At 39.8% G+C, this 57,671-nt stretch carries 53 protein-coding genes, 1 pseudogene and 1 riboswitch (2 of these 55 running past the window's edge); of the genes and pseudogenes, 30 read left to right on the top strand and 24 right to left on the bottom strand.

Annotation, left to right across the window (positions count from 1 at the left end):
* From MKZ26_RS08540 to MKZ26_RS08520, 5 genes are all read left to right on the top strand, one after another.
* On the top strand, nt 1-156 hold the final stretch of the coding sequence (locus MKZ26_RS08540) for a stalk domain-containing protein (protein ID WP_340765759.1). The gene continues 792 nt to the left of window position 1, outside the view; only the last 156 of its 948 coding nucleotides appear in the window; the start codon falls outside the window, past its left edge; its stop codon occupies nt 154-156.
* A 173-nt stretch (nt 157-329) separates the two neighbouring features.
* Nucleotides 330-1,871: an S-layer homology domain-containing protein gene (locus MKZ26_RS08535; protein ID WP_340765758.1), complete on the top strand. Its 1,542-nt coding sequence runs from the start codon at nt 330-332 to the stop codon at nt 1,869-1,871.
* Between the two features lie 193 nt (nt 1,872-2,064).
* On the top strand, nt 2,065-3,447 hold the full coding sequence (locus MKZ26_RS08530; protein ID WP_340765756.1) for an S-layer homology domain-containing protein: 1,383 nt from the start codon (nt 2,065-2,067) through the stop codon (nt 3,445-3,447).
* A 156-nt stretch (nt 3,448-3,603) separates the two neighbouring features.
* Nucleotides 3,604-3,912 carry a hypothetical protein gene (locus MKZ26_RS08525; RefSeq protein WP_231885777.1) on the top strand — a complete coding sequence of 103 codons (309 nt, stop codon included), beginning with the start codon at nt 3,604-3,606 and terminating at the stop codon, nt 3,910-3,912.
* Nucleotides 3,905-4,030 (top strand): hypothetical protein, encoded by a 126-nt coding sequence (locus MKZ26_RS08520; protein ID WP_255428601.1) that lies wholly within the window; start codon nt 3,905-3,907, stop codon nt 4,028-4,030. The genes MKZ26_RS08525 and MKZ26_RS08520 overlap by 8 nt, the downstream gene beginning before the upstream one ends.
* 89 nt (nt 4,031-4,119) lie before the next feature.
* Here MKZ26_RS08520 and MKZ26_RS08515 read toward each other — a convergent pair whose 3' ends face one another.
* From MKZ26_RS08515 to MKZ26_RS08495, 5 genes are all read right to left on the bottom strand, one after another.
* Nucleotides 4,120-4,785: a 3'-5' exonuclease gene (locus tag MKZ26_RS08515; protein WP_340765754.1), complete on the bottom strand. Its 666-nt coding sequence runs from the start codon at nt 4,783-4,785 to the stop codon at nt 4,120-4,122.
* A gap of 32 nt (nt 4,786-4,817) precedes the next feature.
* The gene (locus MKZ26_RS08510) at nt 4,818-6,737 is read right to left on the bottom strand and encodes a DUF294 nucleotidyltransferase-like domain-containing protein (protein WP_340765752.1); all 1,920 of its coding nucleotides are present in this window, start codon (nt 6,735-6,737) and stop codon (nt 4,818-4,820) included.
* Nucleotides 6,738-6,820: 83 nt separating this feature from the next.
* The gene (locus MKZ26_RS08505) at nt 6,821-8,371 is read right to left on the bottom strand and encodes a solute symporter family protein (RefSeq protein ID WP_187046999.1); all 1,551 of its coding nucleotides are present in this window, start codon (nt 8,369-8,371) and stop codon (nt 6,821-6,823) included.
* 15 nt (nt 8,372-8,386) lie between these two features.
* Nucleotides 8,387-8,719, bottom strand: a complete 333-nt coding sequence (locus MKZ26_RS08500; RefSeq protein ID WP_067206749.1) for a DUF485 domain-containing protein — start codon at nt 8,717-8,719, stop codon at nt 8,387-8,389.
* Between the two features lie 546 nt (nt 8,720-9,265).
* Nucleotides 9,266-9,775, bottom strand: a complete 510-nt coding sequence (locus MKZ26_RS08495; RefSeq protein WP_067206752.1) for a ferritin — start codon at nt 9,773-9,775, stop codon at nt 9,266-9,268.
* Between the two features lie 213 nt (nt 9,776-9,988).
* Here MKZ26_RS08495 and MKZ26_RS08490 point away from each other — a divergent pair, with 213 nt between their 5' ends.
* Nucleotides 9,989-13,204, top strand: a complete 3,216-nt coding sequence (locus MKZ26_RS08490) for a DEAD/DEAH box helicase (protein WP_340765750.1) — start codon at nt 9,989-9,991, stop codon at nt 13,202-13,204.
* Nucleotides 13,205-13,909: 705 nt separating this feature from the next.
* A complete protein-coding gene (locus MKZ26_RS08485) occupies nt 13,910-14,434 on the top strand; it encodes a 5' nucleotidase, NT5C type (RefSeq protein ID WP_067206758.1) in 525 nt (174 codons plus the stop codon).
* A gap of 118 nt (nt 14,435-14,552) precedes the next feature.
* Here the strand turns inward: MKZ26_RS08485 and MKZ26_RS08480 are convergent, their stop codons facing one another.
* The 3 genes from MKZ26_RS08480 to MKZ26_RS08470 form a co-directional block, all read right to left on the bottom strand.
* Nucleotides 14,553-14,750: a hypothetical protein gene (locus MKZ26_RS08480; protein ID WP_340765748.1), complete on the bottom strand. Its 198-nt coding sequence runs from the start codon at nt 14,748-14,750 to the stop codon at nt 14,553-14,555.
* A gap of 98 nt (nt 14,751-14,848) precedes the next feature.
* Complete coding sequence (locus MKZ26_RS08475) at nt 14,849-15,658, bottom strand: DUF418 domain-containing protein (protein ID WP_340765746.1); 810 nt, start codon at nt 15,656-15,658, stop codon at nt 14,849-14,851.
* Between the two features lie 325 nt (nt 15,659-15,983).
* Nucleotides 15,984-16,616, bottom strand: a complete 633-nt coding sequence (locus MKZ26_RS08470; protein ID WP_340765744.1) for a TetR/AcrR family transcriptional regulator — start codon at nt 16,614-16,616, stop codon at nt 15,984-15,986.
* A 226-nt stretch (nt 16,617-16,842) separates the two neighbouring features.
* Between MKZ26_RS08470 and MKZ26_RS08465 the strand changes: the two genes are divergently transcribed.
* The gene (locus MKZ26_RS08465) at nt 16,843-17,388 is read left to right on the top strand and encodes a hypothetical protein (protein ID WP_340765742.1); all 546 of its coding nucleotides are present in this window, start codon (nt 16,843-16,845) and stop codon (nt 17,386-17,388) included.
* Nucleotides 17,389-17,429: 41 nt separating this feature from the next.
* On the top strand, nt 17,430-18,347 hold the full coding sequence (locus tag MKZ26_RS08460; protein ID WP_340765741.1) for a PhzF family phenazine biosynthesis protein: 918 nt from the start codon (nt 17,430-17,432) through the stop codon (nt 18,345-18,347).
* Between the two features lie 96 nt (nt 18,348-18,443).
* On the opposite strand, the gene MKZ26_RS08455 is transcribed toward MKZ26_RS08460, so the two are convergent.
* Nucleotides 18,444-19,472: an NADP-dependent oxidoreductase gene (locus MKZ26_RS08455; RefSeq protein WP_067206771.1), complete on the bottom strand. Its 1,029-nt coding sequence runs from the start codon at nt 19,470-19,472 to the stop codon at nt 18,444-18,446.
* Nucleotides 19,473-19,704: 232 nt separating this feature from the next.
* Here MKZ26_RS08455 and MKZ26_RS08450 point away from each other — a divergent pair, with 232 nt between their 5' ends.
* Both MKZ26_RS08450 and MKZ26_RS08445 read left to right on the top strand, forming a co-directional pair.
* Nucleotides 19,705-21,891: an S-layer homology domain-containing protein gene (locus MKZ26_RS08450; protein ID WP_340765739.1), complete on the top strand. Its 2,187-nt coding sequence runs from the start codon at nt 19,705-19,707 to the stop codon at nt 21,889-21,891.
* A gap of 18 nt (nt 21,892-21,909) precedes the next feature.
* Nucleotides 21,910-22,012, top strand: a riboswitch (TPP riboswitch).
* Between the two features lie 211 nt (nt 22,013-22,223).
* A complete protein-coding gene (locus tag MKZ26_RS08445) occupies nt 22,224-23,510 on the top strand; it encodes an acetylornithine deacetylase (protein WP_445683457.1) in 1,287 nt (428 codons plus the stop codon).
* A gap of 115 nt (nt 23,511-23,625) precedes the next feature.
* On the opposite strand, the gene MKZ26_RS08440 is transcribed toward MKZ26_RS08445, so the two are convergent.
* The 5 genes from MKZ26_RS08440 to MKZ26_RS08420 form a co-directional block, all read right to left on the bottom strand.
* Nucleotides 23,626-24,690, bottom strand: coding sequence for an LLM class flavin-dependent oxidoreductase (locus MKZ26_RS08440; RefSeq protein WP_340765735.1), 1,065 nt, complete (start codon nt 24,688-24,690; stop codon nt 23,626-23,628).
* A 23-nt stretch (nt 24,691-24,713) separates the two neighbouring features.
* Nucleotides 24,714-25,355 carry an NAD(P)-dependent oxidoreductase gene (locus MKZ26_RS08435; protein ID WP_340765733.1) on the bottom strand — a complete coding sequence of 214 codons (642 nt, stop codon included), beginning with the start codon at nt 25,353-25,355 and terminating at the stop codon, nt 24,714-24,716.
* Nucleotides 25,356-25,493: 138 nt separating this feature from the next.
* On the bottom strand, nt 25,494-25,922 hold the full coding sequence (locus MKZ26_RS08430) for an Rrf2 family transcriptional regulator (protein WP_340765731.1): 429 nt from the start codon (nt 25,920-25,922) through the stop codon (nt 25,494-25,496).
* Nucleotides 25,923-26,540: 618 nt separating this feature from the next.
* The gene (locus MKZ26_RS08425; RefSeq protein WP_340765729.1) at nt 26,541-27,167 is read right to left on the bottom strand and encodes a LysE family translocator; all 627 of its coding nucleotides are present in this window, start codon (nt 27,165-27,167) and stop codon (nt 26,541-26,543) included.
* A gap of 96 nt (nt 27,168-27,263) precedes the next feature.
* A complete protein-coding gene (locus tag MKZ26_RS08420) occupies nt 27,264-27,635 on the bottom strand; it encodes a hypothetical protein (RefSeq protein WP_340765728.1) in 372 nt (123 codons plus the stop codon).
* A gap of 295 nt (nt 27,636-27,930) precedes the next feature.
* On the opposite strand from MKZ26_RS08420, the gene MKZ26_RS08415 reads away from it, so the two are divergent.
* From MKZ26_RS08415 to MKZ26_RS08400, 4 genes and pseudogenes are all read left to right on the top strand, one after another.
* Complete coding sequence (locus tag MKZ26_RS08415) at nt 27,931-28,686, top strand: NRDE family protein (protein ID WP_340765725.1); 756 nt, start codon at nt 27,931-27,933, stop codon at nt 28,684-28,686.
* Nucleotides 28,687-28,837: 151 nt separating this feature from the next.
* A pseudogene (locus MKZ26_RS08410) lies at nt 28,838-28,975 on the top strand (anti sigma factor C-terminal domain-containing protein); the annotation flags it as partial.
* 141 nt (nt 28,976-29,116) lie between these two features.
* A complete protein-coding gene (locus MKZ26_RS08405; protein WP_340765722.1) occupies nt 29,117-29,533 on the top strand; it encodes a DUF948 domain-containing protein in 417 nt (138 codons plus the stop codon).
* A 27-nt stretch (nt 29,534-29,560) separates the two neighbouring features.
* On the top strand, nt 29,561-30,094 hold the full coding sequence (locus MKZ26_RS08400) for a DUF948 domain-containing protein (RefSeq protein ID WP_340765721.1): 534 nt from the start codon (nt 29,561-29,563) through the stop codon (nt 30,092-30,094).
* Nucleotides 30,095-30,141: 47 nt separating this feature from the next.
* Here the strand turns inward: MKZ26_RS08400 and MKZ26_RS08395 are convergent, their stop codons facing one another.
* The 4 genes from MKZ26_RS08395 to MKZ26_RS08380 form a co-directional block, all read right to left on the bottom strand.
* On the bottom strand, nt 30,142-30,591 hold the full coding sequence (locus tag MKZ26_RS08395; protein ID WP_340765719.1) for a DUF948 domain-containing protein: 450 nt from the start codon (nt 30,589-30,591) through the stop codon (nt 30,142-30,144).
* 15 nt (nt 30,592-30,606) lie between these two features.
* The gene (locus MKZ26_RS08390) at nt 30,607-31,026 is read right to left on the bottom strand and encodes a DUF948 domain-containing protein (RefSeq protein ID WP_340765717.1); all 420 of its coding nucleotides are present in this window, start codon (nt 31,024-31,026) and stop codon (nt 30,607-30,609) included.
* Nucleotides 31,027-31,961: 935 nt separating this feature from the next.
* Nucleotides 31,962-33,938, bottom strand: a complete 1,977-nt coding sequence (locus tag MKZ26_RS08385) for a methyl-accepting chemotaxis protein (protein ID WP_340765715.1) — start codon at nt 33,936-33,938, stop codon at nt 31,962-31,964.
* 739 nt (nt 33,939-34,677) lie between these two features.
* Nucleotides 34,678-35,292, bottom strand: a complete 615-nt coding sequence (locus MKZ26_RS08380; protein ID WP_340765712.1) for a YIP1 family protein — start codon at nt 35,290-35,292, stop codon at nt 34,678-34,680.
* Between the two features lie 433 nt (nt 35,293-35,725).
* Here MKZ26_RS08380 and MKZ26_RS08375 point away from each other — a divergent pair, with 433 nt between their 5' ends.
* The gene (locus MKZ26_RS08375) at nt 35,726-37,354 is read left to right on the top strand and encodes an ABC transporter substrate-binding protein (RefSeq protein ID WP_340765710.1); all 1,629 of its coding nucleotides are present in this window, start codon (nt 35,726-35,728) and stop codon (nt 37,352-37,354) included.
* Here the strand turns inward: MKZ26_RS08375 and MKZ26_RS08370 are convergent.
* A complete protein-coding gene (locus MKZ26_RS08370) occupies nt 37,332-38,003 on the bottom strand; it encodes a hypothetical protein (protein ID WP_340765709.1) in 672 nt (223 codons plus the stop codon). The two genes, MKZ26_RS08375 and MKZ26_RS08370, sit on opposite strands and share 23 nt — an antisense overlap.
* Before the next feature lie 2 nt (nt 38,004-38,005).
* Here MKZ26_RS08370 and MKZ26_RS08365 point away from each other — a divergent pair, with 2 nt between their 5' ends.
* Both MKZ26_RS08365 and MKZ26_RS08360 read left to right on the top strand, forming a co-directional pair.
* Complete coding sequence (locus MKZ26_RS08365) at nt 38,006-38,206, top strand: hypothetical protein (RefSeq protein WP_067206822.1); 201 nt, start codon at nt 38,006-38,008, stop codon at nt 38,204-38,206.
* Nucleotides 38,203-38,520 (top strand): spore coat protein, encoded by a 318-nt coding sequence (locus MKZ26_RS08360; protein WP_340765706.1) that lies wholly within the window; start codon nt 38,203-38,205, stop codon nt 38,518-38,520. Before MKZ26_RS08365 ends, MKZ26_RS08360 begins: the two co-directional genes overlap by 4 nt.
* A 63-nt stretch (nt 38,521-38,583) precedes the next feature.
* Here the strand turns inward: MKZ26_RS08360 and MKZ26_RS22345 are convergent, their stop codons facing one another.
* Complete coding sequence (locus MKZ26_RS22345) at nt 38,584-38,982, bottom strand: DUF5658 family protein (RefSeq protein ID WP_445683412.1); 399 nt, start codon at nt 38,980-38,982, stop codon at nt 38,584-38,586.
* Nucleotides 38,983-39,678: 696 nt separating this feature from the next.
* Here MKZ26_RS22345 and corA point away from each other — a divergent pair.
* The 12 genes from corA to MKZ26_RS08300 all read left to right on the top strand — a co-directional run bounded on the left by corA (nt 39,679) and on the right by MKZ26_RS08300 (nt 54,332).
* Nucleotides 39,679-40,641 (top strand): magnesium/cobalt transporter CorA, encoded by a 963-nt coding sequence (gene corA, locus MKZ26_RS08355; RefSeq protein ID WP_340765704.1) that lies wholly within the window; start codon nt 39,679-39,681, stop codon nt 40,639-40,641.
* A 301-nt stretch (nt 40,642-40,942) separates the two neighbouring features.
* Nucleotides 40,943-42,169, top strand: a complete 1,227-nt coding sequence (locus tag MKZ26_RS08350) for an acyl-CoA dehydrogenase (RefSeq protein WP_340765702.1) — start codon at nt 40,943-40,945, stop codon at nt 42,167-42,169.
* A 2-nt stretch (nt 42,170-42,171) separates the two neighbouring features.
* Nucleotides 42,172-42,945, top strand: coding sequence for an SDR family oxidoreductase (locus MKZ26_RS08345; RefSeq protein WP_340765699.1), 774 nt, complete (start codon nt 42,172-42,174; stop codon nt 42,943-42,945).
* The gene (locus tag MKZ26_RS08340) at nt 42,942-43,511 is read left to right on the top strand and encodes a TetR/AcrR family transcriptional regulator (RefSeq protein ID WP_340765697.1); all 570 of its coding nucleotides are present in this window, start codon (nt 42,942-42,944) and stop codon (nt 43,509-43,511) included. The genes MKZ26_RS08345 and MKZ26_RS08340 overlap by 4 nt, the downstream gene beginning before the upstream one ends.
* A 3-nt stretch (nt 43,512-43,514) precedes the next feature.
* On the top strand, nt 43,515-44,387 hold the full coding sequence (locus tag MKZ26_RS08335; protein WP_340765695.1) for a 3-hydroxyacyl-CoA dehydrogenase family protein: 873 nt from the start codon (nt 43,515-43,517) through the stop codon (nt 44,385-44,387).
* A gap of 40 nt (nt 44,388-44,427) precedes the next feature.
* The gene (locus tag MKZ26_RS08330; protein ID WP_445683411.1) at nt 44,428-45,492 is read left to right on the top strand and encodes a phosphotransferase family protein; all 1,065 of its coding nucleotides are present in this window, start codon (nt 44,428-44,430) and stop codon (nt 45,490-45,492) included.
* Nucleotides 45,489-46,250, top strand: a complete 762-nt coding sequence (locus tag MKZ26_RS08325; protein ID WP_340765694.1) for a 2-phosphosulfolactate phosphatase — start codon at nt 45,489-45,491, stop codon at nt 46,248-46,250. Before MKZ26_RS08330 ends, MKZ26_RS08325 begins: the two co-directional genes overlap by 4 nt.
* The gene (locus MKZ26_RS08320) at nt 46,240-48,012 is read left to right on the top strand and encodes an acyl-CoA dehydrogenase family protein (protein ID WP_435531902.1); all 1,773 of its coding nucleotides are present in this window, start codon (nt 46,240-46,242) and stop codon (nt 48,010-48,012) included. The genes MKZ26_RS08325 and MKZ26_RS08320 overlap by 11 nt, the downstream gene beginning before the upstream one ends.
* A 15-nt stretch (nt 48,013-48,027) precedes the next feature.
* The gene (locus tag MKZ26_RS08315; RefSeq protein WP_067206840.1) at nt 48,028-49,002 is read left to right on the top strand and encodes a quinone oxidoreductase family protein; all 975 of its coding nucleotides are present in this window, start codon (nt 48,028-48,030) and stop codon (nt 49,000-49,002) included.
* 381 nt (nt 49,003-49,383) lie between these two features.
* A complete protein-coding gene (glcT, locus tag MKZ26_RS08310; RefSeq protein ID WP_340765691.1) occupies nt 49,384-50,226 on the top strand; it encodes a glucose PTS transporter transcription antiterminator GlcT in 843 nt (280 codons plus the stop codon).
* A 379-nt stretch (nt 50,227-50,605) separates the two neighbouring features.
* Entirely contained in the window at nt 50,606-52,645 is a 2,040-nt protein-coding gene (gene ptsG, locus MKZ26_RS08305; protein WP_340765689.1) for a glucose-specific PTS transporter subunit IIBC, read from the top strand.
* A gap of 250 nt (nt 52,646-52,895) precedes the next feature.
* Nucleotides 52,896-54,332, top strand: coding sequence for a DEAD/DEAH box helicase (locus tag MKZ26_RS08300; protein WP_340765686.1), 1,437 nt, complete (start codon nt 52,896-52,898; stop codon nt 54,330-54,332).
* A 64-nt stretch (nt 54,333-54,396) separates the two neighbouring features.
* On the opposite strand, the gene MKZ26_RS08295 is transcribed toward MKZ26_RS08300, so the two are convergent.
* The 4 genes from MKZ26_RS08295 to MKZ26_RS08280 form a co-directional block, all read right to left on the bottom strand.
* Entirely contained in the window at nt 54,397-55,176 is a 780-nt protein-coding gene (locus tag MKZ26_RS08295) for a phosphatidylserine decarboxylase (protein WP_187047016.1), read from the bottom strand.
* Nucleotides 55,177-55,201: 25 nt separating this feature from the next.
* Nucleotides 55,202-55,735: a CDP-diacylglycerol--serine O-phosphatidyltransferase gene (gene pssA / locus MKZ26_RS08290; protein WP_340765683.1), complete on the bottom strand. Its 534-nt coding sequence runs from the start codon at nt 55,733-55,735 to the stop codon at nt 55,202-55,204.
* 620 nt (nt 55,736-56,355) lie between these two features.
* Complete coding sequence (locus MKZ26_RS08285; RefSeq protein ID WP_340765681.1) at nt 56,356-56,787, bottom strand: YusW family protein; 432 nt, start codon at nt 56,785-56,787, stop codon at nt 56,356-56,358.
* Between the two features lie 269 nt (nt 56,788-57,056).
* Nucleotides 57,057-57,671, bottom strand: partial view of an AEC family transporter gene (locus tag MKZ26_RS08280; protein ID WP_340765679.1) — the 3' portion only. 291 nt of this gene lie beyond the right edge of the window; the window shows 615 of its 906 coding nt (coding positions 292-906); the start codon falls outside the window, past its right edge; the stop codon is at nt 57,057-57,059.

Here is a 57,671-nt window from a genome sequence, read left to right as displayed (position 1 = left end):
CTTGTTACATTAGACAACAGTTCATTCACTATTAAACGAGGCGACAACATGTATGGTTATAATAAAAGCATTCGTAAATTCGAAGTTGCACCAGAATTGAAAGGTATGAAAACATACGTTTCAGAAGACTTCTTGGAGCTACTAATCCAAAACTAACAATCGAAAAGCATGGCATATGAAAAAAAGCTTGAAACGATGGGACTGCCCTGTAAAAGGTCAGGCGTTTCAGGCTTTTTTCTATGTTATTTCATGAAGAACCACTATACAGAATGTTCAATCTCCTGTACTGTTAATATACAATCTTTCACTAGAAAAGGAGTTTATGTTTGATGAAAAAGATTATGGTATTTTTTACTGCGCTGCTTGTTATGTTCGCTACATTCGACAATGTTTCTGCGGCACCATTATTTAAAGACGTCAATGATAAGTACGGGTCGAAAGCAGAATTAGATTTTTTGGCGGAGCGCGGTATTATCTTTGCAGACCCGGCACAAAACTTTGGGGTGAATGAAGAAATTACGCGCCTTGAAGCTTCAGCTATGATTATTAGGGCGTTAGGACTCGAAACGGTAGACCGACCCGATCCAAACTTCACCGATGTCACTCCAGAAGACGAAGGATACGACATCATTGCGACAATAACCGATGAAGGTATCGTCAATGGTAATGCTGACGGCGAGTTCATGCCAAACAATAAGTTAACAAGGGGACAGATGGCAGCGATTTTAGTCAAGGCTTTTGAGTTGAAGGGAACAACAGAACAGTCTTTCAAAGATGTCGATTCGGCATACTGGGCGTCTGATTCTATTAAAACGCTCTTCGCTAATGAAATCACAACGGGTTATCCAAATAATACATATAAGCCAACAGCATTCATTACAAAAGCGAATTTCGGTGTGTTTCTCGCACGAATACTGAACCCAGAATTTAAAAAACAGCCTGTCTGCTTTAAGTCTGACGGTAAAAAGACGGCAGTTGTTGCTGTGCAGGTGACAAACTTATGGAAATCACCGAACAACAATCGTGTAGTGGACCGTCTTTCTATTTCGAATCCTACCGACATTCAAAAGTGGGCGAAAAGCATGTCTGTCAGTCAAAAATTATGGCTTGTTGGAAAAACAGATACACAAGCTTTATATGGGCAAGAAGTTGTAATATTAAAAAGTAGCGGAAACTGGCATGAAATTGCTGTAAAGGACCAATACACGCCTAGGAATAAAGCGGGATATCCAGGATGGGTTCCGAAATCTCATGTGACAGAAATAACGACTGATTATACGGATTGCCAACTAGCAATCGTTGATACGAATATCGCTACTCTTTATAATGAACCGAAAAAGGCCAACAAGTTCATGGATATCAGCTACACAACAATGCTTCCTGTCATTAAGGAAGAAGGGGATTGGTTACACGTTCAAACGCCCGCCAATGGTGTGAAATATTTGCGTAAGCAAGATGCAAAAGTCGTTAAAAACTTTGCTGCAATACCAAAACCAACTCAACAAGATATCGTCGATAGTGCCAAGATGTTTCTTGGACTTCCGTACGTCTGGTCAGGGATATCAGGTTTTGGATTTGACTGTTCGGGTCTTATCCATTCGGTGTACAAAAACCACGGCATCATGATTCCACGTGATTCATTCGTCCAGGCAGTCAATGGTACACCTGTTGCAAGGAAAAATATGCAACCGGGCGATTTACTATTTTTTGCGTACAATCAAGGTAAAGGGAAGGTCTATCACGTCGGCATGTATATCGGAAAAGGTCAAATGATCCACGCACCCAATTCAAGTAGAAACGTCGAAATTGTATCCATTGATACACACCCATACAAAGCAAACTATGCGGGCTCAAGAAGATATTTGAAATAACCACTACACTAGATTGTGAACCGATTGGGAAATTGGTTCACCGTCTTTTTTTCATGAAAATGGTCCATCTATTCAATGAAATTACTATTTATTGAACAAATGAATACCTATATAAACTGAGCGAAGGCACCTTATAAGGGAGTCTTGCTTCCAATACATATGTTATAATTTACTAGAATAAGGGGGTATTAAAATGAAGAAATTTACCATGGCACTTGTTGCATTCCTGCTAGTGTTTACTATTATTCCTATTGCGAAAGCAGAAACAGGGCGCGATTCAAACCCATTTTCCGACTTAAAGGGACCGAATGGAGATATTATTTATTTGTATAATAAAAATATTATCGGTGGTTATCCAGATGGAACGTTCCGACCGAATGAACCTATCACGCGTGCTCAGGTTGCAGCAATGCTTGTGAAAGCGCTCGATTTTAAGCTGATTGACAAACCGACAGTGCAATTTAAAGACGTTTCCAATGTATCTAAACATTATCAAACCTTGGCGACAGTCAGTGAACTTGGTATTCTTCGTGGAGAAAATGGTTATATGCGCCCCGGAGAAATCACGACAAGAGCACAAATGGCGGCAATCTTGCGCAGAGCATTCGAGTTGCCAATGGACAATCAGCCGACATTTGTCGATGTATCGCCAGCAAATTGGGCTTTTAAGGATATCAATAGTTTAGCTAAAAACTTGATAGCAGGTGGATACCAAGATGGAACGTTCAAACCGGGAAATCCGGTAACACGTTCGCAATTTTCTTCTTTCCTAGCCCGTGCTCTTGATGACAAAATGAAACTTGCGGGTTATCGTTCTGCTGTCAGTGAAAAAGGTGTAGAAGTTGAACGGGACGGTTGGATATACACAGTAAAAACTAACAAACTTGTGAAAATTAATCAAAAGACAAAAGAGGAAATTATCTTATTGTCAGAAGATGATTTCAGTGATTCAGATGGCTATGTAGAGCAAAAGCTTAGAAATGGATTTCCCATCATCTTGTTCAATAATCAAATCTTCACTCCTTATTGGAAAGAAGTTGATATAAAGAGCGGGTTGCCAACAGATTACGGTCTAATGGTATCATCGATAACCGGTGAGAAATTAAGCACAACTGGTGACAAGTACAACGATATTACCATGTATAACCTTCCGAATAGCAATGTAATCCGGAATGTAACACTCCATAATTTTGAAATCTACTTCACGATAGAGAAAAAGGTTCGTCAATTCGATAAAGGTTTTAATGAGGAAGTTAATACTGATGATATGTTAATCCTTTATTCAGCCGATCAAATTGGCTTTGGCATAAAGAAAGTTCATGAGTTTGATGCGCGTGTCATTTTTGACGACATAAAAGGTTCAAAAGTGAAACCTAACGTAAACCAAAATAATAAATCGATTAAATATGATTCTAGTGCCATGTATTATTTCAATAAAAAAGGTGTTTTCTCCTACAGTTTGCTGAATGGTAAAACGAAAAGGTTGTCTACTATCCAAGCGCAAGATATGACTGTAATGGACAATGAAATCATAGTTGAAGATAGTAAGGGGAAAAAACACATTCTGAAAAAATGACGAAAAGCATCCTTCGGGGTGTTTTTTTTGTGGTAATAAGGAATTGAAACTCCCTTTCTAAAGGAATTCCAAACACAAACATAAAGCCTTCAACATAAGATAAACAATAAGGCACCAAAGTACGAATCACTACCCCGAAAAAGGATGTGTTTAGGCGTGTACAATAATTTCAATCAAAATCCAAATACAAAATACACGCTGGGCGATCTCTTGAAAGGGAAAGATCTTGAAATTGTAGCGGCATCACTCCTTTTGCTCGGCAAACTGAAAGTCGATTCCGTTCAACTATTTAGGGATAAACCAGTCATATCAGTTACATTGCTAGGAGAGTTTAAAAGTTTAAACGATAAAAAAGTAAATGAAATGACTGATTTTCTAGAGAAAAATGGTGATCTAACATTAGACGAGTTATTTGAGGGAATAAAAAGGCGAATGAATAAAGACAGGGGGAACGGACGTGAGTGAAAAAATCGGTTTTGACGCCGGAAGTTTTATTAATACGGTCATCTTAATCGTATTTCTTCTTCTCCTCGTTTTTGGCTCGACGAATTTAGGGGAGTTGACGGAAGTGGTAGATCTATAATAATTAATAATGTTTCTTCATCCTATAAGCACGAAAAAGGGGAAACAGGACTCCAAATAAATCAGCGGGTCCTGTTTTATTAGCTATAGCTAAAACCGAGCTGTCTTTAGACGAAGATTACTGTGTTTCAATCGCAGTAAATCTGCCAGCGTTTTAATTCCTTTTTCTTCAAGATGCTTCAATAATTCAACAAATAAATGAGCTGTTGTCAGTGCATCTCCAAGTGCGCGGTGGCGTTCAAATAGTGGCGTGCCAAATAGCTGTGCGTACTCTTTGAGATCTAGTTGGTCCCAAGATGGATTTAAATAATCGATTAAATCAAGCGTATCAAAAGAAGTGGGTTCTTCGTAGGAGTATTTCACACGCTGTAATTCTTTTTTTATGACCAGCGTATCAAAGCTTACATGATGTCCAATCCACCCTCCACTCTTCGTATCCTCAATAAACTGAAAGTAGCTCTCTATAGCTTCGAGCGCAGTTGGGGCATTTTCTACATGGTATTGTTCAATAGAAGTTAACCTCGTAATATATTCAGGTATTTCACCTAATGGCTTTACAAAGGTCTGGAATACACGATTCGTTACTTCTGACTTTTCGACATGGACAGCTCCAATTTCAATGAGTCCGTCATCGGCAGCAATTGCAAACCCAGTCGTTTCAGTATCGAAGACAGTAAACGGCATATCACGCAACTTTGTATTCAGCAAAAATGATTGATCCAACTTATAATTTAATTGTTGTTTTCTCCAAAACATAGATATTGCCTCCAAGCGATAGCGAAAATAGATCATAATTTTGCAAGTAGATGTGATTGCAGCGCATGGACTGTCGTTAACATCGTTGTTAATTCATCCTGTTGCCATCTTCGCATCGATGCAAACTGAATTTCAGTGGTAATAGATTCATCTCGCAGATGTTTTTTCCAAGCCAGTTGAATTCGTGTTTTCAGTGCAATTTCATATGCATGTCGTATATCATCCGCAAAGCCAGCCGATAGTTCACCTAATTGTACAAGGTCGTCTACTAATTGTAATGGTGTGCGTGTAATGATATTTTTTTGAACGCCCAGTATTTGTAGGCAATGATGCATTGGAAATAATGCATTTTTTTTAATGTCAATGATTTCTCGGGTTCCTCTTCCTTTAAATAATGCCAAAATGGACTGGTTTACTTGCGGTATGGGCTTGTTTTGTTCCTGCTGCGCCATGTAATATAGAAAAGTTTGTGAGGACTTCAATTGAATTTGTACCATCCGAACAAAATGATTATGTAACGATGCATCACCCATTAGAAAACGAAAAGATAAAAAGTTATAGCCAAGTAATATATCATCATTAGTCGCCTTAAGCGCCCAGTTACGTAGACGTTGCTGCCAATCGGAAACGGAACCGCGCCATTGTACCTCGCTTGACATCATTTTTCCGACGCATCTGGAATAGCCAGCTTTCTCCAAATGCTTAACAATTGCATCACCAAGCAATGAAAAATAAAACGCCACGTGCTTCCTATCATCTTCCTGTGGGTCGGTGTAGACAAGGAAGTGATCCTGGTCCGTCAACATGAATTGTTCGCCCCTAGCACCACTGCCCATCTCATACCACGCGAAGGGGACTGGCGGTGTTCCTTTACCTTGCCTTTCTAACGACTGTACAGCGAGCTTCACACAGTGTCGTGCGAGTCGATCGTATAGTTTTGTAACAATCTCCAATGTATGAATGGTAGAGATATCATCGTTAATTAAACTAGATAACACATCGTAAATCGCGTTTGTAACGGCAGGTAAATTTTCGAAAGAAGCCTCTTCAATCGTTTTCAATACACCCATTGAACCACGATCACGCTTAAAAATGAGATTGGACAGTGTAACTATACCTACCAAACGATTACCTTCGACAACGGGTAAGTGTTTTACCCCATTCTTATAAAATGCCGAAAGGACTTCGTAATAATAATCATGACGTGAAATAGTATATGGTTTTTTTGTCATAATATCTTTAGCTTTCAGTTCGCCGTTTGCCACTTGTGCAACGACTCTTTGGACAAGGTCTTTTTTTGTAATGATCCCGATTAGTTGCTCTTCCTGATCCACGACCATTAGCGAACTGATTGAGTTATCGACCATTATTCGTGCTATTTGCTGAACTGATGCATCTTCAGAGGCAGTAATCACAGAGGAGTTCATAAAATCTTCGACACGACGTACATAAGGCTCGCTTTCTCCCCACTCATCTGACGACTTAACCTGCTCGCCAAGGGAAGCATAGACATTTGCGAGACGAATAGACATGAGTTTCAAAATGGCGTCACGGACATCCGTGTCATCTATTCTTTCTTTTAGGACAGCATATGGAATCTGTAGACAATAGGAATCTTCTACTACTTCCAATACAAGACGATGACGATCGAGCGGCCGATTGGATTCACCTAAATAATAAGCGATATTTGAAAAACCAATTACCTCACCTTCTTGAACTTCTTCAAGGGGGAAGGATTGCCCATCATCACCAACAATGAATATCTCTGCTGTCCCTTTTAAAAAGAGTAACAACCCTTCATGAGGTGTTATAAAGTAATTCACTTTTGCAGATTTCCGATAATAGGTAAGTTTGCATTCAGCCATTAGTTCAGCAAATTTTTCCTCAGTTAATCCTCTGAAAATAGGCTGGTCATGCACTTTCTTATACATTTCTTGTTGTGCACTGTTCATAATGAATTTCCTCCACCTTCATCTTTTTAGAGAAAAATCCCCCTCGTCCAGTTAAATTAGGGAGGGGGATTTTTTGCTATGAATTATCGTTCTAGCTCTCTATAACCTGTTTCTGCTTTAAATTTCACTTCGGCATAAGAAACCTCTTCAGCTTCGAATTTCTTAGATGAAACGAGTGTACCAATAATCGCTGCTAAGAATCCTGCTGGAACTGAAATTATGGCAGGGTTCGAATATGGGAAGAGTGGTTGCCCAACGAAGAACGCCGCTCCTTCTACAGGATTAATAACGCTAGGACTTAATGCAACAAGAACAAGCGCGACAATCAAACCGGTTAACATTGAAGCAACTGCGCCTGTCGTATTGAATTTTTTCCAATAGATCGTAAGAAGAATTGTCGGAACGTTCGCAGAGGCGGCGATACAGAATGCGAGTGAAACAAGAAACGCGACATTCAATTTTTCCGCACCTAGTGCTAAAATGATTGAGACAATAGCAACAGCAAGTGCAGCGAATCTTGCAGCTCTTACTTGTTGTTTCTCTGTTACTTTTCCTTTTTTAATAATTTCTGCGTAAATATCATGTGCAATAGCTGAAGCTCCTGACAAAACAAGTCCGGCAACAACTGCTAGAATCGTTGCGAACGCAACCGCTGCAACGAATGACTCAAGTGCTGATCCTCCCAATACACCCGCTAACATTGGTGCGGCCATGTTCCCAGCAGCATTCTCAGCAACAATGGCATCCACACCAACAAACTTAGCTGCACCGAATCCAAGGAAAATGGTTAAGACGTAGAATATACCTATAATCCAAACTGCATAAATAACAGAAGAACGAGCTGTTTTCGCATCTTTTACCGTGAAAAAACGCATTAAGATATGCGGTAAGCCAGCCGTACCTAAAACGAGTGCAATTAGTACAGAGATCAAACCAATCGGATCTTTATAGATTATTCCGGAATGTAAGAAGGCATCGCCATGTGGTGTTGCCGTTCTCATGGCATCAAACATCCCAATAAAGTTGAAATTAAACTTTAACAAAACGAGGAATGAAATAACAATGGTTCCTATCATAAGTAAAATCGCTTTAACAATTTGAACCCAACTTGTTGCAGTCATACCACCGAATAGTACATAGATTGTCATCATGACACCAACGATTAGAACTGCAATCCAGTAGTCAATTCCAAGAAGTAATTTAATAAGTGCACCTGCACCTACAAGCTGAGCAAGCATATAGAATAACACAATCGTAATTGTATTTAACGCTGCAGCGCCACGAACCTTTTTTGCTCCAAAACGTGCTCCAATCATGTCAGCCATTGTAAATTTCCCTAGATTACGAAGCGGCTCGGCGATTAGAAATAAAACTACTAGATAAGCAGTTAACCAACCGATACTATAGTAAAATCCATCAAATCCATTTAACGAAATTGCTCCGGCAATACCAAGGAATGATGCGGCAGATAAGTAGTCCCCAGCAATCGCCATTCCGTTTTGCCAACCGGTTAACGATCCCCCAGCCGTGTAAAAATCACTCGCAGTTGTCGTCTGTTTGGCAGCCCAGTATGTAATACCGAGTGTCAATCCAATCACTGCAACGAAAATTGCTATTGATATAATATTGTCCACGTGTAAGTACCCCCTTTATTTTAAAACATTTTTCTTTAGAATTTCTTCAACGTCTATATCGAAGCTTTTCGCTTTGTTCATATAGATGGATGTAAACACCCATACCATTACGAACATGCTTAATGAATAGACCCATGTCCAAGTCATCCAACCGATGGCTCGATTTTCAAGTATGGTTGTATATCCGGTGAGAATAGGTAGTGTAAAATAGGCGATAAAAAAGAAAATAATGTATGGCGTAGAAAAGATTCTTTTTCGTTTGACTAAATTTTTGAATTCAGGTGTATTGATAATTTTTTCATAGTCCAATGTTTCACTTGCTTGCTTTTTCTTCGGATTTTTACCCACGATTTCATCCCCTTTTTTTCTGAAGTGTTGAAAACTGGTAATTTAGTAAAGTAATAAGCCTCCTTTTAGATGAATTCGCTTTCATATTTTGTAAAAAACGCACTAAATCTGTTAAAAATGTTAATCATATAATAGAAGGCTAGTTTCACATTACCAAATTTTCCGATAACGCACAAGGTATTTTTCTGAATAGTTAAAACTTAGTTTCGTCACTGCGAGAAAAGGAACTTATCAAATGGCTAGGAATTAGCGGCAAGTATAGACGATGGAACCAATTTATATATATTAAAATACAGAAACCCATTGAATTCACTACGGCGGTAGGGTGTCCCTTATAAGGCGCCTTCGCTCAGCCAATTTAAGTATCCAATGGTTCAACATTTATAAAGGGAGGTGAAGTCATAGGGTATTAGTATCCTATCAATCTGGTGGGAGAGGAAAGTGTTATGAGGTCTAAGACATGTAGGTATATCACAAAAAAAGTGTATAAAAATACCCCTCATCTTCGTCAAGGAAGAGAGGGGTAGTGAAAAAATTGGAACTAATTCATTCTCCAGATTCTGCAGAGAAGTCGCGTTGCCCAAGTTCTTTCTCATAAATATATAATGCGTTTTTATCTTCTCCGATACGCTTCAAATACTCGATATGTGTATCGAAAGATGCTTCCTCTTCAACTTGTTCGTCCAAGAACCATCTCAAAAACGAAATTGTGGCATGTTCTTTTTCTTCCCAAGCGAGGTCCGTTAATTCATAAAAGTTCTTGGTAACGCCTTTTTCTTGTAGTAAACCCGATTCAAATGTATCCAATACTGACGCGAATTCGATTTTTGGCTCTGACGTTGCGGAGAATTTAGCTTGTAACCCACGGTCATTCATATAGTTATAAATTTTCATGCCGTGAAAACGCTCTTCTTCGGCTTGTTGAAGATAATAATTGGCAAAGCCAGCATAATTATTGTGCTCGCAATAAGCAGCCATTGCCATATAAGCTTGTGCAGCGTTGAACTCATTATTCATTTGCTGATTAAGAGCATCCGCTAGTCGTTGACTAATCATCATATTGCCTCCTTTTATTGTTAAGACTATTCTTCTTTATCATAGCCTAATCTAGATTTTCATTCACGTATTTTGATTGAAAACACGGAATTTTGTCGTATTAGGAGTTTTGGCAATAGGAAAAGACGAAATTTACGGTTAGAACTTGGAACATTGTATAATAGAGGATAAAAGTGAGTGTTCGCACCGGGAAAATAGGTGGAGGGAAGATATATGAACAAATTAGATACTAGTTTAATAAAAAGAATATTTATGGCTTCTACATTTAATAAAGGAGAAGCTTACCATAAAAGTGGTAGAGTACATGGTTTACAATTAAATAGTGCTAAGAATATATGGCGTGCAACAGTCTCAGGAAGCAAGTTGTATACTGTTCAAATAGAATTGAATGGTTACGACATTGATGATGATTGTAACTGTCCTGCGCATTATTCTTATGGAGAGTGTAAGCATGTTTGTGCTACGCTTTTGGCAATTGCCGATGAACAAAACGTTGCTACTAGTAGCAAAAAGAGTGAAACGAAAAATGCAAGATATCGGCGAGCTGAAGAGTTGATTGATTACTTTGGAGAAAGTAGCAATCGTTCAGAATTGAATGCAGACGATGAGCGCTATTTGAAAGTAGAATTTCTATTGAGGGCACATACGTTAGCTAGCTATTATAGAGAAAAAGATATTTTTGACATTCAGATGAAAATTGGAACTAAACGATTATATATCGTCAAGGATATTCGGCAGTTATTCGATAGTATTTCACACAACTCGGACTTGCAGTTTGGCAAGCATTTTACGTATGATCCCGCATATCATGTGTTTCAAATGGAAGATTTGGCGATTATCCATAAATTAATGCAGTTTTATAAAACTGAAACCATCTATGATACGAGTACTTGGGGAGGTAACGGTAGGTCAGGAAAAGATATAGTCATACCTCCATACGCGGTGGATGAGTTACTTGCTACCTTGCAACATCAAAATTGTGTTTTTCAGCAAGAAGATTTCGTGTATGGACAACTGCAAATTGTAGACGAAGATCTTCCTTTCTCCTTTTCGCTTGAAAATGGCAAGTCTAAAGAATTTCAATTGAAAGTAAGCGGACATGTAGATGGGGAATATTTTAAAACCTATGGCTGGTATGCATATAAAGGGAAATTACATAAACTATCGGGTGAACAGCAACGGGCATTACAACTATTCGTTCCATTAATTAAAAGTGGAGGAAGTCCAATTATCCCGATATCAGCTGAACAAGTTGGGACATTTGTTTCACAAGCCATGCCAAAGCTAAAGGAAATTGGTAAGGTTCAAGTAGCTAAGACTGTTTCTGCGATTATTATGAATCCTCCACTGCGGGTGAAAATGTTTGTGGAAGGGACTAGTGATCGTATCGAGGTGAAGGTAGAGTATCATTACGATTCGATTGTCATTAACCCGATTGCCCAAAGTGAGACCGATGCTAATGAGGAACAAACGATATTAATCCGTGATGCAAAACAGGAACAATTATTTATGAATGCATTCGAGGATTCTTCATTGAAAGTGAGTGAGAATCAGTATTACACAGATGACGAGGAAGATATATTCGGATTTCTATACGACACATTGGCGCTACTTGAAGAGAAGGCAGACATATTTTTAGCGCCAGCCATTAAATCATTGATTCTACCTACAGAGAAAATGGCTAAAGTTGCTGTCGATATCCACTCAAGTGGGAACCTATTGGAAGTTGACTTTTCAATGGACGGAGTGGATTACGACAAGGTTCCACATATTCTCCAGTCTGTTATTGAAAAGAAACGCTATGTGCGTTTACCAACTGGAGCCTTTTTGTCACTTGATGATGAACAGTTGAAGGACGTAGCAGATCTTTATAAAGAGTTAAATGATAAATCGATTGAAATGGTAAATGGTAAAATGAACATGCCGTTATATAGAGGTCTGCAAATCGAAGAGCGCTTAACGCAGTTGGACAAACAGAACCGGAAATTCGGGAAAAGCTTCCGGCAGTTCATAAGCGCCATTAAATCCCCAGAGGAAGAAGAATATGTGATACCGGACACACTTCAAGCAAACTTGCGAGATTATCAGTTGACGGGTTTTCAGTGGTTGAAGTCATTGGCACAATACCAACTGGGTGGAATTTTAGCAGATGACATGGGCTTAGGAAAGACCTTGCAATGTATTGCTTATATCCAATCGGAGAAGCAGGCTCAGTCGGGGAAGCCCGTGCTCGTAGTCGCTCCAGCATCATTGGTTTATAATTGGAAGAATGAATTCAGTAAGTTTTCTCCTGAATTAAGGGTGGATATCGCTACTGGAACGGTTCAGGAAAGAAAGGCTATTTTGGACCAGGATAATATTCCGGATGTATACATTACCTCCTATCATACGTTGAGGCAGGATTTAGAGTGGTATAAGGAGCAAGAATTCCATACGCTTATTCTAGATGAAGCGCAGTCGATAAAAAACTATGCGTCTAAAATTGCGCAAGCAGTAAGGGCGTTAACGGCGCATAAGCGGTTTGCCTTGTCTGGAACGCCGATTGAAAATTCATTGGACGAGTTGTGGGCGATTTTTCAAGCAATCATGCCTGGGTTTTTACATGATCAGAAAACGTTTCGTAGTTTAAAACCTGAATACATTGCTAGGCTGGTTAAACCTTTTATTTTGAGAAGGTTGAAAAAGGACGTTTTGAAGGAATTACCTGACAAAATTGAAACGGTTCATTACTCAGAACTGAAGAAAGAACAGAAGGAGCTTTACCTCGGTTATTTGGACAAAATCCGCGCTGAAACAAAAGAGTCACTTGACACAGAAGGTTTAGGTAAAGGGAGAATTAAAATTTTGGCGGGACTGACAAGACTTCGGCAGCTTTGTTGTCACCCCTCTTTATTCATCGAGAACTACGAAGGGCAATCTGGAAAGCTGGAAGAGCTTTTTGAGATTATTGAAAACGGACGAGAAAATGGCCGCAAAATCTTAATCTTTTCACAGTTTTCAAGTATGTTGAAAATTATTCGGGAAAAGCTTGTACAATCAGGACAAAGTTGCTTCTATTTAGATGGTCAAACGCCAGCCAAGGAGCGAGTCCAACTTGTCGATGATTTTAATGAAGGATCTGAAACGATTTTTCTTATTTCATTAAAAGCTGGCGGGACTGGCCTGAATTTAACTGGTGCGGATACGGTTGTTCTCTATGACTTATGGTGGAATCCAGCAATCGAGGAGCAAGCGATTGGGAGGGCACATCGAATGGGGCAGAAAAATGTCGTTCAAGTTATAAAACTGATTGCCCAAGGAACAATAGAAGAAAAGATAAACGAATTGCAGCAAAGTAAAAAGGAATTAATCGATCAAGTTATTCAAACGGGTGAAACGATGCTATCCTCGTTATCGGAAGACGATATTCGGGAGATATTATCGATTTAAGGTTATTCAGCAGGGATTCAAACCCCTGCTGAATAAAGTTGGAAACTCTGGTGGATGTCACAGCTTTTGGATTGTGTGAGTGCACAGAATCTCGTGAATATTACATTTGAAAGTGGGGGACAAGCCTGAGGATATTTCCGATATTCAGAGGTTGCTTGGCATGGAAGTGGAAAAAAGTATGAAAAATGTTGTGGGGCATAAATTTCAGATAAGCCGTGCATAGCACTAGTCAGTATATGAACGACAATTGCATGCTATATATGTTGAATTAATGTATCCCACTAAATTTACTGTGGCGCTCAATAAGGAGCTAGTATTAATTCGGAGTGTGGATTGTAGAACGCTTAGCGCTTTGGGTATGCCCTACGCAGTAAGCCTGGATTAGCGCTTCGCATCCAGTATTACAGCATCGGCGACCCCTTTGCCGCGCCTGCGCTAGGATGTTCATTATCGAGAGAAATGTGATTTTGAGATGTATATGCCGATTGCAGATTTCATCGCAGATAATGAAAAGCTCTTTCTTACATAGTCCATCCAGCGTAGGCGCGTCTTCGTGGTAGCCGGAGCGATAAGACTGAAAGTGGTTTCCTTTCTGGCTTATCGCGGGAGGCATCCACAAAGCGCCGAGCGTTGTTGAGAGGATTCTTATGTCAACTTACTTAGTAGAAAAAATATGATGAGATGAATCATAAAGGGGTAAATACTGTGAAACGTATCGCGATAGATATGGATGAAGTCATATCGCATTTTAGCGCTAAATGTCTAGAATTATTTAATGACGAATTTAACGAAAGTTATACGGACCACCATTTGCATGGCAAGAAACTCATAGAATTAGATGCTAGATTTGAAAAGAAAGTGGACCACTATTTAGCAAACGAATTATTTTTCTTGGAGTTAGACGTGATAAAAGATAGTCAAGAAGTGATAAAAGAATTAAGTGCTTGCTATGAAATATACATTGTAACCGCAGCAATGGAGTTTCCAGCTTCGTTAGCACCAAAATATCGCTGGCTAAAGAAACACTTCAGTTTTTTGAATGAAAAGAATTTCGTCTTTTGCGGCGATAAAAGCATAATTCTTGCAGATTATTTGATAGACGATACGCCAAGTAATTTAGAAACATTTCAGGGGAAGGGCCTACTTTTCACAGCTCCACATAATGTCCATACAACCGGATATACACGATTAAACAATTGGAAAGATACCGCGGATTATTTTCTTAAGTAAATTAGTGCGATAGAATCAAAAATAACCCCTCATCTTCATCAAAGGAAGAGAGGGGTATTATAAAATTAAGGTATCTGGTGCTAATGCAAATCTGAATTGTATTAGCACCAGATACCTTTTATTTTTTATTATCCTTCATCATTTGTGAACCAATCGCGCCTACTATTAAAATGATCAATGAAATGATACTGTAGTCTATAAAAAAGGTTGTAAACGGAATATCGAGTAGTCTAAACACAAGTGTAATAATTCGTCCTACTAATAATCCTAGTCCAATCATTACCATCCAATTAAATACTTTCTCTATAAAATTCATTGTAATCTCCTTTTTCTTGAGTAACTACCTTCACACAATCGCTTTCTTAATTAACAACCTAGTTGCATCCTAAGTTAATGACTATCCCAATCAGTAAATCAAGTACGATAAGACAGCTTTCGCAACAAGGTCTCCGCAGGACCTCTCACATTAGCGCGACGCATGAACTCGGCGATGACTACTGAGAGGAGCCAGGTGAATAACGCGATGACATCGCTGCCGGCTTGGCCCAAATGTGCACCTAGACCGCCGGCATACGGAGCAAAAACAGCGATGAATACGACCGATTGAAAAATGTAAAAGGTCATCGAGCGCTGTCCTACTGAGGCGATAGCCATAGTGATGGGTCCTCGTTTTTCCCCAAGCTTGATGACTAACAATCCGATAAACGCCGCCCAGCCCAATCCACCTGCATAGCCAGTACCGGTGTGTAGAATAGTAGCGAACGTCTGCGCTCCAAAAGATGGATTAGTCCAATACTGTGAGGACATCAGTGCCAACGGGATTGCTCCGACAGTAGCGAGACCAATACCAATCATTGAAGTGCGCACAAGCAAGAGCCGGTGTTGCGCCGGATTATCGAGGATTCGCCGCCGTGCCGCCAAAATTCCGATAAGCATGCCAGGGACGACCTGATAGACAAGCAAAGGTGTGTAGATAATCCACTCCGGAATACGGATAGCACTAGCGAGAAATGGGTTCTTTAGCGCTATTGTAGAGAGCGTAGCGTCTTCTATCAAGGCGTCGTAACCACGAGGCATCAATGAACCAAAGATTGCTACTAGAACTAGAAATATTCCAGCAATCCACAACAGCTTCTTGTCTGATGCACGGAGGAATCCGACCAAGAGAAGGGTAGCCAGGCCATATAATGCTATGATATCTTCGAATAATAGTGCTACATGCAAGAAACCGATGAGAATCATCAACCAGCCTCGCCGGCGGAACAGCTTGCGAATTGAAATCCAATCGTTACCTTTTTCTTCCTGACGGAGCATGAGCTGGACCATTCCGTAGCCAAAGAGGAGAAAGAACATAGGGAATGCACGGCCGTCAACTAAGACTTGCCGAAACAATACAACGATCTGGTCAACCTTTGTGATTTCTCGATCGACGGCGTATAGAAATACGTGGGCGTGTGCCAATGCGATGAACAGTAGCATAAAGCCGCGGGCAAGATCCGGAGCAAGCTTCCGATCATAATTGGAGATAGGATTTGACTTTAGAGTAACGTTAGTCAAATTTGTTAGCCTTTACTGCCTGATTAACAATTTTCACGAGCTCGCTGCTATACGTATCCAAGTCGACTTTTTTTGTTATAGCAGTGTGAGCCATATACTCTCCGATAGCTCCTTGAATCATACTGGCCATGACTACTACATTAAAAGATCCGAATTCCCCTTGTTTTTGACCATAATGTAGTATTTGTTGTAGTTCATACATGATTTGGTCCTCTTCATCATCGCCTAATTTATAGTAGGGAATGTTATCGGGCGTTCTGGCATTAAAGATAATTTCTATCAGAGCCGTATAACGTGTCGGATGCGTACCTTGATATGCTAAATTTGCCGCTATGAATGTATTCAGTTGCTCAAAAGCTGTATTTTCTCGACCAACTCTCTCTAAGATATAGGATGTTGACCCTTCTACAAGATTCATCAGAAGGTGGTTCATCAAATCGTTCTTATCCGAAAAATGGTAAGAAATTAATGCGGTACTGATGTCCGCTCTTTTAGCAATCTGAGAAAGGCTGGCTTTTAAGTATCCAATTTCATCAAGGGTTTTAATTGCTGCTTCCACAATTTGGTCACGTCTTGCTTCTGCGATAAACGATTTTTTTCCTTCAACTTTGTTATCTTCCTTCATTTATATGACCTCTATTATCTATATACATTATGATTCCTCCAAGTTAATTTGATTGTACAATCAAATTTTTAACTGATCACTCAATCAGATTTTAACATGGAGAAATTTCACGGTCAATTTATTAATGAAGTATAGCGATAGATATATGAGGGGGTTCACTGTATATTTATCGGTAAGATGTAATGTCGTAAGTAAATAACTTTTTATTGAGAGGGAGTTGAATCAAGTGGACAGTGTAACCCGATCCTACTTTGAAAACCTAGAAGCAAAGGACAAAAATGTTCAATTTGAAGCGTTTAATGCTATTAATGCAGCTGTAAATGAAGAAGTGGACTGGGCTTATGAAGTTTGGGACGAATTAAAGGAATGGCTAACAGATTCCGATAATCATCGAAGATCTAGGGGTGCTCAGTTCCTAGCTGGTCTTGCGAAAAGTGATCCAGAAAAACGCATATTAGGCGATTTTCCAGCGTTATGGGAAGTGACCAAGGATCCGAAATTTGTTACAGCCCGACATAGCTTACAGTCGATATGGAGAGTGGGCTTAGCTGGAAAGGAACAAAAACAACAAGTGATTCATCATATAGTGGAACGTTTTCAAAACGGTGTGCATGAAAAACATTACACCTTGATTCGATTTGATATGATTCAAGGCTTGAAAAATTTATATGATGCATTAAAAGAGGAAGAAATTAAACAGATAGCAATGGGTTTGATTGAGACAGAAGAAGATATCAAATACCGTAAGAAGTATATGACTGTATGGAAATGAAGAGTGGATAATATATTTATTTTAGGTGGGAGAAATGAAGAGTGAAAACGATAACTATTTACCATTATGACGCATTTAGTAAAGAGCCAAACAAAGGAAATCCTGCTGGAGTAGTGCTGAACGGGGATGATTTAACAGATTTTGAGATGCAAGAAATAGCTTACAGGGCAGGTTTCAACGAGACTGCATTTTTAGTCAATTCGAATGTGGCTGATCTTGGAATACGTTATTTTTCACCAGGACAAGAAATGGATTTATGTGGACATGGAACAATTGCTGCTGTATATGCTTTAAAGTCTAAGAATTTATTGAATGATAAGAGTAAACTAACAATTGAAACGAAAGTAGGGATTTTACCTATCAGAATAGATTCACAAGCGGATGGTGAGGAGTACATAACTATGAAACAAGATTCCCCACAATTAAAAGACTTTAGCGGTTCGTACGAAGAATTGGCCCATTCAATCGGAATTAATAGAGATGATATAGAATCTGATTTACCCACTGTATATGGTAGTACAGGTTCATGGACATTGTTAGTTCCAATTAAGAAACTTAGCATTTTTAATAAAATGAAAGCTAACAATGAGCTATTTCCATCCGTATTAAAAGAAATACCTAAAGCATCTATTCATCCTTTTTGTTTGGAGACGTACGATCAAAATGCAGATATGCATGCTCGTCATTTCTCTTCACCATATTCCGGTACAATTGAAGATTCCGTTACAGGAACAGCCTCAGGAGTGATGGGTGCTTATTACGCCGAATACATAAATAGAAACTTCGAAAACCATCTACGTATTTTAGTAGAACAAGGCCATGAAATGGGAAAGGATGGTCGTGTACTAGTTAAAGTCTCGAAAAATGAAAAAAGTTATGATATTGAAATTACAGGAACTGCAGTATATGTAAAAGAGCTTGAAATAGTTTTTGTTACGAACAAACACAACAAGGTTTAGATTTTTTGACAAAACAAAATCTCCTCATTTAGTAACCTGAGGAGATTGTTGAATAAGTATTTGGAAGTTGCAGGTCATGCTATTTCACATTAAATGTTAAAGTTTCGCGTATTCAGGATTAGCCACTTTTACGAGCTGTTTTCCCAGATTTGTTCCTTTAAATAAACCAAGGAATGCTTCTGGTGTATTTTCAAATCCTTCAACAATTGTTTCTTCATATTTCAGTTTGCCTTGCAGTAGCCATTTACCTAAGTCGGTAAACCCTCTTTCAAAATCAGTGGCAAAATCGCCTAGCGTGAAGCCTTGCATCATAGCGCTCGTCTTGATCATAGCTGATTGAATACGTGGACCTCTATCTTTTCCTTCAGCATTGTAGGAAGAAATTGATCCGCATAATGGAATACGAGCATTTCGATTTAGCATTGTAAAAACAGCGTCTGAAACGTCGCCGCCTACATTATCGAAATAGACATCTACCCCAGCAGGTACGGAATTTTTTAAATCTGTCCAGAAACTATCCTTTTTATAATTTACAGCTGCATCAAAGCCGAGTACATTCAATAAGTAGTCAATCTTTTCATCTGAACCTGCAATACCTACTACTTTGGCACCTTTGATTTTCGCGATTTGTCCAACTACTGATCCAACTGCCCCGGCAGCCCCAGAAACGACGACCGTTTCGCCTTCTTGGGGTTTTCCGATATCAAGCAATCCAAAATAGGCAGTTAAACCTGTCATGCCGAGAATACCTAAATGTGTTGAAATAGGTGCCATTTTAGGGTCTATTTTGCGAATTTCATTTGGAGTAGCTACGGTATATTCAGCCCAGCCAAGATTCCCAACAACGACATCACCTTGTTTAAAGGCGTCTGACTGGGATTCAACTACTTCAGCTACGACACCCCCTGAAATGACCTTATTCAATTCAAATGGAGCAATATATGACTTGGCATCTTGCATTCTTCCACGCATGTATGGGTCAACAGATAAATAAAGCGTCCGTACTAAAATTTCATTTACTTTTGGTGAGGGAACTGAATTCTTTACAAAGGTAAAGTCTTCTTTCGCAGGCATTCCTTTGGGACGATTTGCTAGGTGAATTTCCTGTTGTATCAATTGCTTCATTGCAATTCCTCCTTTGTAGTTTGCCGAATTAGTTGGCAAGTGAAAACCCTAACACTCAAGAGTTACTAAGGTCAATGATTATGGACTGGTGTTTCTTTTCCATTGAATTGCTATTGTTCAGCCTTGCTTTCTCCTGTGGACGGACTCCAAAATAGTATCCAAAAGTGTTATAATTATACTTAACTATAATTTGATGTTATTAATTTTAACTAAAGGAGGGCTTTAAACAAAAATGAAGAAAATAACTACACTGTTTCTCGCTTTAGCATTAACGGTAGCTTTACCGACGTCAGCTACTGTTGTATTAACAGCTAACGCGGCAGAAGCTCAAGTCGTTAAATCAGAAGATGTCACGACAGCTGCAAAATTTACGGATATTCAAAATAGCCACTGGGCGAAAAATGAAGTTATGCAACTTGTAGAAATGGGCATATTAACGGGTTACGGCGATATGCAATTTCGTCCGGATCTAGCAATGACAGTTGGAGAGGCTACTCAATCTTTTACAAAAGCGGGATATGAATTTTTAAGCAAAGACGTGACAGGCAATTCTTTTGGTATGGAAGAACCTTTAACACGTAGGCAAATGGAGTTGGCATTAGTAGATGCATTCAATTTGCAAGATAGTGCATTAATCGAATCGCCAAGTCTTATTTCATTGGATAAAGGAAGTGTAGGCGCAGTTCCACAATACCGAATTATGCCAGGCATACAAAATGGTCTATTCAATCACGGATCACAAGTAGACCGCGCTACTTTTGCGGTGATTCTGCATCAAGTACTTGTGGAGAAGGGGAACATTGCAACTACCAAAAAATATGAACTAACTAACTTAGAGCTGTCGCCTAATTTTACTAGGATTCCTTCTGCTGTGAATTTAATGAAGGTGTCATTTGATGAACATCCGATTTACTTAAGATCGACAGAGAATATACTTTTCACGAATCATACGAGAATCGATAACTCATTTTCTCGCGATAATATTTACACTTATGACATCGGTATAGAAGGTGCGACCATTGAGTTAACGGTTCGTTCATTTGATAATGGCGATTACTTCTTATTTTCGAAAATCATTAATCCTACTGAATCTGCTGTAACAGTAGATGTCATTCAAAAAGAAAATGAAGTGGCTTCATTTGAGCTAAACCGTTATGACAAATACAAGATTAAACGTAATGATAAAGACGTTTTTGGCAGTGACACAACATCCTATCCGACGGGTTTACTCAAGTTTGTGAAGCTAGATGGATCAGTGAAGGAGCGGATGGTTGGTCAGTCTTATTTGTCGAAGCAATTGTCATTAGAGTATGAGAATGATGGCTACAGTTACATGCGTCAATTGCTCGGTGAAAAAGAGGCACTGTCTTATGCTCAGGTTGGAACAACATTATTGTCTGTGCATACGTTAAATTCAAAAGGCAATGACATTGTAGATCAGTGGTATATGAATGCGGATGACCAATTATTTGCGAATGAAGAGAATATGGAGAGCTGGATGCTTGAGTCAGCTAAGTATTATAAAAAACGTAATAATTGGTACACGGCGGGTGGCCCATACAATAAAATGGCGATAACCACAGAGCCAATGCCTGATACAGGGCAAGGATATGGGCGGAACTTACTTCTATTAAAAGAAGATCGTGCGCTGGTTTTATATAATGAGCAAGAGGATCGTTATTTTGAGAACTTAATTTACAACTCATTTGTTAACTTGAAGAATTTCAAAGGTGACAAAGATTATTGGGAAACAGAAGTTACAAGCACCTATTTGAAAGATTTATATGACATTACAGCTCCATTCATTGATACACGTTTTAATGAGCAAATCGCGCTTTTCTACTATAATAGTGGCGCTGATTTTGGAATTGATAATGCAAAAGAACCATTGCGTAATTATGCTGACTTACTGGTCTCGCAAAAAAGTAAAGGAAACGTCATTGCTGTGAATGACGAGTCTTACTACATCGCGGATTACTTCCCGATTGCACAGCAAGTAACGACGCATGCCTCTATGAATCATGTGTTGGGCGGTATGAACGTTTTACTCATGGCTTATAATGAGTTCGGTGATCAGAAGTATTTAGATACAGCGCAGGCTATACAAACAGCGATTGTAGCGGATAAAGAGGATTGGATTCGTGATAATGGCGATATTTGGTATCGTATTTCCGCATTACGTGACTTTAAAGGCGATGATTACAAGCATCTGACTTTAGAGGATTTAATAAATTCGTACAAACTTTGGAAAGATATTGATCCGACGTATTTGCCTTTATTAGAAGAAATGATTGCTTCAAAAGCTTCGTTTTTATCGAATGAAAATTTAGGTTACACAACTAAAATAAAGAACGGGTTACGTGATATCGACTTATCGAACTATCTTCCTAAAGGGGAAGAAAGAACAGATGCATTGTGAAGAAGAATAAAACTAAATAGATACTGCTAGGGGAGCCGTTTAGGCTGAGACACATCATAGATGTAAACCCTTCGAACCTGATCTAGTTCATACTAGCGTAGGGAAGCAGCTGAAACTCTACACTCAATGTCTTTATATGCGTAGAAAACAGCCGCCTTCCGATTATGGAAAGCGGCTGTTTTCTGTTCCAGTGTATATATGTTGAACAAATGAAATAAAGATAGTGAACTGTGCGAAGGCGCATTACAAGGGCTAGCGCCGTAGTGAATTCAATGGAATTCTTTATTTCAACGTATATAGATTCACCTACCAAAAATATAGATAAGGGATGGATGAGTAAAATGGAAAATAGAATTAGTAACCTAGTTGATGAACGTCAAGAGGAGTTAGTGCAATTGCTAGCGGACCTCGTTCGTTTCCCGACAGTTAGTCCACCGGCAAGAAATACAACAGGCGTACAGCGGTATATTCAAGACTTTTTAGAACAAGAAAAATTTGAAACGGTTAGTTGGGATGTATTTCCTGGCGACCCGAACGTTGTAGGCGTTAAAAAGGGAACGGATGGAAACCTGTATAACAGCCTAATCATTAATGGACATATAGACGTTGCGGAAGTGGGGGATGAAACAGAGTGGACTGTGCCTGTCTTTGAACTGACGACTAAAGATGGCAACGCATATGGGCGAGGAACATCTGATATGAAAGCTGCAGTGGCCGCGACTTTACTAGCCGTTAAATTATTAAACGAGCTAGGTGTGGAACTGAAAGGTGATTTGCAAATTCAGACTGTCATTGGGGAGGAAGCGGGAGAGGCTGGAACACTTTCATGTATGGAAAAAGGCTATACAGCAGATTTTGCACTCGTAGTCGATGGCAGTGATCGTCAAATTCATGGTCAGGGTGGTGTGATTACCGGCTGGATAACGATTAAAAGTAAGGAAGTTTTCCATGATGCAATGAGGATGAGTATGCTTCATGCAGGCGGTTCGGTTAATGGGGCTAGTGCGATAGAAAAGATGATGAAGGTTATTGCTGGATTACAAGATTTAGAACGTCACTGGGCTGTGACAAAAAAATATCCGGGTTTTGTGCCTGGCACCACTACTATTAATCCGGCAGTTATAGAAGGAGGAAGGCATGCAGCTTTTGTGGCGGATGAATGTCGGCTCTGGATCACCGTTCATTTCTATCCGAATGAAACCTATCAATCTGTAACAAAAGAAATCGAAGAGCATTTGAACAATGTAGCAAAAGCAGACACGTGGTTAAGAGAAAATCCCATTCACTTTCGCTGGGGGGGAAAATCAATGATTGAAGAACGTGGAGAAATATTTCCGGCGCTTGAAATGAATGCGGACCATGCAGCTGTTCAACTTCTTGCGCATTGTCATGAACAAACCGAAAAAAGTCCTGCAATAATAGGTATGTCGAGATCAGTAACAGATGCGGGCTGGCTAGGAGCAGCAGGAATTCCAACTGTTATCTATGGTCCTGGAAAGTTGGAAGAGGCACATTCAGTCGATGAAAAGATAAACATTGAAGAATTAGTGGTATTTACCAAGACGCTTATGATATTTATAAATGAGTGGTGTAATACGAAAAATAGGGAGTGTAAGTAATCTCCCCATTCATCTAGTATTAGTATATTGTTGCATATTGCCAAATAATTGGGGTTATTTCTGATGAGGTTTCAAATGGTTGCTATGTTTCGAGTTGAATTCTCATGGGATAGACTTACCGAGCCGTTTCACGCCGAACGATCGGAGCTACTTGTGTTGCTAACATTTCAATACTCGCTGCGACTTTAGAAAACGGCAAGCCGCCGATATCCATTTGTGCAATGAATCGTTGATGTCCAAATAGTTCGTGTTGGTGGAGAATCTTCTCAATTATTTGCTGAGGGCTACCGACAAATAACCCGGTTTCGGGACTGGCCATATGACTGAAATCAGAACGGGAAATTCTCGTGCCCATTCCACGCTGTTTGTTCACGTATCCCCAATAATTTGCATAGTAAGGATAAAACTCGTCTTTCGCTTGTTGGGATGTCTTTGCTATATACGTATGTCCTGTTACAGCCACTTTTAAATCTTCTACACGATGTCGGGCACTTATGCCGGCTTGGCGATACAAATCAACAAGTGGTTTGAAACGAATTGGATCCCCACCAAGGATAGCTAATGCTAAACCAGTTCCAAGTTTTCCAGCTCGTATTGCACTATCAGGTGTTCCACCTACACCAACCCAAATCGGCAGTTTATTTTGAACAGGGCGCGGGGCAATCATAGAATTAGTTAAAGGCGAACGGAATGACCCATTCCAATTGACGATTTCATTGGTATTCAATTGTTGAAGCAGTCGTATGTTTTCATCGAACAGTTCGTCATAATTGTTTAAGTCATGACCGAATAACGGAAAAGATTCAACGAATGCACCACGACCTGTAATAATCTCAGCGCGACCATTCGAAATTAAATCGAGTGTAGCAAAATCCTCGAATAGGCGAACAGGGTCGACTGTGTTCAAAACAGTCGTTGCACTCGTCAATTTAATACGCTTCGTGTTTTGTGCCACTGCCGCCAGAACAACTGGCGGAGCTGATACGGCATAGTCTAAGCGGTGATGCTCACCGACACCAAAAATATCAAGTCCGGCTTCTTCAGTCAGCTTTCCAATAGCCAATACTTCATGAAGGCGCTGATGAATACTTATTGTTTTTCCAGTTAGGGGATCTGGACCAAGATCCCCAAATGTATATATTCCAATTTCAATTCCGGGTTTCCTAGTTTCTGTTTGCATTGTTCTCATCTCCTAAAACTAAGTTATTCCGCTTCAGAAATAAGGGTGAAACGTTCATTTATATGTTGAGGATTTTCGATTTCATCAAGAACTGCAATTGCATAGTCAGCATAGCTTACATAGCTGTCACCTTTTGAGTTCACGATTAAATTGTCTTTTCCTTTTTGATACGAACCCGTTCTTTTTCCTTCAGGATTAAAGAATGCTGCTGGGCTAATGAATGTCCATTTAACTCCACTCGTCTTTTGCAGGTCTTCTAAGTTCTTTCCTTGATTGGAAGCAGTTGCAAAGTATTCTTTAGGGAATTCCGGTGTGTCCATAAGACGGATAGTTTTAGCTTCATCTACAAACAAGCTTCCCGCACCACCTACAACAATCAATCTTGTTTCTGGAGCGCCTTCAAACGCCTCTATTAACTCTCTTCCGGCATCTAGATGAAGATGTTCCTGCCCTGCAGGAGCACCGAATGCATTTACAACAACATCAAATTGACGAAGGTCTTCAGCTTGTAGATCAAATATATCTATTTCGAGGGCGACAACATTTTTTTCAGTTAGTTTTGCTGCATTTCTAACGATAGCTGTTACTTCGTGTCCACGGTCATTCGCTTCTTTTACAATAAGGCTTCCTGCTTTTCCTGTAGCTCCGATAATTCCAATTTTCATGTTTAAATCCTCCAGTAAATTAGTTATTTTATGCACATAAAATAATACGCGCCTAGTGATTTGAAGCCATTGGCTATAATTAATCCAACTGTAACTGTAATGGTTACAGTTACAGCGGTGGCTGAAAAATCGAATGAACTATCCGATTTTTTGTGTTAATACCGATACTAATTCTTCCATCGTAATTTCATGTAACACAGATTCCATTGCTTCTTGAGCTCGAAGTAAAATCAGCTCAAGAACTGCCTCAATGTTGGCGCCAACCGGGCAATTTGGATTTGGTTTTTCATGAAATTGAAAAAGCTCGCCTTCTTCCACGACTTCGACTGCTCTGTACACATCGAGTAAAGTAATCTCTTTTAAAGGTTTTTGAAGCGTAGCTCCCCCAAGACCTTGCCGAACTTGAATAAGTCCTGCATTTCTTAGTTTACCAATTATTCTTCGTATGACTACAGGGTTTGTATTCACACTTTCTGCAATCCATTCCGAAGTACAAAGCTCGTTACTTTCAATCGCCACGAGGGATAGAATATGAACTGCAACTGTAAAGCGACTACTGATTTTCATTGCAAGTAACCTCCCGGTGTAATCATTATAGTTACAACGCGTATTGATTGTCAATTATTATTATTCAAGGGATGGGGAGTGGGTTGTAGAACGCTTGGCGCTTTGGGGATGCCTTTGTCGCGCCTGCGCTAGGGTATTCATTATCGAGAGAAATGTAATTTTGAGATGTATATGCTGAGATAATAAGGTGATTACTAGTTGATACTAATTATATTAAAGAAAGTCGTACTCCAACTTGCAGATTTCATCACCGCTAATGAAATGCGCTTTCTCACATAGACCGTCTAGCGAAGACGCGATTTCGTGGTAGCCGGAGCGATAAGACTGAAAGCGGCCTCCTTTCTGGCTTATCGCGGGAGGCATCCACAAAGCGTCGAAGCGGTATTGGTAGGAGTTCTATTTTATGCTAGGTATCAGACTTTTCAACAGCCTCCCAAAAGCCTTGTAAAGTGCATATCCGATATTCATTTGTTCAACATATATAGGGTATTTGATTTTGATACAGAGCTGGAAATTATGGTTTTAGGGCCTTATACTAAACAAGTTTTAGAGACCCGGTTCTTGTTAACTTCACGAAACCTCTTGTTGGAAAATATAATTATCTATACCAATAAAGTGTTAACGACTTTGAAAAATGACTTTAAAACCAATGCCGATATAAATTAATCCTAAAATTTTTCCGCCCCACCGGCCAATCCCTAATCTGGGCTTCATCAGTCGCCCAATCGTACCCGTACCAATTGCCAAAATTGTTGTATAGATCATACTCAATGCAACGAAAATAATGCCTAGAATTAGAAATTGGATAAAAGTTGACCCATTTTCCGGCTTTACGAATTGTGGGAAAAAAGCTAAAAAGAAAAGAGCAGTTTTCGGATTCAAAGCTTCCACCAAAATACCATGCCCGTAAGCGCGTGACGCTGACACCTGTGAAATATCAGGCATCTTGGTTGTCGAGGCTTTTGCCAAAATCGCCCGAATACCCATGTATAATAAATAGGACGCTCCCGCGAATTTCACAGCATTGAAAGCAACGGCGGAGGTCATTAGGATTGCTGAAAACCCGACAGCAGAAAATAACGTATGAATGAAATCTCCTGTTGCTATGCCAAGCCCTGTCATGATTCCGGTTTTACGACCTCCCTGTGCCGCCCGGGTAATTGTTAATAAGACAGCGGGTCCTGGTATCAAAAACAATCCGATGACGACGATAATAAATGCGCTCAAAGTAGAGATATCAAGCATTTCACCACCCCTTTCGACTATTTTAATAAACAAACTAAATTTAAGGCCGCTGGTACAGACAAAATTCCGAATTGCATTAGTGCCAAATGCCTTTTTTTATTCTCCATACTTTCCCTGGGTTCTCGCTTCAATATAATAGCCATCTAACTCTACTGCTATTGCTTCGTTAACATTTATATCTTTTATCTTATATAACTTTGTACCTTTTGGAACAAAATTTGAAAATACCCCTTTATAGTTTCCTTCATTTTCTACATATTTTTTCACCGTGCCAATTTCTTTCTCTACATCAACAATAACCGATTTATCAATTTCGTATATATCTTCGTTCCATACTACAAAATGGAAGGCCCAATCTGTGCTACTCTGTTTACAACCTACAAGCAGTATGAAAAAGAATGTGTAAAATATAAAGGTTGTAATTTTAGCTTTTTTAAATCTTTTTTTATTTTTAAATTCTAACATCATAGTTTTAATTCACCTCCTAAATCTAAGGTACCCACTGAATTATTAGTGGAAATATGTAAAACAATTGTTTGCTATAACTAAATTACTTGCAGAAAAATAAAAAATGCCAATTGTAGGGAGGGAAGTGATGATTCAATCTGTGCCCTACACTAACAAAAGGAGCATAGATTATTACTAGTGTGAACGAGAATTTAGTTTTTTTGTCAATTTCTAACCGAATGAATTTATGATACATCATTGTTCAGAAACTTAGTATTGATTCAATGTATAATAGAGGTTAAAAGGACGTGAGAAAGTGTGTCTGATTAATTTTCATTACGCTGACCATCCGATGTACAAATTGATTGTAGCTGCAAATCGAGATGAGTTTTATGAACGTCCGACAGCTTCCGCAGAATTTTGGGCGGATCAGCCTGATATATTGGCAGGACGTGATTTATTGCATATGGGGACTTGGCTCGGTATAACGAAGTCTGGTCGATTTGCAGCATTGACGAATTACCGTGATCCGGGAGAAGCTAATGCCGACAAAAAAACGCGTGGGGATATCGTCACAAATTTTTTGGCGGGGAACGTGTCGCCCGAAGTTTTCCTCGAAACGTTAAAAGAGAGAAAAGATGATTATGCAGGATTCAACATTCTCGTTGGTGATGCTGATTCCTTATTCTACTTTTCCAATAAGCAACCAAAAATTATGGAAGTATCCGCAGGGACGCATGGTTTGAGCAATCAATTTCTAAACACTGCTTGGCCGAAAGTGGTGAAGGGGAGAACTACACTTCGGGATTATGTATTGGAACACGCTATTATTGATACTGATGCACTGTTCGAACTCATTTCTGATGCTGACGTCGCGCCAGATGCACTATTGCCGAATACGGGGGTAGGCTTGGACCTCGAACGGCAACTATCACCGCTCTTCATCAAAACTCCTAATTATGGAACCCGTTCGTCTACTGTTTTGTTAGTAGGGCATGATCAAAGCATTACTTTCGTTGAGCGTACTTTTGTAAACGGAGAATTGGCGAATGAAAGGAAGTATTTCATCTGATGTATTTACCACAAATACATATACAGAATTCCGAATATCTAGTGTGCAAGTTGCCAATCGATTCAGTTGATCGGAAACATTTTTCAGTCTTAATTGAAAAAGCTATAGAAAGCTCAAAATAGATCCTAACATTTTATAGAGGTACGACCATTTCAGGGACCAGGGTTTCCAAGCGAACGGTGCGGTTGTTACAGGTCCAGTCAAAGAATTAATGAAACTGCGAGAATTAAAAGGAATTCATAGCGTTTCAGTAGGTGAAATTACATATTGGAATTGGGATGCAGAATAAATCTGTTAGAATGAGATAAAGTGGTTGTTTGTGATTAGGTAGAAAGGATTGATTTTTAACTTCTGATTAATCATAAAAATACTTATGTTTCATGGGCCATGTCTAAGTGGTATAAAATGAGAAGGAAGGAGCTGCAGATAAATGGCTTTCATACATATTAGCGTGTTTGTCGTAGCAATCGCGTTTGCGCTTGTTTCAGTATACTTTGCAAAATTGCTTTTCCGCGTGTCAGGTATCATTGGGACTGTTGGAAAGACTGTCAGTACGTTTGAAACTAAACTGGATAAGTCGATTATTGAATTGGAACGAACGATTGCGGAGGCAAATACTACGGCAACAGATATTGAAGAAAAATCACTGGCATTAAATAGTGTTTTTTATACGGTCAAGCATGTTGGGGATTCGTCATCATTATTGAGTGAGGAATTGGAAGTGCGAACTGAGCGCTATGCACAAAACTCTTCATTGCCGGGGATAAAACCGTTCGTGCGCGTCATTCAGTTTTCTGAATTCGCTTCAAGCCTATTAACTTCTTGGCAACGTGGAAAACGTACTTAATTTTAAAAAATGAAATGAGGGATGGATATGGATTTAATGGGAATCGGCGTATTGCTGATTGGAATCGCGTTATTGGTACTTGCCATTTATCTCGCACGCGTATTGAATAATGTTGCTTCTATTTTAAACGGAGTTGATAAGACAATTGAACAACTCCCAACTCAATTGGACGGCATCTTACAGGAGACAGGGAACTTTATCCAAAATAGTAATAACACTCTTGCTGATGTCAATGAAAAGCTTGGAACGCTGTCACCTTTGTTCCATATCGTTGGTGATGTTGGTGAGTCTACAAGGATATTGTCATCTTCACTTGTCGATTTGACTGCTTCCGCTAAGAATAAAATGAGCGAAGCAGATAGAGACAAGCAGGATAAGAGATTGGGTGGTTTATATGGTACTGCCGCTCTCGGATTCTATACAATGAGAAAAACTAAAATGGCTAAAAAACGGTCTGGTGTAATTCTTGGGAAAAACTTGTATAGCGAAGGTGAGAAACATACAATTGCTATTAATAAGATGAAAGAAGAAGCAAAAGAGGCTGTTAGTAGGGGAGAATAAAAATCGTGTGGAGGGATTAAGATTCCCTTCACACGATTTTTATTTGCTTAATTTGATTTTGTTTTAGGCATTTTTTCTGAGATTTCGTGTCTCTTCTGTGAAAGGAAGAATAGGAATGACAGTAGGCCAAAGATACCTTCATACTTTTTGCTTGTCACAAATTCCTTTGCGCCAGTAGTTTGTTGTTTTAACGAAGTTGTTTTTTCAAGAGCAACGGATGTGAACTTTTCCGCCTCTTTACCTACATCTCCGATAATGTGGAATACTGGACTAATATCAGTTACTTGTTGATTGACGTTAGCTAGTGTCGTATTGCTTGTTTGAAGTACGGTCGTGGCTTGGCTTGTTACATCGTCTAATACCTTTGGCAGACGATCTGTTGTCTGTTGGAGGCTTCCAAGTACAGACGCGAGTTCTTTAATTGGTTTCAATAAATAAATGACGAGTATAGCAAATGCGATTCCGATAATGAGTACACCAATACCTAACCAATCCATATTGAATCACCTCATTTAATTTTTATGCTTTTCCTTTTGAAAACGGTAATAAACCCGTGCCGCTGTCTCAGTTAGAATCGTTGCTTTCTCCATAAAATCACGATATTTTTCGGGAGGTGTAGCAACATCATCCGAAATCGCAAGAATCGATCTGTTCATATGATCCGTGGAGTTTCCAAGTTTTTTTGCAGAGTCGGATAAGCTATTCAATGTTTGTAGTTTGTTTTCCGCATCATCGGCAATTCGGTTCGTCTTTTCCATCAATTGCTCGGATTGTTCAGTGATGCCAGTGAGTTTCGTCTCAACCCGTTTCAGTGTTTCTGAAACCTCTCCCATGGTCTGTTTTGCACTTTTTAATGTGATGATAACAAAAATGACAATAAGCAATAAGGATAAGGATGCAATGAGGGCACTTACATATAAAAGAATTTCCATTAATACTTCATCTCCAATTCGGACTATATATGTTGATATAAAGAATTCCATTGAATCCGCTGCGGCGCCTTCGCTGAGTTTATATAGAGATTCATTTGTTCAATATATATAGTAAATTATCTTTATCTCTTTTCTACCACTATACAGTCCTCACTAAACACTTACAACAGTTTGGATGCAGTTGAACTCGGATTTTGGAGTTGTCATTTAGGGTAGGCGGAGGGGAGGTTCAAATAAGCTATAGAGCATAGTAAGATAAAAACTTACGTCTGTTGATTAATCATTTAGTTGCATAAAATACTGGTGAGTAGGGCTTGATGACCTTGATTTTAGCTGGACTATTTTCGGCCCGCTTTCGACTAACTATTCAGTAATACTGTTGCGAATTGTTACCTGTCGCGTTCCTACAATGTTCAAGTGAAAAACACAGTTGTTTGGAAGAAAAGAATAGGTGACATTCTATGGAGAGTGTAAATGCCTGAAGATGCAATTTCGGGCACTCTAGTACGTTATACAATACGTTCTTTACTAGTAAAAAAGAGAAAACCATATAGAAAGAATCAGCCGCCAAAATTGCATCTTTGGCGGCTTTTATCCAGGTAGATGCCCCTGTATTCTTTCGTCCCAAAAAGCTTTAGCACTTCGTGTACTGATGTATTTGGAGCGCGACGGATGAAGGACCACCATACGATTAACGAAAAAAATATGTAGGGATGCGACAAAGTCGCATCCCTACATATCCAGACATCTCGGTAATCGTAAAGAAGTCATTCTAGCCAAAGTAATCCAAAGTCAATTATACACGTTGTGCTTAGTAAGTGATCATGTTATTCACTGGTTTCTTTTGGTTAATCAACAGACGTGATAAAAGCTCAACTTTCTCTATTCATACAAGAGAAAGTTGAGCTTTTAATCATGAAGAAATCTAAGGTTTATTAATACTTAAACTTGGAAATCAATTCTTTTAATTCTTCTGCCATAAAGGATAGTGATTCAGCCGATGAAGAAATTTCCTCCATCGAAGCTAGCTGCTCCTCTGAAGATGCAGCTACTTCTTGGGAAGCAGCTGCATTACCTTGCGCGCTGTTTGCAATTTCATTTGCCGTGAGAGTGACTCCTTGAACAGCGCCGGCTACCCTTTGAGCAGTGGCCGAAACTTCTTCCATTTGAGGTGTAATCTCTTTCATACTGTGAATGATGTGATTGAATTTCTCGATGGCTTCATTTGATACATCTACACCTTCTTGTACATTTTCCGTAATACGTTCCATGATTTCAACGGAGTTCTCTGTATCTACTTGAATGCCTTCCACGATTTCACGGATTTCTTTTGCAGAGTTCTGCGATTGTTCGGCAAGTTTACGAACTTCATCAGCTACAACAGCAAAACCTTTACCATGTTCACCGGCTCTTGCAGCTTCAATAGCGGCATTCAAAGCAAGAAGGTTTGTTTGTCCCGCAATATCTGTAATTACATCCAAAATCGAACGCACTTCCTTAGACCGCTCATGCAATGATTTGGTGATTGTGTTTGATTCGATAACAGATTTATGAATTGATGTCATTTGATTAACCGTATCTGTAACCGCTTGACCACCTATTTCAGCTTCTGTCGTTGCACGATAAGAAAGTTCAGAAGCCATTGTAGAACTTTCTGCAATTTTCGTGACATCAATAGAAATTGCAGCTAATGCATGTGCTGCGGAGTCTACACCATCTGTTTGCATTTCTGCACTATGTGCTACTTCTTGAATGGAAGTTGCCACTTGTTCTGTAGCATCGCTTGTTTGTTCCGCACTTGCCGATAACTCCTCAGCAGAGGAAGCTACTAGTTCTGCACTCTTTTCAACGTTTTTAATTAACGCTCTGAGACTTTCCTGCATGTCGTTAAATGCTTGTCCTAAATGTCCGATTTCATCGTTAGTTTGCACATCGATATGCTGAGTTAAGTCTCCTTGGCTTATTGTAATCGCTTTTTCTTTTAGATCTTTGATTGGATTAATGATGGATTTAATAATAAAGTAAACAGTAATCGCTCCGATAACAATTGCAAGCAAGATAATCAAAGCGGTCCTTTGTAGAATAGGTAATGCTGCAGCATTAATCTCTGAGGTGGCTACAGATCCCGCGAGCTTCCAACCGGTTAACTCATTGGTTACGAAAGCCGTTAATCTTTCTTCGCCATCGAACTTAGCATCAAACTGTCCGATTTCTTGGGCATAAATTTTATCTGATAAGCTAATATTTACTTCATTTCCGGCAGCTTCGGTAGGGTGCGTGATATATCTTTTACTTTTGTCTATTAGAACGGCATATCCTGATTTACCTATTTTCACTTGATTGGTTATATTTTGCAAATGATTCAAGTTGATGTCAACTGCCGCTACCCCAGAACCATCTTTTATTACTTGTGAAAGGGTAACAACCATTTCATTTGTACTTGCCGAAATATAGGGATCGGAAATAATGACTTCACCTTTTTTGTCCATTGCCTCTATATACCAGGGTCTTTTTCTAGGATCGTAATCCGCAGGAATCCCTACATCAGGTTCTTGTATAAATAAACCTTTGTCAGTACCTATATAGATGATTTCGGCTTCCGGATGCAGTTCTATGTACTGACTGAATATTTCACGTAGTTCAGGACTACTATCACCCTGGTATAGCCTTGAAGTTATAGTTGTAGAAAAGGTATTTATATCATGTGTTTTTAGTTGCATCGTATTATCAATTGTTGAATTTAATAAGTTGATATTTTCAGTGAAACCAGCCAATATCTCAGATTTAACCGCGTCTTTGGCCGTCATATAAGCCAGTGCTCCAATAATAATTGCAGGGATAATTAATACGATTGCAAAAGATGTAATTAGTTTCGTTTTAATGTTTCGCAGGCCCATTAAGATTTTTTTCATCCAGCTAACCTCTTTCTCTAACTTTGTGTTTTATGTCTTTGGAAATAGGGATAATAGTGCTTGATTGCTCAGGTGACTACGTGGAAAGACGTAGAACTAAGGAATCATATTTATCCACTAACTTTAGCATACTACTAAACGAAAGAATTGAACATGTCATAATATTCTATATGGTTTGATTAATTATTTTGAAATAATAAAGAGGAGAGTAGAAGAAAAAATTTATACTGAAACGAGGGGGATGTTTTTTGTGATATTAGTTGAGAATGCAATAGTACCAAAAGGGGATTCGGTTAAAATACATTTATATGGATGAAATTAATGCGATTCAAATGGGAAAATAAAGGCTTATTTATTTGACTAGAAAAGTAATGCAATTTTAATAGTGAACCAATTTACTAGAGTAATAGCGTCATTTGGTGGAAAACATAGAAATTTGTCGTTTAGTCTGTAGTTATTTTTAAGGTAGGTAACCTTCGGATTAAATACTATAAATTTGGCACTATTTATTTGGAGTTACTAGATGTTATACCTCACCCGTATAACGAACAAATCTAGCGAAGGAGCGCCACTAATGAAAGGCTGTACACCCGCATACTACAGGCGCCGGAGCAAGAAGATCACTTAGGAGGGATGCAGTTCAATCCCTCCTAAGTGATCTTCTTGTGATCTTATTGCGTGAGGCCATCACCAAGCGACAAAGCGTTGTTGGAAGAACATTCTATTTGTTAAGTGCCGACTACATAGCAAGAAGTATTGTAAATATGGATCCAAGGATAATGATTGAAATAACGACTATAAAACACATAAATAACATCATTGTGCCAAATCCGCGCCATGCAGAGAAGTTGTGAACAATTCCAATTGCTTTACTCTCGACAACAAGCCCGAAAATAGAAATAGCTAACATGATCCAGGTTTGAAAGAAGAAGAAGCCTACGGACATATTCGTACCTAACGGGCCTGTTGGAGTAGCGAAAAGCTGCTGTCCGTAGAGGGAAATTGCAATGACTCCTATAGGCGCTGTCCAAATCATAGGAATTGCACTGGCTCCGGTTGCAAGGCCCATTTTCCGCATTGTCCCTGTTCCACCTAATAATTTACCAATCCACGTATACGCAACTATAACAACTCCCCAGCCTGTCAACCCTGAAAGCAAGCTAGAAAAAAGAACGACAACAAGTGTTGTAAATAATGACAAACCGTTAAAAAGGCCTAAGTCTGCAAATGCCATAATGCTATTGATAAGCGCGGAAATGGAAATTAGGAAAAATGGATACATCATTGATTTATGACCGATAATGTATCGAATTGTGGTGCTTGGCTGTGACCAAATCGAAAATAGCGGATTCATTCTTAAATTGCTCCTTTCCGTCAGTTTTCATGATCCACTTATCTTTTTTATATATTTGAAAATTAGGATGTCTGTATATCAGTTGACTGAAAATGATGAAGTGATAGTCATCTCTATTATTTATATTGTATGAGATGCCACCCAGTGCAGGTCACTATTTACCATTACTTTACTGGGGGAATTCGTGCTAAATAGGTTGAATAAATGAATACCATATAAACCGAACGAAGGCGCATGACAATGGGATTCTTTATTTCCACCTATATAACCTATAAAAGTGACCTTGACGAGTAGAAAATAGTTATATAAGATAAATCAGTATAATCAATCGGATTAAAATACAGATAATTGTTATGTGAACTGAGCTGAATTCATTCTGCATAGAGTCTACACATATTACTTTTTATCCCGTTGAAATAAAGGGGGAATAATAGTGAAAAGGAAAGCTTTTAGGTTGACTAGTATTCTAGTGTTACTATTACTAGTACTTACGGCTTGTTCAGAAGGTAATAAGAAAGATTCAAAAGAAGAAAATAAGGATGGGGCAGTAAAAGCAGGCGGTTCGTTAGTTTATGCTCGAGGTGCGGATTCTGTAGGGCTAGATCCAATTAATGTAACGGACGGCGAGTCGATTCGGGTTACACATGCTATTTTTGAAACATTATTTGAATACGATGAGAAGTTGGAATTACAACCTAAATTAGCGGAATCTTTCGAAACGGCTGATGATGGGTTAACGTGGACAATTCATCTTAAAAACGGTATTAAGTTTCACGATGGGACAGATTTCAATGCCGATGCAGTCGTTTTCAATTTCGACCGTTGGATGGATCCACAGAATCCTTATCATATTGGGGATTTTACATATTATCCATTCCTCTATGGAGGATTTAAAGGAGAACCAAATCACAAAATTGAACATGTAAAGGCAATCGATAATTCAACTGTTGAAATTAAATTGATAGAAAAGACAGCTCCTTTTATTAGCTATTTGGCAATTCCGATGTTTGGTATGGCAAGTCCAGCGGCGATTGAAAAGTACAATGAGAAATTCATTGAACATCCCGTAGGTACGGGGCCATTTGAATTCGAAAGTTGGACACGTAATGATAAAATTGTATTAAAGGCGAACGAAAATTACTATATTGAAGGTCAACCACTTTTGGAAAAAATAATTTTCACGGTACTTCCTGATAACTCTGCTCGCTTAAATGGCTTATTATCTGGAGAGGTAGATATCATTGATGGTATGAACCCTAGTGATGCTGATACAGTCGAAGCGAATGAGAGTTTAAAACTGGTCAAACGACCAAGTTTTAATAATGGTTTCATGGTATTTAATACGGAAAAGGCACCGTTTGATAATGTAAAAGTGCGTCAAGCGATTAATATGGCTATTGATAAGAAAGGATTAGTAGATGCATTCTATAATGGCTATGCCGAATTGGCGAAGAATCCAATACCACCATCACTTTGGGGATACAATGATGATATTGTGGATTATCCATATAATCCTGAAGATGCGAAGAAATTATTGGCGGAAGCCGGGTATCCCGATGGGTTTAAAACAGAGATATGGGCAATGAGTAACCCAAGACCATACATGCCGCAGCCTTTAAAAACGGCTGAAGTGATTCAAGCAAATTTACAAGCGATTGGTATTGAAGCTGAAATCAAAACCTATGAGTGGGCTACGTATCTTGAGAAAACAGGAAACGGTGAGCATACGATGGCAATGTACGGTTGGACAGGTGTGATGGCCGATCCAGACAATTTCTTATCTCCGAATTTAAGTAGCACTAACACTGAGAAACCCGCTAGTAATCGTGCTTTTTATAAAAATGAAGAATTTACATCTTTATTGCAACAAGCTCGTGAAACTTTCGATCAAGAAGAACGAATTAAATTGTATAAAAAGGCGCAGGAAATATTCCATGAAGATGCTCCATGGGTAACAATAGCTCATACAACACCGCCTATTGGCCTTGCCGATTATGTTGAAGGTTTTGAGGCTCATCCAATGGAAAATGATAATTTCGCTAAAATCTATTTAAATAAATAAATAAATAATATAAACGATACCAGGATATGACTCGATTACGAATCGACTCATATCCTGGTATTTTTACTTTAGTCCGTATAATATCTGTCGCAAGATTCATACTAAGATTAAATTGTTTGAAAGGAGCTAAGAAGTGTGGAGTCTGCACAATCACAACAACAGCTTCAACAACTAAAAAAACTGCAAATTCAACTTCAACAACTCGAACTACAGATACAGATTCAACAGCAAGAACAAGAAAAACAGCAACAACAGCAACCGCCGCAACAACAAGAACAAGAACCGTTGCAACAACAGCAACTGCCGCAACAACAAGAACCGCAACAACAACAACAGCAACCGCCACAACAACAAGTACCACCGCAACAACAGCAACCGCAACAACAGCAACCGCAACAACAACAACAAGAACCGCAGCAACAACAGCAACCGCCACAACAACAAGAACCACAGCAACAGCAACCGCAACAACAACAACATCAACAACAACAACAACAACAACAACAACCGCAACAACAACAACCAGAACCAGAACCACAGCAAACACCGCAATCACAAGAACCAAAGCAACCTGAACCACTGGAACAACCACAACAATCAGAAGGGCAATCGCAACAACAACAGAAGATACTTTACTTTGAGCCCCCAAGAATGGTGTCAACTTCAGATATTGGCTATTTGCAAAATATGCTAAATTCGAATTTGCTAGCGGTGAAACAGTATAGACAGGCCGCTCAAAGTTGCCAACTGCCTGATTTAAAACGACAATTCGAAGAAGCAGGGAAAATGCACTTGACGCACTATGATAATTTGCTAACTGTCCTGAATGAAAACGGGGGTAATATGCAATGACTTCTACTAAAAAGATTCAAAATCCTAAAACACAGCTTTCTAAAAAGTCCGCGGTCAATGATTCTGATCTGTTAAGCTCAGCATTAGCGACGGAAAAAAATATGTGCAACTCCTACGCAATTGCTATGCCTGAAGCGAGCAATTCAAAGTTCTACTCATCACTATTTGATATGATGAAAGAAACATCGCAGCAACATCGGAAATTATATGATTTGCAATTCCAACATGGTTGGTGCTCGCTTACACCTGCTCAGTCTAGTGAGGTTGCAGCCCTTTATCAGGAGTACATCGAGTACAAGCAACAACTAAAATAACAAAAGTAACACGAATAAACACCACTAAGTTGATTGAGTGGTGTTTATTTTGGATTCATAGTCCTAAAGCACTAATGAAATCCAATAGATATGCTGGAATAGAACGACACTGTAAAGCAGAATTGCAGATCCAACTAATAGTTTTAAATACATTTTTTGTTCAATCTCTGTCAGTAAATAGAGTAAAACACAGGGCAAACTAATTTTAAGGGCGTAAAATCCCCAAATGCTTGTGTCGTAGATAAGTGCCATTAATGGATTCGCTTCAGTGATATACTGTTTTTGAATGCCAAAATCGGTGAAAAATGAATCAACAATGGCTAATAGTAAAAGAAGAATTCCGGCGGGAAGCAGTTTTTTACGGGTGGAAAATATATTCCTGCCATCCTGAATAGTAACGCCTCCTATGCTGACGATAGTTAAAGTTCTACATAGAGTTTGGGATAACTTGCGGCTATTCATACTAGACAGTAAGGCTGATGAAGAGTGTGAACAATGCGGTGAGTGATTTTCTTTTGTATACTATATATGTTGAACAAATAAATACGGCTTTTGGGAGGCCAATGAAACAGCCCTTGTACTTGGAATGCATTAGGATTCCTACTAATACCGCTTCTGCGCTGGATAAATCTATGTTAGAAAGTGTATTTCATTGTCGGAGATAAGACCTGCAGCCTGTAGTACGTCTTTCTTCAATGAGATTAGTATCAACTAGTAATCACATTATAATCTAAGTCTATACATCTCAAAATCACTTTCAATAATGAAAACTCCAGCGCAGGCGCGGCAAAGGGGCAGCCGAAGCCATGAGACTGGATGCGAAGCGCCAATCCAGGCTCATGGCGAGAGGCATCCCCAAAGCGCCAAGCGATCTACAATCCACACTCCGAATTACACTCACTCACTAATGAACAACCCTAGCGCAGGCGCGGCAAAGGGGTCGCCGAAGCCGTAAGCCTGGATGCGAAGCGCTAATCCAGGCTTACGGTGAGAGGCATCCCCAAAGCGCCAAGTGTTCTACAATCCATCCCCCGAATTACAACTCACTCATTATCGAGAACCACAGCAGATTCAATGGGATTCTTTAATTCATCATATATATATCGAGCGAAGGCTACTCATGAACAGGATTTGTGGAGTTAGAAAGAAGGTGTTCGTTTGATCCGGACGATGGGACTCACAGTAGAGAATAAATTATTGTTTGATTTTCCGCTAGAAGACATACATACTCGTCAATTCAAGTGGTACTGGGTGGATTTGGAACAGCCAAATGAAGAAGAAGCTTCTTTGTTGCATTCATTTTTTCAGTTTCATCCGCTGACTATCGAAGATTGTTTGAACCGTCTTCAACGACCGAAATTGGATTTTTATGATGACTATGCTTTTTTTGTATTGCATACCATAAATCCTGAAACGATAAAAGCAGAAGAAATAAATTTGTATCTCGGAAAAAACTATGTCATCACTTTTCATTATACGGCGGTTCAGGGGCTGGAAAATGCGAGGGAAAGGATTATTCAAAATCCAGGGAAATGGAAAAAAGGACATGTTTTTGTTGCGCATCAGATTATCGATAAAATCGTCGATGATTACTTCCCGGTACTTCATAAAATTGAAGATCATCTGGATGATATTGAAGACACGCTTGCACCATCAACTGTTCATTTATCCATGGATTCTGTATTCGAAGTCCGCAGCAATTTATTACGATTAAGGCGAACAATTTTGCCGATGCATGAACTTTTACATCGGGTAATTAATTCAGAACGGATAAAGCTATCTGCGAATGAACAAGCCTATTTTAGTGATATCTATGATAATTTACTACGACTCGGAGATATTCTTGAATCTAACCGGGAACTAACAACTGATATTAGAGACAGCCAATTATCGATAAACGCGAATCAAATGAACCGTATTATGATGATACTGACGATTGTATCATCCGTTTTCATACCTTTAACGTTTATAGCGGGTGTATACGGGATGAATTTTGAGTTCATGCCGGAACTTACTTGGCGATACGGATATATCATCGTATTAATTGTTATGCTTGTAATAGGAACGTCTATGTTGGCATTGTTTAAATATAAAGGCTGGTTAGGTATGTTTAAATCTTGAATGGTAGCCATTTGTATGGATAGATTTATCGAAAGGCGTCAGCATCTACATAGCTGGCGCCTTTTTAAACGTTGTTCTTCCTAGCTCTATAAAACTATATATGTTGAACAAATAAATACTATATAGACTAAGCGAAGGCGTCCCCTAGCGCCGCAGCGAATTCAATGGCATCCTATAATTCCATATATCTACTTGATTAATCGAGTAGTAAGCGTTAACATATTGAATAGTTGTTATATTCAGAACATACTAACCGGTTAGTACACATATTATTTATAGAATGAAAGGATGGAGAGAGATTATGAATTTTTCATACTCGGACAAGACGATTGAATTGCAACAGAAGTTGACGGCATTTATGGAAGAACTTGTTTATCCAAATGAAAAGACTTTTGACGAACAGCTAAATGCACAAGAAAATCGCTGGGCGCAAAATCCGCCAATTATAGAAGAGTTGAAAATGAAAGCACGCGAAAAAGGTCTATGGAACTTGTTTCTTCCTGAAAGTGAAATGGGTGCAGGCCTTACCAATGTAGAATATGCACCGCTTTGTGAAATTATGGGCCGATCATTAATAGGGCCAGAAGTATTTAACTGCAACGCGCCTGACACAGGAAACATGGAAGTGCTTGTGCGATATGGAACGGAAGCGCAGAAAAAACAATGGCTCGAACCGCTGTTAGATGGGGAAATCCGGTCTTGCTTTGCTATGACAGAACCGGATGTCGCTTCTAGCGACGCAACAAACATCCAATCAAGCATTATCAGGGATGGGGACGAGTATATATTAAATGGGCGTAAATGGTGGACTTCCGGCGCGGGCGATCCGCGTTGTAAAGTTGCAATTTTCATGGGCAAGAACGATCCTAATGCTGCGTTGCATGAGCAGCAGTCGATGATTTTAGTGCCACTTGATACACCCGGGGTGAAGGTTGAGAGAATGCTTTCCGTATTTGGCTATGATCATGCGCCGCACGGACATGCGGAAATCACATTTGACAATGTTCGCGTACCGGCGGAAAACATGTTGTGGGGTGAAGGGAAAGGATTCGCGATAGCGCAAGGTCGTCTAGGACCTGGTCGAATTCATCACTGTATGCGGTTAATTGGCGCTGCAGAACGTGCGCTTGAAGAAATGTGTATTCGTGTTCAACAACGTTCTGCATTTGGGAAATCTATTGCTGAACAAGGCGTCGTTCGAGAATGGATTGCAGAATCACGCATTGATATCGAGCAGGCACGCCTTTTGACGTTAAAAGCAGCTTATATGATGGACACGGTTGGTAATAAAGAAGCGAGAGCAGAAATTGCGATGATTAAAGTGACGGCGCCAAATATGGCACTGCGTGTAATCGACCGCGCTATTCAAGCGTTTGGTGGAGCGGGTGTAAGCGGAGATTATACATTGGCGGCGCAGTGGGCGAATTCAAGAACGCTGCGTCTCGCAGATGGACCTGATGAAGTTCATCGCAATCAAATCGCACGTCTGGAACTTAAAAAATATGCAGCTCACGGAAAGGGGAACTAATAATGACAGTACTTGACCTCTTTAGACTAACAGGGAAAACAGCAATCGTTACAGGTGGTGGCAGAGGACTTGGGGCACAGATTGCAAAAGGGTTTGCGGAAGCAGGTGCAAACGTTGTGCTATGTTCACGCAATGTTGAAGCTTGTATTGAAATGAGTAAAGAACTGGAAACGCTTGGTGTTCGGTCGATTGGACTTGCATGTGACGTGACGAATCAGAAAGACGTAAAAAAGGTAGTTGAAGAGACAATGAAAATTTTTGGCACGATAGACATCCTTGTCAACAATAGCGGGGCAACATGGGGTGCGCCTGTTGTTGACATGCCCTATGAAGCGTGGAAAAAAGTGATGGATGTAAACGTCAATGGCACATTTTTGATGAGTCAAGAAGTCGGTAAAATCATGATTGAGCAAGAAAACGGGAAAATCATTAACATCGCATCCGTTGCTGGACTTGGCGGGACGCATCCGAGCTTTATGGATACTATCGGCTACAACACCAGTAAAGGAGCAGTTATCACATTTACGAAAGATCTCGCAGCTAAATGGGGGCAGCACAATATTAACGTTAATGCGATTGCACCCGGATTTTTCCCAACAAAAATGTCAAAAGTCACAATTGAACAAGGGCATGAATATATTTTAAATTCCACACCGTTAAACCGCTTAGGGTCAGAAGAAGATTTAAAAGGTGTCGCTCTTTTCCTTGCATCGAAAGCTTCTGACTATGTGACGGGAGATATTCTGCTAGTCGACGGTGGAATGAGTACATTATGAAAGAAGAGCTTACTAGACAAAGCATTCAACTTTTTGAACGGAAAGGGTTTAGTTCGACCTCTGTCCAGGACATTGTTGATTCGTTAGGCGTGACGAAAGGGACTTTTTACTATTACTTCACGAGTAAAGAAACGCTTCTTATGGACATCCATCTCCGCTATATCGATGATTTAGTAGCCAGACAAAAGAAGGTTTTAGACAGTAATGAAAGTTGCCGAAATCAGCTTACGAAAATTGTTGAGATGCTCATTAAGGATATTCAAACACAAGGTTCAAATGTACGTGTTTACTTTAGGGAGATGCGTCATTTATCAGAGGAAAACAGTAGTGTCATAAAAAATAAACGAAGAATGTTCCATCTCACTATTGAGGAAATCATTAAAGCGGGAATTGAAAAGAAGGAGTTTCGGGATAATCTAGATCCCAAAATGACTACTTTTGCGATTTTAGGGGTTACAAACTGGAGTTATGAATGGTTTGACCCGTCTGGCAATATATCGTCGAAAGAGCTTGCGAGTATGTATATGGATTTCATCTTACACGGAATTGATTTGAAGGGGGAATGAATGATGAGTTCGAATGAAATTAAGCATATTCTTGTTGTTGGAGCGGGACAAATGGGGCATCAAATTGCTATGCTGTGCGCGCTTGGAGGATACAGGACTTCATTGCAGGATGTAAATAGTGAAGCACTGAAGGATGCAGAAGCGAGCTTGGAAAAGCGAATGGATAAATGGGTTACAAGTGGGAAGTTAACTGCGAGTAGCAAGGAAACTGCTTTTCAAAATCTCACATTCACGGATAATCTCAACGAAGCCGCGAGAGATGCAGATTTTGTAATTGAAGCGATTGTGGAAAAACTAACTAGTAAACAGCAATTGTTTAGGGAACTGGACCGTCTTACACCGAAACATGCCATTTTAGCCTCTAATAGTTCAACCATCGTCAACTCGTTGCTTGCAGAAGTGACGGAGCGTCCAGACAAGGTTTGTAACGCGCATTTCTTTTTCCCACCTCTGGTTATGGAGTGTGTGGAAATCGTCATGAGTGAAGAAACGTCTGAAGAAACAGCGCAGACTGCATTAGCTGTTTGTGAACAAATCGGCAAGGAGGGAATTATCCTTCGAAAGGAAATATCCGGCTTTGTCGCAAACCGTATATTAGGCGCAATTCATAAAGAAGCCATTGCACTTTATGAAAATGGAATCGCTGATTTTAAAGATATAGATTTAATCGTGAAAAAATCGCTTGGGCATCCATTGGGACCGTTTGAACTTATTGATTTATCCGGTGCAGACGTTGTCAATTTTGTCATGCAGCAGCAATTCGCGGAAACGGGAAATCAGGCAGACAAACCAGCTGCATGTATTGTGCAAAAAGTAGAAGCAGGTCATTTAGGACGGAAAACGGGACAAGGATTCTATTCCTACAATCGCGGCTGATAAGGGTGAATTAATTCCAAAAGAATAGGGAGTGAGTAGGTTGATATCAACAACTAACGATACGATACCTGTCCGAAAAGGAGAAGGATTGGACGAAGAAGTCCTCTTGCGATTCCTTCGGGAGAATTGTGCCGATTTACCAGAAGGTGAACTTGAAGTTCGGCAGTTTGGAACGGGCCATTCTAATTTAACCTATGAAATCGAAATAGGGACTTGGCAAGCGGTACTTCGACGTCCGCCACTCGGTCCAGTTGCTGCGAAAGCGCATGATATGGAACGAGAATTCAATGTATTAGCTGCACTTCATCCTGTTTATCCAACTGCACCGAAACCGCTCGTCTTTTGTAATGATTCAACTATCATAGGTAGCCCATTTTTTGTTATGGAAAGACGGAACGGAATTGTTCTCGATACAGAGTTTCCAAGTGGTACGAATTCTCCTGAAGAATTAGGAAGAAAAGTATCTGAAATCATGGTCGATAAACTTGTGGAGTTACATGCGATTGACTACAAAAAAACAGCACTTGTTGAGATGGTCAAGCCGGATGGGTTCTTGGAAAGGCAAGTGAATGGCTGGATCGGACGCTATGAAAAAGCGAAGACATCTGCTATTGAGGAAGTTGCAGTGCTTACTACTTGGCTGCAAAATAATATTCCTGAATCAGCTGAACCAACGATTATTCACTATGATTATAAATTAAATAATGCGATGTTTTCACCAGATTATTCTGTGATGACAGGATTGTTTGACTGGGAAATGACGACTGTTGGAGACCCACTTGCAGATGTAGGGGCGGCACTAAGTTATTGGATGCAGGCAGATGATCCGGATCAGTTACTGCATGGACTTGGCAAACCGCCGATTACGATTCAGAAAGGATTTTTCACACGCGAAGATTTTATTGCGCGTTATGCAGAGAAAAGTGGGCGGGATATGACGAATATTAATTATTATAGTACCTTTGCGTACTTTAAACTCGCTGTCATTTGTCAGCAAATTTATTACCGCTATAAAAATGGACAAACGACAGATGCTCGCTTCTCTCATATGGATAAATTTGTAGAGATACTTGTCAAGCAAGCGATGGTCGGAACGACAAAATGATGACAGTAACTCGACCAAAGCTTCATGTCATTCTTCAAAAAGAAGCGATCATGCCAGAGTTGATTAATAAAGAAAAAGTGGCAGTCGTGTTTGATATTTTACTTGCGACAACGACCATTGCCACACTTCTTCATCATGGAGCAAAGGAAGTTATCCCTGTAATAGACGGGGAGGAAGCCTTGAAAGTAGCGAGAAGTTTTGAGAAATCAGCGACAATTATAGCTGGAGAATCTGAAGGACTAACAATTGAAGGTTTTGTGGATCCGCTTCCCACGATACTTAAACATGTCGCAAAGGGAAAAACTATCATCCTTTCAACAACGAATGGCACCGTCGCTATTCGTCATGTCGAGAACGCAAAAAAGGTATTCGCCGCCTCATTGATAAATGGGCACGCTGTTGCCCGAAAAATAGCACTAGAGCACGTGGACGATTCAATTATTTTAATTTGCGCTGGAACTATGAAGCAGTTTTCCCTAGAGGACTTTTACGGGGCAGGCTATTTCATAGATGAATTACTTCGACAAAATGAGTCGTGGGAACTGACGGATTCTGCGAAAGCAGCTCTGTATTTATATAGAGGGAATAAAGAGAACGCCGCTTCGATACTCAAAACATCTTTAACAGGCCAGATGCTTATGCAAGTGGATTTGGAGGAAGATATTCTCTATTCCGCTACTAGAGGAATAGTTGAGGTTATACCCGAATTTGTGGACGGGAAAATGAGTGTGAAAGGGGATAAAACGATTGACTACTGATCAACTAATTTATCGTGGTACGTCATTTTTATACAGTGCGTCGCAGCCAGAAGCTATTTTCACCCCGGAAGATTTTACGGCTGAACACCATATGATTGCCGATACGGCGAAGAAATTCATTGAAAAAGAAGTGCGGCCTCACAATGAACAAATTGAGGGCGGGGACTTTACGCTTGTCAGGTCACTTCTTAGAAAAGCAGGAGAATTGGGTTTGCTTGCCCATAGTATTCCCGAGAAATACGGTGGACTTGGCCTCGATAAAATCACGAAAGGGCTTGTAGGGGAAATTATCGGAGCTGCAGGTGGTTATAGCGTTGCACATTCTAATCACACATGTATTGCAACGTTACCGATTACGTATTTCGGATCGCAGTGGCAAAAAGAAAGGTATTTGCCGAAGCTTGCATCTGGTGAATTTATCGGCGCCTATTGCCTTACAGAGCCTTCTGCCGGGTCGGATGCCTTAGCTGCATCTACTACAGCGCTATTAAATGAAGAGGGAACGCATTATTTGTTGAACGGAACGAAGATGTTCATTACAAATGCTTCGTTTTCCGATACCTTCATTGTCTATGCAAAAGTCGATGGTACCAAGTTTACGGCATTCATCGTTGAAAAAGATTTTCCGGGCTTATCACTTGGGCCGGAAGAACAGAAGATGGGCATCAAGGGTTCGTCCACGACAGCCGTATTTTTCGACAACTGTGAAGTGCCTGTCCAGAACTTATTGGGTGAAATCGGCAAAGGACATCATATTGCATTGAATGTGCTAAATCTGGGCCGCTTCAATCTTGGTTCTGCCTGCACAGGAGCAGCGAAATACACCTTCAAGTTAGCGATTGATTATACAAATGAACGTCAACAATTTGGCAAGAGGATTGCATCCTTTACTGCCACCGAAGAAAAAGTGGCAGATATGGCAATACGCATTTACGCAGCAGAGTCTCTTCAATACCGAACTGCTTCCTATCTTGAAGATGCACTTGGTGAAGTGGACGGGTCAAGTGACATGAAGCTTATTGCAGACAGAATGAGGGAGTATGCGGTTGAAGCCGCTATCTGCAAAGTATACGGTTCTGAAACGTTGGATTATGTTGCGGATGAATCACTTCAACTTCATGGCGGTTATGGATTTATAAAAGAGTATAAGGTTGAACAAGTGTATCGTGATTCGCGTATTAACCGAATTTTCGAAGGCACAAATGAAATTAACCGATTGCTCATTCCGATGGCTCTGTTGCAACAGGTGGGGAAAGGATTAGTCCCGTTACCAGGGCTTGTCGGGCAGGCCGTTGCGCAACTAAAGCAATCAATTGAGTTAGAGGATGAAATTCTAGCCCGTGAAAAAGAAGCAATCCGTTCAATCCGCAATGTATTTTTACTGTCCATAGGTCTTGCTTATGAAGCTTTTGCAGCTCGTATTGCGGATGAGCAAGAAACGATACTAAAATTGGCTGACATCGCAATTGCACTATACGCAGCTGAATCTGCTGTACTGCGAACTGAGAAATCAATTGCAAAAAAAGGTGAAGAAAAATCTACTCTTAAAGTGCAACTGACAGAAGCTTTGATTGACGATACGCTTTTCGAAGTTGAGATGATTGCTCGCAAATTGATTGCAGGTGTTACAACTGGAGAGAAGCGCAAGACAGCACTTGCTGATGTGACAAATCGATTTAGTAATCTAGCGAGTAAAGGCACAATCCAAACGAAAAGAGCCATTGCTAAAGCATTTAATGAATCACGGCAGTATATATCTTAAAGGGGGATTTTGAAGATGAAAGCAATTCGATTTGAACAGTATGGAGGTCCGAACGTGTTGGAACTAGTCGATATCGATAAACCAACAATTGGCGATCAAGAAGTGCTGGTTGAAGTGAAGGCGATTGGTGTGAATTATGCGGATATCGCGCGTCGTGAAGGGAAATACGTTGTGCCGACTCCGCTGCCGTTTATGCCTGGTGCTGAAGTTGCAGGCGTTATTACTGAAGTAGGGAAAGACGTTAAACGTTATAAATCTGGTATGCGCGTCGTGTCTTTAATTGAATCGGCGGGTTATGCGGAGTATGTGAATCTTCATGAGATGGCACTTGCCCCTATTCCTGACGGCGTTGATTTTGTTGAGGCAGTCGCGCTACCCCTGCAAGGGCAAACGGCATACCATATTTTAAAGACAATGGGACGGCTTGAAAAAGGAGAAACAGTTCTCGTTCATGCAGCAGCAGGTGGGGTCGGTGCAATTGCAGTTCAACTTGCGAAAATCTTTGGAGCAGGCAAGATTATTGCTACTGCAAGCAGTGATGAAAAATTGGTGCATGCAAAAGAAATGGGTGCCGATCATGTTGTTAACTATACAGAAGAAGGTTGGGAATTAAAGGTCCGTGAACTAACCAATGGTAAAGGCGTGGATCTAGCACTTGAAATGGTCGGTGGCGATATTTTCCGCAAGACGTTGAAATGCCTTGCACCATTCGGACGTGTGGTTGTATTTGGTGCGGCAAGCGGTGAATCCTCACCACTGCTGGCTGGAGAATTGATGCGCCGCAATCAATCTGTCATTGGATTTTTCCTGCCACAAATTATGAATAATTATGATATGTATCAAGCTAGTTTCAAGGAATTGCTTGGGTTTATTGAGAGCGGCGATTTAGCATTGACGATTGGCGGCACGTACAGACTGGAAGAAGCGGCGGATGTACATCGATTGATGCAGGGGAGAAAAACGATGGGGAAACTTGTTTTGATTCCTTAATAATAGTGGTAATTAGAGAGTTGAGATAAAGATGCCCCTCAACTCCGCTGCGGCGCTCGGGGATGCCTTCGGCCATCAGTCTTATGGCTTCGGCTACCCCTTCTAAGGCGGATTCGCTTAGTTTTTACATGTAGTCATATGTTCAATAAATAGGTAGTTGAGAGATTGATAAAGATTTCCTACTCGTGGTGTTTCTATATGTAAAGAATATGTATTAAAACTTATTTGCATGAGTGACGTAAGGCGGTCATAATACGCTTCGTGCCGGTCATAAACAGCCCAATGGCGGACATAAGTACATTCATGGTGAGCATAACAGGCACCTATTCAATTGAGATTAGTGCTAGAATAGAGTCAAGAAAAGATAATGGGGATAGATGGATGAAAACGTACCTGATCAAGAAAGCGTTGAATAATAATGTGCTTATTGCTACTGATGTGAATGGAAATGAAGTCGTTTTAATTGGTCGGGGCATTGGCTTTGGTAAAAAGTCTGGAGAGTCGATTATTCGAGAGGAAGTTGAGAAATTATTTGTATTGAATGATCCTGAAGAGCAGGAGCAGTACAAACAGCTTATTTCCACTCTTGATGAAAAGACATTAAAAGTGCTTATTTCAGCAGTCGAAATTATTCGGGAACGGGCTGGCATGCCGCTAAATGAACATATCCACATAGCGCTGACAGACCATTTATTCTTTGCGGTTAATCGGATGAGACGGGGAATGGTAATTCGGAATCCTTTTTTACTGGAGACAAAGGCACTTTATCCTGATGAGTATAAAATTGCTGCTGAAGTGACAGCGATGGTTAATGAACAGCTATCTGTCGGGCTCCCAGAAGGTGAAATTGGTTTCATTGCCTTACATATTCACAGTGCCCTTGTAAATAAAAATGTGCGTGATTTAACGAGACATTCAGATTTAATTGTTCGACTTGTCACAATGATTGAAGAGCAATTGGACATAATTATTGATAAAACTAGCATTGACTATATTCGTTTAATCCGCCATCTTCGTTTTGCAATTGAGCGGGTGGTGCGTGGAGACAAGATTGCTGAGCCGGAAAAAATCACAGGGTTGTTAAAAAATGAGTATCCAATTTGTTACAATCTAGCTTGGAAGCTGATTAAAGTAATGCAACAGACCTTACAAAAAGAGATCTATGAAGCTGAAGCGGTTTACTTAACACTACATCTCCAACGGATTCAAGCAAAAATGGAATAAAGATCGTAATCTGTTGCAGGTCAAATAAATCTATTTGCAAGGTTCTAATAACTATGATAGGGTTAATATATAAAGTCATTGGGTAATACAATTGGCGTCAGACATAATTTATAAAAATATTATCTTCGTACGTGTTACTGATACGATCAGGCATGAGTGAAAAGATGATTGATGATAGTTTTGGAGGAAACTCTTAGGCTTATTTCAATTTACTTTTTTCTCATGTCTTTTTTGTGTGTATATATGTTGAACATATGAATAGCTATTAAACTAAGTGAAGGCATCCCCAAGCGCCGTAGCGAATTCAATGGAATTCTTTATGTCAACCTATATAGTTGAAAAAACCCGATGACTTATTAAAAATTTAGGAGGTTATACAGTGTTTAAAAAAACTTTTGGTGTTTTACAAAAAGTTGGACAAGCATTAATGCTTCCAGTAGCCCTACTTCCAGCAGCAGGTTTATTGCTTGGGATAGGTAATGCTGCCCAGCAAGAAACAATGCTTAACTATCTGCCATTTTTATCAGCAGATTGGATCCAGTTGACAGCAACAGTAATGGAAGATGCGGGGGGAATTATTTTTGGTAACTTACCGCTTATCTTTGCAATTGGTGTCGCAATTGGGTTAGCAAAAGACGGTGCTGCAGCACTTGCGGCACTTGTTGGTTACCTTGTATTGAATCAAGTAATGAGTTCATGGCTCGGGATTACACCGGACATGCTTGCTGATAATCCAGCCTATGCACTTGTTTTCGGAATTCCAACGTTACAAACCGGAGTTTTCGGCGGGATTATTGTAGGTTTGATAGCAGCGTTTTGTTACAACAAGTTTCATGATATTGAAATGCCTTCCTTCCTTGGCTTCTTTGCAGGGAAAAGGTTCGTTCCAATTGCTACAGCTGGTGCGGCTTTCGTAGCTGGATTACTATTGATTGTTATTTGGCCAACAGTTCAAGCTGGAATGAATAGTGCATCACTTTGGTTACTCGATGAAGGTACATATATCGCCGTATTCTTCTTTGGATTTATCAAACGTTTGCTAATACCGTTTGGATTGCACCATATTTTCCATGCACCATTCTGGTATGAATTTGGTACATATACGACGGCGGCTGGTTCAGTTGTTCGTGGTGATATGACAATCTTCTTTGCACAATTAAAAGATGGTGTACAACTTACAGCTGGTAACTTCATGGGTGGAGAATTCCCAATTATGATGTTTGGTTTGCCGGCAGCAGCGCTCGCGATGTATCATGCAGCGCGACCAGAAAAGAAAAAATTAGTTGCAGGACTATTAGCATCAGGTGCATTAACATCATTCTTAACGGGGATAACTGAACCACTTGAATTTTCGTTTTTATTCCTGTCGCCTATACTTTTCTTACTCCATGCTGTTTTAGATGGTTTATCATTTGTATTGATGACATTTTTGGAAGTTCATATCGGTTACACCTTCTCAGGTGGAGCTATTGACTTCTTCCTCTTCGGTATTTTACCGGGCAAAGAGTCATGGTGGATTGCCGTATTACTCGGCCTTGTTTTTGCAGTGATCTATTACTTCTTGTTCCGCTTTATGATTAGTAAGTTTAATCTAATGACGCCGGGACGTGAAGCAGATGATGAAGATACAGAAGAAGCGAAAACGGGTCCAAAGGGCAACACTGATCTTGCTTACAATATTCTTGAAGCAATGGGTGGTCAAAAGAATATCAGCCAGTTAGATGCTTGTATTACAAGGCTTCGTGTATCTGTTATCGATGTTCAAGCCGTTAACAAAAAAGACTTGAAAAAGTTAGGTGCGGCGGGCGTACTTGAAGTTGGTAATAATATTCAAGCAATATTCGGCCCACGTTCTGAAATTATTAAAGGCCAAATTCAAGATGTAATCAGTGGAAAACGACCTCGTACTGAGGTGATTGAACAACCTGTCCAAACTGTAAGTAAAGTTACAACGAATCAAACGACAGATGTATTTATTTCACCGATACAAGGCGAGATTAAGCCACTTTCAGAAGTACCTGATGCTGTGTTTGCCGAAAAAATGATGGGCGACGGTTTTGCGATTGTGCCATCTGAAGGTATTGTTGTTTCACCAGTAGATGGGACAATCGTTACTTTCTTCCCGACAAAACATGCATTAGGAATTCAAGCTGATTCAGGAAGAGAAATTTTAATTCATGTTGGAATTGATACGGTCAAATTAGATGGTAAAGGTTTCGAAGCTTTAGTTGCACAAGGTGATCAAGTTAAAAAAGGACAACCTTTGTTGAGATTCGATGTTGATTATATTAAGGAGCATGCGACTTCAATCATTACTCCGATTATCTTCACTAATCTATTTGAGGGTGAATCAGTCGTTATTAATAAGTCAGGTACTGTTGAATTAGAAGAAGACAACATTGTGACGATTGAAAAGTAAGAAAAGCGGAAGGCGCCTTCTAGAACCGAGCGTCTGAAGCTAGACACTATTCTAAGTCGGAAAACTTATACTTTCTTACCTGTAAATACTGAGTGTCAGGCCCCTTTAGAGAGAAATCAGCCATGTATAAAATGGCTGATTTCTTTCTTTTTTGTATTTCACCCTTATAATTAGTGTCAGAAGACTTCCTTAACTGACGAATGGCCCCTGTTTGTGAGATAATACACTTAGAATGAGAGGCTGATTAACAATGACATTTCAAGATTACAACTTAAGCAAGGAGATTACACGGGCGCTAGACGGGCTTGGGTATTCTTCACCTACAGAAGTGCAGGAGAAAGTAATTCCTGCGGCACTTACTAAAAACGATTTAGTTGTCAAATCACAGACGGGTAGCGGGAAGACGGCGGCTTTTGGAATTCCTATCTGTGAAATGGTTGACTGGGACGAGAACAAACCACAGGCGCTAATTTTAACACCGACGCGTGAACTCGCAGATCAGGTCAAAGAAGACATTACAAACATTGGCCGTTTTAAGCGTATTAAAGCTGCCGCTGTTTACGGGAAATCACCATATGCCTATCAAAAAGAAGAACTGAAGCAAAAATGTCACGTAGTTGTCGGGACTCCAGGGCGTGTATTCGATCATATTGAGCGAGGTTCACTTGTGCTTGATCGAATTGAATATCTAGTGCTAGATGAAGCTGATGAAATGCTGAATATGGGTTTTATTGACCAAGTCGAATCGATTATTAATAAATTACAGAAAAACAGAACGACTATGCTTTTCTCAGCAACACTTCCAGAAAAGATAGGCAAACTAAGCAGTAAATATATGAAGAACCCGAAAAATATTGAGATAGCTTCTACTGTTACATTGACAGATCAAATTGACCACTCACTCATTATCGTAAGGGACCCACAGAAATTTGACCTGCTGCGTGATGTGACTGTTGTTGAAAATCCAGATAGCTGCATCATTTTTTGCCGGACAAAAGATCAAGTGGATAGTGTTACTGAACAGCTTGAAAAACTCCACTATACTTGCGACAAACTACATGGTGGCATGATGCAGGAAGACCGTTTCTCTGTCATGGATGAATTCAAGCGCGGCGAATTCCGTTACCTAGTTGCCACAGATGTTGCTGCACGCGGTATTGATATCGACAGCATTACGCATGTAATTAACTATGATCTCCCTGTGGAAACTGAAAGCTATGTGCATAGAGTAGGGAGAACTGGACGGGCTGGTAAGAGAGGGAAAGCGATTTCTTTCGTTACGCCTAATGAAAATCACTTCCTTGATGAGATTGAAGCGTACATTGGATTTGAAATTCAACAACGCAATGCTCCATCCAAACAGGCAGTTGTAGTAGCAATGGGCGCATTTACAGAGAAAATAGAAAGCCTTCCTGAATTGAAAAAGAATAAAAATGAACTAGTAAATAAAGATATTATGAAGCTCTATTTTAACGGTGGTAAAAAGAAAAAGCTTCGCGCGGTTGACTTTGTCGGTACAATTACAAATATTCCTGGCGTATCTGCAGAAGACATCGGAATCATTAAAATCCAGGACACTGTGACCTATATTGATATACTGAATGGCAAAGGTAAGCTGGTGTTGAATGAAATGAAAACGACAACTGTTAAAGGGAAGTTATTGAAAGTGCATAAAGCGAATAAATAAATCTCGATATAAAAAAGCAATCCTTGATCAGTATATTCACTGAACAAGGATTGCTTTTTATATACTACTGAGTCCATTTACCAACTGCTTGTCCCACTTGCACTTCACTGTTCAACTCAATAGTCGGAATGAAGTCCGGATTATTTTCTATAAACAGAATAACTGTAGATCCAAAACTGAAATAACCAAAATCATTTCCTTTAATGCATTCTTTTGATGAATTGTGAAGCTGTATGCTATTCACATTTAAAGCTCCAACTTTTATTATGGCCACTTTTCCGAAATCTGTCATTACTTCTGAAATGAGGCGATGATTCGTGGAGAAGGGGCTCTGTCCAAGACGTAATCCTAAACTATTCACTGGATAAGAAACACCGCCAAGAGCGTAGCGTGAAACCAAACTTCCTGTAACAGGATAGTGGAAGTGATGATAATGGCTAGGTGACAGGTAAAAGATATAATACGTGCCATCTTTATAAGCAGCTGCTTTTTCAGAGGTACCCATAATTTCGTTTATCTTATACTGATGGCCTTTTATCAGAAAAGATTGGTCGGTAGCTATTTTCCCAACTCCACTTGCAACACCATCCACTGGTGAAGTGAGGGCATTGGGCGAAGGATCCACTTGACGAATACCTTCTTTTAGCTGGCGTGTGAAGAGGGCTTGTAGACTTTTATAGTGTGAGATTGGGTGTTCCATTTCGTCATTATTAATGCGATAAGCATTGCTGAATGGCTGGATGAACGGCCGGCTAAATCGTGAACTTGTAAATGATTTTAAGAGAGCAGAAGAAACTGGATTCCCCGTGAGCTCAACAAAAGATTTAAAGAGTGCTTTTTTCATTTAATTTATCCTCCGAATGATTCATTTACACTTTCGCAATACGAATGTTGCTAATCATCAATACTGACATAATCAACATCAATATAACGAAAAATAATGGACCCACATATGGAACAAGGAAAAAGCTTAGTGTCATGACAACCCCAGCTACCGTAATAGGAACACCATAAAATGCACCATCAAATTCAGATGCATTGTAACGAGCGAGACGAACTGCACCGGATAAGACATAAAAAACGGTAGCAATGATTCCAAGCCAAGGCGTCGAATAAAGTGTTGTTTCGTAAATCAATAATGCGGGTGCTAATCCGAATGAAACTAAATCACATAATGAATCAAGTTCTTTACCAAAAAGCGATTCTGCATTATAATGTCTCGCGACCATTCCATCGAAACGATCAAATAATGCGGCAAGGAAGATGAAAAGTAAACTCATATGACCTAAGCCTTTTATAATAAGAATAATAGCAATAACGCCGAAACATAAGTTCATCAATGTAATTGCATTTGCTAACTGCGCTTTCACTTTGGATTGTTCAACATAATCAGGTGAAATCATAAAACACCTCCTAATAGTGTACATACGATTTTAGACTAATTAATAGCCATGATTTCAATTACCCGAAAATACAATGATACCATGATTTCTATGGTGAAAACTGTGAAATTAAAGACGAATTAAAATAAAGTATGTAACCGGTAATCTTATATTATACTTGAATAATGAATGCTGTGCAATTTAAAGTATGAATGTCAGCCGCTTTGCTCTCTTTCAATCTCTTGGACCTCCCGTTACTTATAATAAACCGTTATTGCAGTAGGGGTTTCTTACTACATGAACAAAAGCGTTCAAACAAGCTAAGTGGTGGCGCTACTCCTATATGATTAGCCATAGGAATAACTTCAGTGGACAATAGCTTATTCAGAGATAAGCAGTGGGGGAACTGACCATCTACTATCCCCTACACTTTAAAAAATCATAGCTGCTTTGTCTAATGTAAGCCGAAATCAAGATCTTTGATTTCCACATAAAATGTTTTGGCAAAAACCTCGATGCATCATGAATGTCTCGATGATTCTTTTTAAAAGAAGTGTAAACGCGCAAAAAGTTGAGATAGTGATTGCAACAAAAAAGCCCCAATCAATTGCTGATAGGGGCGTTACTGTTATTCAGAGGGACTATTTCGACATCATTAATTTTTTTATATCGTGGCCTTTAAACTTCACTGTCAATTTTAACGTTGTATAATCAATCACTTCGAATGCCTCTGATGCTTGCTTGATGATATCTTCATCATCCATGTCTGGTTCAAGCGAGAGTTCCTCGAAGATTGTATTAAGCTTTTCCATGGCTTTATTGCCATGCAAGTAGAGGTCTTCTAGTTGATTTTCGTATGTTGCCTCTGTTTTATCACGTTTTTCATCATAATTGGCGGTGACTGCTTGTTTGATTTCTTTTGTATCAATTGCTACATCAAAAGCCGTGAAGCCGTATGTCTCACCAAGTGGCTCTTTGGGTGAATCGGATTCTGTTACTAGGTTCTTATTGCTACAACCGACAATCAGTATTAGTGTAGAAATCATCGCGATTCGTAAAATTAAACGCATCATATTCAACTCGGTCATCCTTTCCGGCCATATCTAAAGTAGACTACTGTCAATCTAACCTTAGTAGGGGAGAGTTATACGGATGGAGACTATAAAGTTAATCTTCAATCAGAGGGGGTGTTCTTCATCCCCCACTGATTGTTAGTTTAACCATTCGGGCTTTTACGGGCAGTTGATCCCCCACTTATTCTTCTTATGTCCTTGAATACTTGAAGTGGGGGTCTTACTGCCCGTTAATGCGGGATAAATCTGTTTCCAATCACGTGTCAGTATTAAACACCTAAGAAGAACAGTATGACCGGAATAGTGATAATGCTGATTAGTGTCGTGAAAAATGTTGTAAACGATACAAGATCAGGTTCTGTCCCAAACTGTAATGCAAGCATCGTTGTATTTGCCGCTGCCGGCATGGATGCTTGTACAATAACGACCGCTTTTAGAAGGTCATTGACGGGCATGAAATACAAAATTCCGACTGCGATCAACGGAGAGGCTACCATTCTGATAATACTGACGGCAGAAACATAGCGGTAAGCGACTCTTTTTCGCGAAATGGCCGCAAGCTGCATACCGAGTACGAGCATCACAGTCGGAATAGATGCATCAGCAATGAGGCTAACGGCTTCCATGACTGCGGTTGGAATGGGCACTGAAACTAGCTGGAGTCCTATTCCTAAAAAGGCGGCATACATGAGGGGCATACGAATCACCCGCTGTGCGGACTGGCGTAATGTAGATTTTTCTTCCCCACCCATCGCTGCAAAGAAGATGCCGACAGTATTCATTAGTAACGATTGAAATACCATCATAATAACGGCATAGTCAAATCCGACTGCTCCGAATGCAAACAGAACTACCGGAGCTCCGTAGTTCCCGCTATTCATAAA

Origin of the sequence: Sporosarcina sp. FSL K6-6792 (assembly GCF_038004885.1) — a bacterium.
GTDB classification, from domain to species: Bacteria; Bacillota; Bacilli; order Bacillales_A; family Planococcaceae; genus Sporosarcina; species Sporosarcina psychrophila.
The sequence above is the reverse complement of the archived record's forward strand: the minus strand, read 5'-3'. Positions and strand labels throughout refer to the sequence as shown.

Excerpts from the sequence above, each read along its gene's own strand:
- MKZ26_RS08510 (WP_340765752.1), bottom strand. The coding sequence starts at position 6,737 with ATGAACAGTGCACAACAAGAAATGTATAAGAAAGTGCATGACCAGCCT.
- MKZ26_RS08435 (WP_340765733.1), bottom strand. The coding sequence starts at position 25,355 with ATGAAAATTGGAATTATCGGAGCTACAGGAAAAGCAGGAAGCCTTATT.
- MKZ26_RS08440 (WP_340765735.1), bottom strand. The coding sequence starts at position 24,690 with ATGCAAACAGAAACTAGGAAACCCGGAATTGAAATTGGAATATATACA.
- MKZ26_RS08430 (WP_340765731.1), bottom strand. The coding sequence starts at position 25,922 with ATGAAAATCAGTAGTCGCTTTACAGTTGCAGTTCATATTCTATCCCTC.
- MKZ26_RS08450 (WP_340765739.1), top strand. The coding sequence starts at position 19,705 with ATGAAGAAAATAACTACACTGTTTCTCGCTTTAGCATTAACGGTAGCT.
- MKZ26_RS08385 (WP_340765715.1), bottom strand. The coding sequence starts at position 33,938 with ATGAAAAAAATCTTAATGGGCCTGCGAAACATTAAAACGAAACTAATT.
- MKZ26_RS08365 (WP_067206822.1), top strand. The coding sequence starts at position 38,006 with ATGGTGTCAACTTCAGATATTGGCTATTTGCAAAATATGCTAAATTCG.
- MKZ26_RS08445 (WP_445683457.1), top strand. The coding sequence starts at position 22,224 with ATGAGTAAAATGGAAAATAGAATTAGTAACCTAGTTGATGAACGTCAA.
- MKZ26_RS22345 (WP_445683412.1), bottom strand. The coding sequence starts at position 38,982 with ATGAATAGCCGCAAGTTATCCCAAACTCTATGTAGAACTTTAACTATC.
- MKZ26_RS08395 (WP_340765719.1), bottom strand. The coding sequence starts at position 30,591 with ATGGATTGGTTAGGTATTGGTGTACTCATTATCGGAATCGCATTTGCT.
- MKZ26_RS08340 (WP_340765697.1), top strand. The coding sequence starts at position 42,942 with ATGAAAGAAGAGCTTACTAGACAAAGCATTCAACTTTTTGAACGGAAA.
- MKZ26_RS08390 (WP_340765717.1), bottom strand. The coding sequence starts at position 31,026 with ATGGAAATTCTTTTATATGTAAGTGCCCTCATTGCATCCTTATCCTTA.
- MKZ26_RS08425 (WP_340765729.1), bottom strand. The coding sequence starts at position 27,167 with ATGCTTGATATCTCTACTTTGAGCGCATTTATTATCGTCGTCATCGGA.
- glcT (WP_340765691.1), top strand. The coding sequence starts at position 49,384 with ATGAAAACGTACCTGATCAAGAAAGCGTTGAATAATAATGTGCTTATT.
- MKZ26_RS08400 (WP_340765721.1), top strand. The coding sequence starts at position 29,561 with ATGGATTTAATGGGAATCGGCGTATTGCTGATTGGAATCGCGTTATTG.
- MKZ26_RS08535 (WP_340765758.1), top strand. The coding sequence starts at position 330 with ATGAAAAAGATTATGGTATTTTTTACTGCGCTGCTTGTTATGTTCGCT.
- MKZ26_RS08295 (WP_187047016.1), bottom strand. The coding sequence starts at position 55,176 with ATGAAAAAAGCACTCTTTAAATCTTTTGTTGAGCTCACGGGGAATCCA.
- MKZ26_RS08360 (WP_340765706.1), top strand. The coding sequence starts at position 38,203 with ATGACTTCTACTAAAAAGATTCAAAATCCTAAAACACAGCTTTCTAAA.
- MKZ26_RS08455 (WP_067206771.1), bottom strand. The coding sequence starts at position 19,472 with ATGAAGCAATTGATACAACAGGAAATTCACCTAGCAAATCGTCCCAAA.
- MKZ26_RS08325 (WP_340765694.1), top strand. The coding sequence starts at position 45,489 with ATGATGACAGTAACTCGACCAAAGCTTCATGTCATTCTTCAAAAAGAA.
- pssA (WP_340765683.1), bottom strand. The coding sequence starts at position 55,735 with ATGATTTCACCTGATTATGTTGAACAATCCAAAGTGAAAGCGCAGTTA.
- MKZ26_RS08480 (WP_340765748.1), bottom strand. The coding sequence starts at position 14,750 with ATGAATTTTATAGAGAAAGTATTTAATTGGATGGTAATGATTGGACTA.
- MKZ26_RS08530 (WP_340765756.1), top strand. The coding sequence starts at position 2,065 with ATGAAGAAATTTACCATGGCACTTGTTGCATTCCTGCTAGTGTTTACT.
- MKZ26_RS08350 (WP_340765702.1), top strand. The coding sequence starts at position 40,943 with ATGAATTTTTCATACTCGGACAAGACGATTGAATTGCAACAGAAGTTG.
- MKZ26_RS08300 (WP_340765686.1), top strand. The coding sequence starts at position 52,896 with ATGACATTTCAAGATTACAACTTAAGCAAGGAGATTACACGGGCGCTA.
- MKZ26_RS08515 (WP_340765754.1), bottom strand. The coding sequence starts at position 4,785 with ATGTTTTGGAGAAAACAACAATTAAATTATAAGTTGGATCAATCATTT.
- MKZ26_RS08335 (WP_340765695.1), top strand. The coding sequence starts at position 43,515 with ATGAGTTCGAATGAAATTAAGCATATTCTTGTTGTTGGAGCGGGACAA.
- MKZ26_RS08495 (WP_067206752.1), bottom strand. The coding sequence starts at position 9,775 with ATGATTAGTCAACGACTAGCGGATGCTCTTAATCAGCAAATGAATAAT.
- MKZ26_RS08490 (WP_340765750.1), top strand. The coding sequence starts at position 9,989 with ATGAACAAATTAGATACTAGTTTAATAAAAAGAATATTTATGGCTTCT.
- MKZ26_RS08315 (WP_067206840.1), top strand. The coding sequence starts at position 48,028 with ATGAAAGCAATTCGATTTGAACAGTATGGAGGTCCGAACGTGTTGGAA.
- MKZ26_RS08470 (WP_340765744.1), bottom strand. The coding sequence starts at position 16,616 with ATGAAGGAAGATAACAAAGTTGAAGGAAAAAAATCGTTTATCGCAGAA.
- MKZ26_RS08405 (WP_340765722.1), top strand. The coding sequence starts at position 29,117 with ATGGCTTTCATACATATTAGCGTGTTTGTCGTAGCAATCGCGTTTGCG.
- MKZ26_RS08285 (WP_340765681.1), bottom strand. The coding sequence starts at position 56,787 with ATGATGCGTTTAATTTTACGAATCGCGATGATTTCTACACTAATACTG.
- MKZ26_RS08345 (WP_340765699.1), top strand. The coding sequence starts at position 42,172 with ATGACAGTACTTGACCTCTTTAGACTAACAGGGAAAACAGCAATCGTT.
- MKZ26_RS08420 (WP_340765728.1), bottom strand. The coding sequence starts at position 27,635 with ATGATGTTAGAATTTAAAAATAAAAAAAGATTTAAAAAAGCTAAAATT.
- MKZ26_RS08380 (WP_340765712.1), bottom strand. The coding sequence starts at position 35,292 with ATGAATCCGCTATTTTCGATTTGGTCACAGCCAAGCACCACAATTCGA.